Genomic DNA, 56,697 nt, shown 5'->3' on the forward strand with positions numbered 1-56,697 from the left:
GTTGACGGCCGGGCCAGGGAATCCTACTGTCATCCATAGGATTCCTTCGGCACCGGGAGCGGACGATGAACGGCATCGAGCAGGCGAGGAAGACGGCTGAGGGACTGGCCCATTCCTCGGGCTTCGGCAACGAACACAGCTCGGAGGCTGTTCCCGGCGCCCTGCCGCACGGCCGGAATTCGCCGCAGCGCGCACCGCTCGGCCTCTACGCGGAGCAGCTCAGCGGCAGCGCCTTCACCGAGCCGCGGGCCCACAACCGCCGCTCGTGGCTGTACCGGATCATGCCGTCGGCCGCGCACCCCCCGTTCGTCCGCACCGACAACGGCGGCCTGCGCAGCGCGCCCTTCACCGAGACGGTCCCCGATCCGAACCGGCTGCGCTGGAACCCGCTGCCCGAGCCCGAGCCCGGCACCGACTTCGTGGCCGGCCTGTGGACGGTGGGCGGCAATGGCGACGTGACCCAGCGCACCGGCATGTCGATTCACCTTTACCACGCCAACTCCCCCATGACCGGCCGTGTGTTCAGCGACTCCGACGGCGAGCTGCTGATCGTTCCGGAGCGCGGCGGACTGCTGCTGCGCACCGAGTTCGGGCTGCTGCGCTGCGAACCCGGCCACATCGCGCTGATTCCGCGCGGCGTGCGCTTCCGCGTCGAGCTGCTCGACGAGAGTGCCCGGGGTTACGTCTGCGAAAACTACGGGCAGCCCTTCCAGCTCCCCGACCTCGGCCCGATCGGCGCCAACGGCCTGGCCAACGCGCGTGACTTCCTCGCCCCGGTGGCGGCGTACGAGGACACCGAAGGCCCGGTCGAGGTGGTCAACAAGTTCTGCGGCAACCTCTGGTCGGCGACGTACGACCACTCACCTCTCGATGTCGTCGCCTGGCACGGCAATCACGTGCCGTACGTCTACGACCTGCACCGCTTCAATGTCATCGGCTCCATCAGCTACGACCACCCCGACCCGTCGATCTTCACCGTGCTGACGTCGCCGTCCGACACCCCGGGCCTGGCCGGTGTCGACTTCGTCGTCTTCGCGCCGCGCTGGCTGGTCGGTGAGGACACCTTCCGGCCGCCGTACTTCCACCGCAATGTGATGAGCGAGTACATGGGCCTCATCGAGGGCGCGTACGACGCGAAGACTGCCGGAAAGGGGGGCTTTGTCCCAGGCGGTGGTTCACTGCACAACATGATGTCGGCGCACGGACCCGACCGGGAGACCTTCGACCGGGCGAGCGCCGCCGAGCTGAAGCCGCAGAAGATCGACGACGGTCTTGCCTTCATGTTCGAGACGCGCTGGCCGGTGACGGCGACCGGGCAGGCGGCGACCGCCGACCATCTTCAGGCGTCGTACGACGACGTGTGGCAGGGTCTGGAACGCCACTTCAGGTCGTAGTACATGCGGCCCACCACCGGCGTACCGACGGAGAACTGAAACCGTGACCGCATTCGCCCCCGACTCGCTGGTCCTGAACCGGAAGCTGCCCCTCTGGTACCAGGTCTCGCAGTCCCTGCGCGCTTCCATACTGGGCCGCACGCCCGACGCTTCACTGCGGCTGCCCACCGAGGAACAGCTCGCGGCGCACTACGGCGTGAGCGTGCTCACCATGCGCCAGGCCCTCAAGGAACTGGAGGCCGAGGGCCTGATCAGCAGGCACCGGCGGCGCGGCACGTTCATCGAGCCGGGGGCGAGGCGGGGCGCCCCGCGCCGGCTGCTGGGCTCGATCGACGCGATCGTGGCCCAGCAGTCGGGCGAGCTGACGACGGTCCTGGACCACGGTCCGGCGCCCGTGCCCGGCGAGCTCTTCGCGTACTTCCCGGACGTGCGCGAGGTGGTGACGTACAAGCGGCTGCGCCGCGACGGCGAGAGCGGCGAGCCGACCAACTGGGCGGAGAACGCGGTGCGTCCGGAGCTCGCGGCCGGTCTCGACATCGCCGATCTCGAACGCTGGCCGATGACGAAGGTGCTGCGTGACGTGCTCGGCGTGCGCATCAGCAAGATCACGGACACGGTGGAGGCGACGCTCGCCGATCCGGCCACGGCCGACCTGCTGAAGGTGCCGCTGCTGAGCCCGATCCTGCACTACACGGGGGTGACGTACGACGAGGAGGGGCGGGTGGTCGATGTCGCCCGCATCCGCTACCGGGGCGACCGTTTCTCGTTCTCCGTGACGGTGGACGCGCACTGACGTCCGGTCCGCGGGCGCTTGGTTACGATGCCGGGGGCTGCGACTGATGGGGAGAGTTACGGGGAGGATGCCCGCATGAGTGGTACGGACGCCCCGCTGCTCGACGAACTGATGCCGTGGTCGGTGGCGGCCTTGCGGCTGGGACGTGGCTGGATTCTCGCGCCGGACAGGCGGACACTGCGGGCCCGTTGGGATGCGCTGGTACGGGCGCGGGGCGCCGAGCGCGAGGAGCTGTTCGTGGCGACGCGGGCGCGGACGACGCGCAGTTCGGTTGCCGCACTGCCCGGTCGGCCCACCGGAACCGGGCGCCTCACGCGCGAGAGCGGGCCCTGCCCGGAGCCGGTGCGTGTCGTGCACGGCCCGTTCGACGAGCAGTGGCTCATCCCCGACCACCGCCTGATCGACGCCGCCCGCCCCGAGCTGTGGCGGGTCGCCGACGCGGAGCAGCTCTTCGCCGTCGAGCAGGGTTACGTGCCCGGGTCGGCGGGGCCGGCGCTGCTGGTCAGCGCGGTGCTGCCGGACGGCCGCTCCGCCGCCGGCCGCCCCGGGCGCATCCGCCCTCTCTTTCGCCGTCCCGGCGGCCGCGAGCCCAACCTCGCGCCGGGGCTCTTGGCGCTGCTGAGCGGGCGTTACGGGCGCGAGGTCACGGCCGACGAGGTGCTGGCGTGGGCGGTCGCGGCGGCGGAGGGGTCACCGTCGGGCGCCGTGGTCCCGCTGCCGGCGGACCCCGGCGCCTGGTCGACGGGGGTGGAGCTGGGCCGCCGGATGACCGCGATCCAGCTGCGCGGGGCGCGGGGCGGGGAACGCCCGAGGCTGCCGGGAGGGTGCCGCCCGTACGTACGCTCCGCGGTGCCGGCCCGGCCCGGGGAGCTGACGTACGACGCGGAGGAGGAGACGCTGCACATCGGGGCCGGCCGCATCTCACCCGTACCGCGTGCGGCGTGGGACTTCGAGGTGAGCGGCGTACGGGTGCTGGACCTGTGGTTCGACCGCCGCACGGCGGAACCGGAACCCGGCACGCTGGAGGCGATCCGCGCGGCGGAGTGGGCGCAGGAGTGGACTTCGGAGCTGCTGGAGCTGATTACGGTGCTGGCGTTGTTGGGCGAACTGGAGCCCGGGCGGCGCGAGTTGGCGGGGACCGAACGGATCACACGTGCTGAGTTGACGGAGGCGGGGGTGCTGCCGGTGCGGGACGCTGCACGGCGGCCGGCGTCTGTGCTGGACCATGCGGAGGAAGGCCCTGAGGGCCAGTTCGCGCTGCTGTAGGGATGGGCGGCGGTGCGCGACCTCTTCGGGTACGCCCGGTCCCGGCGGACGCCGCCTGGCCGGTGGCCCGTCCCGTCGCCGGATCGCCGGCCTGGTCGCTGGTGGATCGCGGTCTTCGCAGCGCTCGCCGTCCGCCGGTACGCCGACCGGAGGGTGGTGAGCGGCGGCAAACTCTCCATCCCGGCAGGGTCGCTCCGTCAACCTGTGCGGATGACAGCGATGACAAAGGTGCTGCGTACACGGTAGTCAGTGCTGTTATGAGCCATCAGCCACTGCCCCTCGACGGCATCACCGTCGTCGCCGTCGAGCAAGCCGTCTCGGCGCCGTTCGCCACCCGCCAGCTCGCCGATCTCGGCGCCCGCGTGATCAAGATCGAGCGCCCGGACGGCGGCGACTTCGCCCGCGGCTACGACACCGCGGCGCGCGGCCTCGCCTCGCACTTCGTCTGGTGCAACCGGGGCAAGGAGTCCATCGCCGTCGACCTCAAGGACCCGCGTGGCCTCGACACCGTCCGCCGGCTCGTCGCGGGCGCCGATGTGTTCATACAGAACCTCGCTCACGGCGCGGCCGCCCGGCTCGGTCTGGACGCGGCGACGCTGTGCGCCGCGTACCCGCGCCTGATCGCCGTCGACATCTCCGGATACGGCGACGGCGGACCGTACGCCGACAAGCGGGCGTACGACATGCTCGTCCAGTGCGAGGCGGGCCTGGTGTCCGTGACCGGCACCCCCGCGCAGCCCGTCAAGGCCGGTATTCCGGCGGCCGACATCGCGGCGGCGATGTACGCGTTCTCGGGGGTCCTGGCGGCGCTGCTGCGGCGCGGGACGACGGGGCTCGGCGGGCCTGTGGAGGTCTCGATGCTGGAGGCGCTCGCCGAGTGGATGGGGCATCCGCTGCACCATGGGATGCATGGGGGTGAAGCCCCGGCGCGCACCGGGGTCGCGCACGCCGTCATCTCTCCGTACGACGCCTATCCGACGGCGGACGGCGGCCAGGTGCTGCTGTCCGTACAGAACGACAGGGAGTGGCGGCGGCTGGCCGAGCAGGTGCTCGGCCGACCGGAGCTGGCGGACGATCCGGCCTTCGCGACGAACACCGCCCGTACCGGGAACCGGGAGAAGACGGATGCGGTGGTCGCCGAGGCGCTGGTCGCGATGAGTGCGCCGGAGGCGGTCGCGGCGCTGGAAGCTGCCGGTATCGCCTGTGCGCGGCTGAATACGGTGGCCGATGTTGCCGCGCATCCGCAGTTGGCGGCGCGGAACCGCTGGCGTGACGTGGAGTCACCGGCGGGGCCCTTGCGGGCACTTCTGCCGCCGATCACGATGCCGGGTGGGACGGACCCTGTGATGGGTCCGGTTCCCGCACTCGGCGAACACACCGACGCGCTGCTGCACGGCCTGGGGATGACGGACGTACAGGTTTCAGCGCTGCGCCGGGACGGTGTGGTCGCCTGAGCGTGTCCGTGACTCTGGTTCCGCCCGAGTCAGTGGCGGCTGCCGAAGAGCGATCGACGCAGCCGTCGCAGCGGAGCGAAGAGCGAGACGCGTCCGCTCCTGCTCGCTCGCGAGTGCGCAACATCACGCGAGGTCAGCTCGCGCATCAGCAGTGTCGCCTCGGCCGACTCGCGCTGCGGGACGGCTGGGCCGCCGAGCACCGCGAGATGGCGGTCGAGACGCGAGCTGGTCGCGCCGCTTCCACACGTGATCGCAGGCACTCGCGGCCTGCTGCGCACCGTTATCTGTTCCATGTCACTCCCCACCCGTACGAGGGCACCCGGCCCGGGCAGGTTAACCCTATCCCGCCGGCTGGACACACGTGTATCCCGCCCACGGGATTCACCACTGCGATACGGGTGTTGACGGTCACTCTCCGAATACGGCTGATTCCAGGGCGAGTTGGACAGCCCGCAGCTCCGGTCGGCCCGTCCGGCCCTGATTGCCGCTCAAGGGGGCTGCATACGCCGTGAGTTGAGCTAACTTGAAGTGGTTTCTACCGTGATGCCGCTCTGCTGCGGATGGGGGGCTCGCCAGTGAGTGAAGAGCCGGGCAACGAGCAGCGGGTGATCGCGGGCCGCTATCGCCTGCTGGCCCCGCTGGGTGAGGGCGGCATGGGCGTCGTATGGCGTGCCCGCGACGACGTGCTGGGCCGTGAAGTCGCGGTCAAGGAGGTCAGAGCGCCGTCCGGACTCGGAGCCACCGACGGGCGGCGGCTGTACGCACGGCTGGAGCGCGAGGCCTGGGCGGCGGCCCGCATCTCGCACCGCAATGTGGTCACCGTGTACGACGTGGCGACCGAGGAGGGCCGGCCCTGGATCGTGATGGAGCTGGTGCGCGGGCTGACGCTCTCCGACGTACTGGACGGCGAAGGGCCGATGCCGCCGCAGCGGGCCGCGCACATCGGGGGCGACGTCCTGGCGGCCCTGCGCGCCGCGCACGAGGCGGGCGTACTCCACCGCGATGTGAAGCCGGGCAATGTCCTGATCGCCAATGACGGCCGGGTCGTACTGACGGACTTCGGCATCGCGATGGTCGAGGGCAGCTCGGCGCTCACCATGACGGGCGAGCTGATCGGGTCGCCCGAATTCCTCGCGCCGGAGCGGGCGATGGGGCGTACGCCGGGGCCCGAATCGGATCTGTGGTCGCTCGGAGTGCTGCTGTACGCCGCCGTCGAGGGCAATTCGCCGTTCCGTCAGGACACCCCGCTCTCCACGCTGCGCGCGGTGGTGGACGAAGAGCTGCCGCGGCCTGTACGGGCGGGGGCGCTGGCACCGGTGATCGAGGGGCTGCTGCGGAAGGACCCGGCCGAGCGGCTGTCCGCCGACGAGACAGCGCGGCAGCTGCGGATCGTGGCGGCAGGCGGAGCGCCGCGTACAGGAGAGACCCCAGTCGCCCCCGGGCCGTACAGCAGCCCGACCGTCACGGCTCCGACGCCGGTCCCCGGTCCCGCGCCGTCGCCGTACGGCAGCCCCACGCCGCCCCCCGGCCCCCTGCCGACGCCAGGCACCGTGACGACGACCACCACGCAGGGGCGGCCCCGGCGGGCGGGACTGGTGCTGGCGGCGGGGTTGGCCGTGCTGCTGCTCGTGATCGGCGGCATCACGTGGGCGTTGCTGAACGGCAACAAGGGGGATCCGGGGGAGAGTTCCGGTGCCTCGTCCGGCACGGCCGGCGTCGACAACGGCGGAGCCAACGGCAGCAGCGGCGGTACCGACGGCGGTGGCTCCGCCACGGGCGGGAGCGGCACGCCGGGCAGCACGGGCGGCGACAACGGCGGCGGCGACGGGGGCAATGACGGCGGCGGAAGCGGCAACGGCGGCGGTCACGGGAACGGGGGCAATGGCGGCACCACCACCCCGCCGCCCGCCCAGTCCGTGAAGGTCGCCGTCACGACCGTGCGCGGCAGTTACTCCGGCACCTGCCCGCCGCCCGAGGCGCAGGCACCGGCCTTCACCGCCACGTTCACCGTCGGCCGCACCCCGGTGGAGGTCGAATACCGCTGGGTGAGCGAGAGCGGCGAGTCGTCCGACCCTGGCTGGAAAACGCTGTCCTTCGGGGCCGGCGACGGGAAGTCGAAGCAGGTCAACCACACCGAGCTGACGTACAAGGAGGGCGAGACCTTCCACGACGAGATCAGTGTGGAGGTCAGGAGTCCGGTTTCGGCCCGGTCCAACTCCGTGTCGTTCTCGGTCACCTGCGAACAGGAAGAGGAGACCCCGACGGGCGGGGCCTCCTCGTACACGGCCTCCTACACAGCCGAAGCGCAGGTCAGGCGGCGGAGTTGAATACCGGCAGGTAGCCGCCCGACTGGCCGGCGGCCGTCGGGTGGTACGACTCGCCGATGTTCGTCCACTTCACACTGTGCAGCCACGGGGACGAGGAGCAGATCTCGTGTCCCGTGAAGGCCGGTGTGACCTCGGCGAAGGTGTAGCCGTGGTCGGCCGCCCGCTTGGCGGTGGCGGCGTTGAGGTAGTCGGCAGCGCCGTTGATGGCAGCGCGCTCCTTCTCGGTGAGGCCGGCGGTGCAGCTGCCGTTGAGCTTGTAGAAGCGGGGGTAGCCGAGTACGACGACACGCGCCGACGGGGCTTTGGCTCTGATCGCCGAGTACACCGAGTCGAGCTTGCCGGGCAGGGTCGAGTCCACGTAGCGCTTCGCCTCCTCGATCCGGGCGAGGCAGGCGGACTCGGACTGGAGGACGCAGGTCGTCATGACGTCGGCGAAGCCGGCGTCGTTGCCGCCGACGGTGAGGGAGACGAGGTCGGTCGAGGAGCTGAGCGGGCCGAGCTGACCGGCTGTCACATCACCCGTACGGGCGCCGGAGCAAGCCGTGAAGGCGAACGACGAGGGTGAATGGGACGCGGCCCACAGGGCCGGGTAGGCACGTGTACTTCGCTTGCAGGAGCCGCTGCCACTGTCGTAGCTGCCGGCCCCGACGCCCGAGGAGTAGGAGTCGCCGAGGGCTGCGTAGTTGATGGACGCAGCGTCGAGGGATTCGGCCTGTTGAGCTGCCTGCGCCGCGCCCGCCCCGGTGAGGGCGAGGGCGGCGGCGAGCAGGAGCGACGATGAGAATGCCGCGATTCGGGACAGTTTCATGGAACCTCCCTTAGCAGGATTTCCGCCTCAACTGTCGTAGCAGTCCCCATACATCACCGGAAGTGTCCATGCCAAGGAGTTTCGCCAGGGATCTTCCACACACTCTCTCCGCATCCTTGACGGGGCTGAGCCGACTGCGCGACATTGAAGCCCGGCATCCGGCGCTTCAGGGGGCAAAGTCGCCAATGCAGACCATCAGTAACAAGACATCAGCAGCCGTCGCGGATTCGCTGCCCGTTCTCGCGGGCGCCGCGCTCGCCGTATCGGCGGTCGGCGCGGTCCTGGCGCTCACCGATCTGACATCGCCGCTGCGGCCGCCGTTCACCCTCTTCTTCCTGATCGCGGCTCCGGCGTCCGCCGTGGCCGCGGGACTTCGGGGCATGGAACCGCTGGGCCGTCTGGTGGCGTCGACAGCAGGGGCAGTAGCACTGAACCTGCTGGTCGCCCAGGCCATGCTGGCCACGCACATGTGGTCGGTGCGGGGCGGCGTGGCGGCGATCGCCGGGCTCAGCGCTCTCCTCTTCCTGCTGGCACTGGTACGGCGCCCCGGCGGCCGTACGGCGAGAAGGCAGACCCTCTGACGTGGACATCCATGTGCACCGCCCCGGTGAACTCAGCGCCGCCGACCGGGCCTCCTGGACCGCGATGCAGTCCAAGGCGCATCTGCACGGTTCGCCGGAGCTGGCGAACCCTTTCCTCTCCCCCGAGTTCGCCCTCGCCATGGGCCGGTACCGGCGCGGGGTGCGGATCGCCGTCGTACGCGAGGACGGTGAGCCGGCCGCGTTCTTCCCGCACCAGAGATCCGCCACCGGCGTCGGCCGGGCCATCGGTCTCGGTGTGTCCGACAGTCAGGGCCTGGTGCACAGGCCGGGCTTCGAGTGGGACGCACGGGAACTGCTGCGGGCCTGCGGGCTCGCGGTGTGGGAATTCGACCACTTGGCGCAGGGACAGGGGCCTTTCGAGGCCGGCGCCACCGGTTCGTTCGCGTCGCCGGTGATCGACACGCAGGACGGGTACGAGGCCTACCTCGCGCACCTGCGGAAGAACTCACCGAAGTTCCTCAAGACGACCCTAGCCAAGGAGCGGAAGCTGATCCGCACCGTCGGCGAGCTGACGTACGTGCACGACGAGCGGGACCCGGAGGCGCTGCGCACGCTGATGCGCTGGAAGTCCGCGCAGTACCGGAGGACCGGGCGCAGCGACCGCTTCACACAGTCCTGGATCATCGGACTCGTCGACCATCTGTTCCACACCCGCACCGAATCCTTCAGCGGGCTCCTGTCGGTTCTTTACGCGGACGGCCGGCCGATTGCCGCGCATTTCGGTCCGCGTACGGAAAGGATCATCAGCTGCTGGTTCCCGGCCTATGATCCGGCGTTCGCGAAATTCTCGCCCGGTTTGCTGATGCATCTGCGGATCGCTGAGGCCGCCGCCGCCGACGGCACCGCTTACATCGATCTCGGCCGCGGCCAGAAACAGTACAAGGACTCCCTCAAGACGCGGGAAATCATGGTGTCCGAGGGGTGGGTGATGCGCCGTCACCCGGTCGCCCTGGGCCAATGGGCACGGCGTGCCCCGGTCCGGGCGCTGCGCAATACGGTGGTCGAACGGCCTGAACTGTTCGAACCCGCCGATAAGTTGCTCAAACGGATCGGGGAAATCCGATCGGGACGGTTCCGTATGTGACCGTCGATGTAAGGCCAAAGACACAAAAAAGCGAGTCTACGTTCCAGGTCTTGCCATACAGTCCCAATCATCAATACCGTCGTACATCCACCCGCATCGGTCCATCATGCAAAGCGGCTCTAGGGGAGGGCTCAAGCGTCGCGAGGGGTCCGGGGCGGGCGCGGTAGGGGGGTGCCGTACTCGGTGACCACAGCTGTGCCGAGTCGCGTGCCGCGTGGAGAGTTATGCCAGCTCACCCGACCAGTACGGAGTTCCATGCCGTCATGGGCCGGGTGAGAACCCCCCCTTTCGAACCGGAAACTCATCCGGACCGCCCGGGGGCGGGCGGTCCACCGGTGGAGAGGGAAAACACTCATGAGCTCAGTACTCCGCCCTGCGGTGCCAGGGCAAGATCCGTTAATCGCGCCGTCACGGAACGGCAATTCGCAAGGGACGGGAGCCGGCCGAATACCCGGTCAGTACCGGCCGATCTCTTCGCACCTCGCCATTGCGCCGCCGGTGAGCGTGGTGATCCCCGCCATGAATGAGGCGGAAAACCTCCCGTACGTCTTCAAGACACTTCCCGACTGGATCCACGAAGTGATCCTGGTCGACGGGAATTCGACCGACGACACCGTGCAGGTGGCCCGCGATCTCTGGCCGGGAATCAAGGTCGTCAAGCAGCGCGGAAAAGGCAAGGGCGACGCACTGATCAGTGGATTCGCCGCCGCCACCGGCGAAATCATCGTGATGGTCGACGCGGACGGCTCGGCCGACGGCAATGAGATCGTCAGCTATGTCTCGGCGCTCGTCTCGGGGGCCGATTTCGCGAAGGGATCACGCTTCGCCAACGGCGGCGGCACGGACGACATGACGCCGGTCCGCAAGCTCGGCAACCGGGTGCTGTGCGCCGTGGTCAACGCCAAGTTCGGCGCCCGCTACACGGACCTCTGCTACGGCTACAACGCCTTCTGGCGGCACTGCCTCGACAAGATCGACCTGGACTGCACCGGCTTCGAGGTCGAGACCCTGATGAACATCCGGGTCGTCAAGGCGGGCCTGCGGGTCCAGGAGATTCCCAGCCACGAGTACGTCCGCATCCACGGCATGAGCAACCTCAGCGCCGTACGGGACGGACTGCGCGTCCTGCGAGTGATCCTCAAGGAGCGGGGGAAGCGGCACGGCCGGGGAGCGGTGTCTTGAACCAGCCGGACCTGAACGAGCCGGACATCTCGGTGGTGATCTGCGTCTACACCGAGGATCGCTGGGAGGACATCCTCGCGGCGGTCGACTCGGTGCGTCACCAGTCACGGCCCGCCGCCGAGACGCTGCTGGTCGTCGACCACAATCCGGCGCTGCTCGAACGGCTCGGCAAGGAGTACAAAGACGCAGGCGAGGAGGTGCGGGTGCTCGCCAATGCGGGCCCCCGCGGCCTCTCCTCGGGTCGCAACACCGGCATCGCCGCAGCCCGCGGCGACATCGTCGCCTTCCTCGACGACGACGCCGTGGCCGAGCGCGACTGGCTGCGGCACTTCGCGGAGGGCTACGAGGATCCCCGGGTGATGGCCGTCGGGGGAAGAACCATGCCCGCCTGGGCATCCGGCCGCAGACCGGACTGGTTCCCCGAGGAGTTCGACTGGGTCGTCGGCTGTACGTACAAGGGCCTGCCACCCGGCCGGGTGCGGGTCCGCAATGTCCTCGGCGGCAATGCCTCCTTCCGTAAATCGGCCTTCGACGCGGCGGGGGGCTTCGCCACGGGCATCGGCAGGGACGGCGACAAGCGGCCGCTGGGCTGCGAGGAGACGGAGCTGTGCATCCGGCTCACCACGGCCCTGCCCGACGCGGTGCTGCTGATCGACGACCGTGCGGTCATCCACCACAAGGTCCCGGCCGCCCGGGAGCGCTTCGGGTACTTCCGTACGCGGGCCTACGCCGAGGGGTTGTCGAAGGCACTCGTGGCGCGAAGTGTCGGTGCGGGCAAGGGGCTTGCCTCCGAGCGCCGGTATACGACGCGGGTGCTGCCGGCGGGTGTGGCCCGCGGGCTGCGTGACGCCGTGCTCGGCCGACCGGGCGGGGCGGGCCGCGCGGGGGCCATTGTGGCCGGGGTGGCGGTCGCGGCGGGCGGGTACGTACTCGGCACCGTCCGCGCGCGTCGGGGCGGCGGCTTTTCGGTGCCCCGCCCGGCCCTCCAAGAACCGCATGCGCGAGGTGAGATGCGATGAGCACACCGGTGCCGATCCTGATGTACCACGCGGTGGGGCACCGCCCGGCGAAGGCCGCGTACCGCCTCTCGGTGTCTCCCGAGGCGTTCGCCGAGCAGCTGGAACTGCTGGACGAGCGCGGGTTCACGCCGCTCACCACCGCGCAGCTGGGCGCGGCCTGGCGCGGTGGCGGGGTGCTGCCACCGCGGCCGGTACTGATCACCTTCGACGACGGTTACGAGGGCGTGCACCGGCACGCCCTGCCGGCGCTCGCCAAGCACGGTTTCGCGTCCACCCTGTTCGTGTCGACGGGCTGGCTGCGCGGCCCGTACGACACCGGGGGCGCCCTCGACACCATGCTCGACTGGGACCAGGTGCGCGAACTCGCCGCCGCGGGAACCGAGATCGGCGGCCACAGCCACACTCATCCACAGATGGACCAACTCCCGGACGACGAGCTGCTGTTCGAGGCAAGGCGCTGCCGGGAGATCATCACGGAGGAGCTGGGCGACAGGCCCGTCTCCTTCGCCTACCCGTACGGCTACTCCAGCCGGCGCGTGCGCCGGACCGTGCGCGAGACCGGGTTCGCGCAGTCCCTCGCCGTGGGGAACGCGCTCGCCCGACGGCGGCAGGGACCGTACGCCCTGGAGCGGGTGACCGTACAGCGCAGCACCGGTATCGAGGAGTTCCAGCGGCTGGTGGAGGGCCGGTCGATCGCCCGCAACTTCGCCGGGGACCGGGCCCTCACCAAGGGGTACGCCATGGTCCGCAGAGCCCGAGCGGCCGGCCGGAAGGTAAGCAGAATCCGTGTCTGACACGACCACCGCCCAGGCCGAGAGCGCCGAAAGCCCGGCGACGGCGGGGCAGTCGTCCGGGCGCCGCTTACGGCTGCCCGGAAGGGGCGGTGGGAGTCCGCTCTTCCGCAATGCCTACGCCCTGATGCTCAATACGGGTATCAGTGCGCTGCTCGGCCTGAGCTTCTGGCTGGCCGCAGCCCGGTACTACTCGGAGGCCGCGGTCGGCCAGGGTTCCGCGGCCATCGCCGCGATGAAGCTCCTCGCCGGACTGACCGCGCTGACGCTCACCGGTGCGCTGGCGCGCTTCATCCCGGTGGCGGGGCGCAGCACGGGGCGGCTGGTGCTCAGGACGTACGCGGGCAGCTCCGTGGTGGTCGCCGTGGCCGCCGTGATCTTCCTGGCCACGCTGGACCTGTGGGGTCCTTCGTACCGCTTTCTGCACGGCCCGCTGAACGGCCTCGGCTTCGTGCTCGCCGTCATCGCCTGGGCATTGCTGACCCTCCAGGACGGGGTGCTGACCGGTCTGCGCAGCGCGCTGTGGGTGCCGGTGGGCAATACCGTCTTCTCCGCGGTCAAGCTGGTGCTGCTCGTTGCGATCGCCACGTCGATCCCGACCGCGGGCGTCTTCGTCTCGTGGGTCGCCGCGATCGCCATGTCCGTCATCCCGCTGGGCTGGCTGGTCTTCCGGCGGCTGGTGCCGCGCCATGTGAAAGCCACCGAGGAGCGCGCTCAGCCGCCGACACTGCGGCAGATGGGCCGCTTCCTGGCGGGCGACTACACCGGTTCGCTGTTCTCGCTGGCCGTGGTCTACGCCGTGCCTGTGATCGTCGCCGCGCAGGTCAGCTCCGAGGACAACGCGTACTTCTACATCACCACGACCATCGGCGGCACGGTCAATCTGCTCGCCATCAACATGGGTGCCTCCCTCACGGTCGAGGGCGCGCACGATCCGAGCACCCTGGCGCAGAACTGCCGGGCCGCCCTGCGCCGCATGGCGCGGATCATGCTGCCGGTGGCGGCCGTCCTGTTCTTCGGCGCCCCCTACATCCTGGGCGTGTTCGGCGAGGGATACGCGAACGCGGCGACGCCGCTGCTGCGCTGGTTCGCGGTCGGCGCGCTGCTGCGCGTCGTCATCGAGGTGTACTTCGCGGTGCTGCGCGCCCAGAGCCGTACGTCCGGACTCGCCTATCTCCAGGGTGGACTGTGCGTGCTGGTGCTGGGCCTGACGCTGTTGCTGCTGCCGCGCATGGGCCTTACGGGCGCGGGCGTCGCGGAGATCTCCAGCCTTGCCGTCGTCGCGGCGGTGGCGGGCGTCAAGCTGTACCGGGTGGTCAAGTCCGCGCCGCCGGCCGGTGCGAGGGGTGCTGCGAGGGATACGAGGGGCGTGGACGCGGCGGCTCCGGACGGTGACCTGGCCGACCTGGCGGTCGACGGCGACCTCGGCGACGCGGACCGTGGCGACCGTGGCCGTACGGAGAAGGGGCCGGCCGGGGGCGAGTACGGGACGCGCTGGGCGCTGCGCTCCGCGCTCGACCCGCCCACCATGCCGCTGGGGGCGCGGCTGGACTTCGACCACCCGGAGCGCAGGCCCGATGTGCGGCCGGGGCCCGGGACTCCGGCCGCGGGTACGCCCGTAACGGAGACCGGCGGAAGCGACGCGGCCGACCACCGGCCGACCTGGGCGCTCAGGTCGCCGCTGCCGCGGGCGATCTCTTCGCCCCGGTCCGGCTCCTCCGTACCCGAGGCCGCGGTGTCGGCCGACGCGAGCGAGACCGGCGAGGCGCATCCGAGTGACGAGGCGCATTCGGCAGGCGAGGCGCGTTCGGTGGGCGAGGAGCCCGAGACGCCTGTGGCCCCCGAGGCGGCGCCCACGCCCGCGCCGCGCCGCTCACCGTTCCGCGCCCTGCACCTCCGCGTCCCCGAACTGGGCGTCGGGCTGCTGCTTCTGGCCGCGCTGGTGCTCTACTGGCTGCCGGTGCGGGGCATCGGCGAGGCCGACCTGGACCGCATGGGCGGCCTCGGGCTGATCTCCGTACTTCCGGCGGCGACTCTGCTCGGCGCCGGCCTCCTCGCGCTGTCCTTCGCTTCGCTGCTGTGGCTGGACCGGCCACGGACCGTACTGCTGACGCTGGCGCTGCTGGCCACGGTGGTGTCGCTGCACGCGCTGCCCGCCGTACTGGAGACGGAGCCGCGGTTCCCGACGGCCTGGCAGCACCTCGGCTTCATGGACTACATCGACAGGACCGGCTCGGCGGTGCCGGACCTCGACGCGCGCTGGAGCTGGCCGGGCTTCTTCGCGGCGGCCACCTTTGTCGCCGAGGCGTGCGGTGTCTCCGACATGTCGTCGGTGATCCGCTGGTGGCCACTCGCCATGCAGCTCCTCTACCTCCCGCCGCTGTTCCTCCTGATGCGGTCCGTGCGGGCGAGCTGGCGGGCGAAGTGGGCGGGTGTCTGGATCTTCGTACTGAGCGGCTGGGTCGGCCAGGACTACTTCTCGCCGCAGGGCTTCACGTACGGGATGTATCTCGCCTTCGTCGCGGTGCTGCTGGTGTGGTTCCGTGAGCCACGGGTGCTGTGGACCAAGCGGCGTCCCGGCGAGGCCGAGGTCACGCCCGCCGGGCGGCGCGAGAAGGCGGTGCTGCTGCTCGTCCTGGTCGGGCTCTTCGCCGCGACCGTACCCGCGCACCAGCTCACGCCGTTCGTGATGCTCGGGGTCCTGGCCGTCCTGGTGATGGCGGGCCGCTCCACGCTGCGCGGGCTGCCGATGCTGTTCGCCGTACTGGTCGCGGTGTGGATCGGCTTCTTCGCCGAGCCGTACTGGTCGGGGCACTTCGACGAGCTCTTCGGCGGGGTCGGCGGGGTGGGCGGCAATGTGACGTCGTCCGTCTCCGGCCGTATCGAGGGCGGCAGCTCGACGCACAAGCTGGTGCTGTACGTCCGTGTCGCGATGGCCGGCGGTGTGATGGCCTTCGCGTGCTGGGGCTGGTGGCGGCGCCGCTTCGCCGGTTACAGCGAGCGGTCCCTGCTGGTGCTGGCCTTTGTGCCGTTCCTGGGCTTCGGCATGCAGTCGTACGGCGGGGAAATGGCGCTGCGCGTCTTCATGTTCGCGCTGCCGGGCGCCGCGCTGCTGGCCGGGCTCGCGCTCTTCCCGCGCACCGGGGCGACCGCCGCCGAGCGGGACGCGGACCGCAAGAGCCTGGCGCCGCTGGCCGCGCTGATGACGGGCCTGCTCCTCATCGGCGGCTTCCTCGTCGCACGCTGGGGCAACGAGCCCTTCGAGCGGGTCAGGGGCGGCGAGGTCGCGGCGATGGAGTTCGTGTACGCGCACGACGACCCGTCGGTGCGGCTGCTGTGGATGAGCAACGACACCCTGGACAATGTGACGCCCGCAATCCCCTGGGGCGCCAGGGACATGGAGAAGGTCAACTACGTACCGACGCTCGCTCCGGTCGACCCGGTGCTGGTGGCGGGCCTGGTGAAGTCGCTCAAGGACGCGGGCCCGAACTCGTACCTCATGATCAACCGGAGTCAGTCGGTCTATCTGCGGCTCGACGCGGGCTATTCGGCCACCTGGGAGAAGCGGCTGACCGCGAATCTCGACAAACGGCCGGAGCTCAAGAAGGTCCTGTCGAACGAGGACGTGTCGTTGTACGCGCTGCGCGAGCAGCCGGACGGCGCGGTCGAGAAGCCGGATCCGGGACCGGTCGGACCGAAGATCACCTGGACGCCGTGGTCGGTGGTGGGCGCGCTGGCCGCGCTGGCGCTGATCGTGCTGCTCGCGGCGCGCGAGGTCGTACGGGTGGCGGTGGCGCCGGGTGTGCGGCAGCTGCAGTGGCTGCAGAGCACGTTCTGGTTCTCGCTGCCGCTGCTGGCGGTGCTGCTGGCTTCACTGGTGCAGCGGTTCCTGACGATGTCGTGAGGTGGTGTCGTACGGCGCTCAGGAACGCGCCAGCCACCGCACCTCATAGCTCTTCATGTCGAAGGACTTGCCGTCGATCTTCGCCTTGATGGGGCGGTCGAGGATGTTCACGACGAGGACGGTCCTGTCGTCGGCGAGGACGCGCACATTCGGTACGTCGTCGGGGGCGACCCGGACGCGCGCGTCGTACCGGGTGCCCGGCGGGAACTCCTTCGCGAACCGCGCCAGCAGCTTCATCATCGGCAACTGACCGCCGCCGTCGTCGAGTTCGGTGGAGCGCCACAGGCAGCCCGCGCACGTGGCGCCCCTGTTCTGCGGGTTCCAGTAGAAGCCGGTGCTCGCCCCGCCGCGGACCATCGCGATCATTCCCGAGGCGTGTACGGCGGTGCGGTGCGGCTCGCTCCAGCCGTCGCGGTCGTCATCGTCGTCGCCCGGCTCGACGTAGTACTCGGCCCACCAGAGCGGCAGCCCGCCGGACCGGTCGCGGATCCACCTGCTCACCGCGGTGAGCTTGTCCGTCGCCTTGAACTCGTCGGGCAGCAGCTCGTCGTCGCGGGTGTAGCTCGCGCCGTCGACGACGACGAAGTCCGCGCCCTTCTTGTTCTCGTCCCAGTAGCTGTAGGCGTCGAGGACCCGCTGGTCGACGCTGCCCCAGGGGCCCTTGAGAGCGGAGGCATAGGTCGTGTCGCGCGGCTCGTAACTGTCCATGACGAGGTAGGGGCCGCCGACCAGGTTCGCCTTGTTGACCTTCTTCAGCTCGGCGTACACGAGGTTGTAGAGCTGGGTGTAGCCCTCGTAGTTCCAGCGCTTGCGGCCGTCGTCGAAGAAGCCCTTGAACTCGTTCCAGACGATGAAGTGGCGTACGTCCGGATAGCGCTTGGCGACGGTGGCGGCGAGCTTCGCGAAGTCCTTGTAGTGCTCGGGGCTCGGCGCGGTCTCCAGGGCCTTCTTGCTCCAGTCGGTGTTGTCCGAGCCGGCCTTGCCGCCCTTCATCCAGTCGGGCGCGCAGCACAGGGTGATGACGGGGGTGCCGCCCGTACGGCGGATCAGGTCGATGCGGCTGTCCAGTTCGTCGAACCGGTACCGGCCGGGCGAGGGCTCCGGGTTCTCCGCGCCCCACCCCATGATGTGCTGGATCTGCGGCACCGACTGCGCGGACAGTGTGCTCTGTGCTCTGCGCAGGGCCGCCGGTGTGCCCTCGTCCGCGCTGTACTGCGTATGCGTGAAGCCCCAGCCCAGTTCGGGCTCGGCTTTCGCGGGCACCGGTGCGGGTGTGCCGTGCACCTTGTCGCCTTCGGCTGTGGTGCCGCCGTCGCTGCCCCGGCCGGTGTCGTCGGTGGGAAGAGTGGCGCACATCGTCAGTACGAGGGCGATTACGGCCACACCCACGCCGATCAGCGCGGTGAGCCGCCACCGCTTTGCCCCCGAGGTCCATCCATGACGTCCCATCACCCGTCAGGGTATCGGCGGGGGTTGGCATTCCGGCAGGTATCGCAGGAACAGGTACGTAACGCCACCGGGGGCCGGCGTGCCGGTGAAAGTTGAAACCTGGGTGCATACGGCGTCCCCGTGCCGGATCATGGGCGGCATGTCTGCGAACCCTGAAGCCGCTCTGCCGATCCGGCTGAACGTCGACGACAGCGACTCGCCGTCGGATGTCGTCGACGCGCTGTTCCTCGGCCGTTTCGCGACGGGCGAGCAGCCGTACTCGCACTCCTCCTCGATCGACCGCGTCAAGTCGGGCGCGACGCTGTTGCCGCCGTCGGCGAAGGTGCTGCGCGCCGCGCGCGACGACGACCGCAGCGCGACGCTGGCCGAGGGCGAGGGCTGGACGCTGCTGGTGTCCCGCTGGAACCGCGGCGCGGACGTGACGGTCACCGCGGTCACCTCCGACCTGGCCGAAAAGGTCCTGAAGCAGGCAACGGACGGCGCCCAGGACGAGCCCGAACCGCAGCCGGAGAACGTCACCATGGGCTTCTGGTACGTCTCCCCGCGCCGCGGCCCGCACCGCACCACCCGGCAGATCGCGGCCGGCACGTGGGAGGAGGTGCGGTCCAACTACACGGCGCCGGTGGCCGACGCGATGGACCGCCTGATGAAGGTCACACCGGACGACATCGCGGGCCGGCTGCTGCTGTTGCACGGTCCGCCCGGCACGGGCAAGACGTCCGCGCTGCGCACGCTGGCCCGCTCGTGGCGGGACTGGTGCCAGGTCGACTGCGTGCTCGATCCGGAGCGGCTCTTCAACGACGTCGGCTACCTGATGGACATCGCGATCGGCGAGGACGATGGATCGGCGAAGGGCCGCTGGCGGCTGCTCCTGCTGGAGGACTGCGACGAGCTGATCAGGGGCGAGGCCAAGCACACGGCGGGCCAGGCCCTTTCGCGCCTCCTGAACCTCACGGACGGGCTGCTGGGTCAGGGCCGCAATGTCCTGGTGGGAGTCACCACCAACGAAGACCTGGAGCGCCTGCACCCCGCCGTGGTCCGGCCGGGGCGCTGCATGGCCCGTATCGAGGTCGGCTCGCTGACCCGCGAGGAGTCGGTGCGCTGGCTGGGCAGGGAGGCCCACGGCCGGGAGGAAGCCATCGGCCGAGAGGGCACGACGCTGGCGGAGCTCTATGCGCTGCGCCGCGGCACTGGCCCGGCATCGGTCCCGCCCCAGAACGACGGCTCGGACGCAGGCCTGTACCTGTAACCGGCACTGCACCGCCCCCCTAGGGGGTGTCCGGTCGATCTCCGCGGCGTCGCGGGGCTTGGCACGCACATCTGCGGCGTTGTCGTCAGTCGCTGACTCCCCCAAGTTCTCGACTGCGCTCGAACAGGGGGGACCCCCATCGCGTCGCCTCCCTCCTCCGCCTTGCAGCTGCACGCACCAAGCCCCGCTCCTTCTCCCACGGAGATCGACCGGACACCCCCTACCCCGCATACACCGCCCGCACCGCATCCTGCACCGCAGCCAGCGCCTCCGCCCGGCTCAGCCCCAGCCGCTGCGCCCGCTCCGCGTACACCCGCGCCGCGGCCGCCGCCTCCCGGTCCGCCGCGTCCCCCACCGCGGCGATGAACGTACCGTTGCGTCCCCGCGTCTCGATCACCCCGTCACCCTCCAGCGCGCGGTACGCCTTGGCAACGGTGTTCGCGGCAAGACCGAGGTCCTCCGCGAGGCCGCGTACGGTCGGGAGCTTGTAGCCCACCGGCAGCGCACCGGCGCGGGCCTGTTCCGAGATCTGGGCGCGCAGTTGCTCGTACGGAGCGACACCGGCGTCCACGTCAATGGCGATCTTCAAAGTCACGGCCCGATTGTCCCCCACCGCCGGAAAATGGGAGGCACCGCAACGTGTCGCGCGCGTAACGTGCCGCTCCATGACGATGATCGTGCGTGACCTCGCACCCTCGGACACGGATGCCTGGGTGCGTGTACGCCGCGCCGCACTGCCCTTCATGGTGACCACTCCGGAGCAAGTCGCCTTCGAGCTGCGAACCGCGCACCCGGACAAGAAGATGCGTCTGCTGACAGCGGAGGAGGACGGCGAAGTCATCGGCACGGCGTACGCCGGAATCGCGTACGACAGCACCGAACCCGGCCAGTCGTACGTCACCCCGCACGTCCACCCCGACCGCCGCGGCCGCGGCGCGGGATCGCTGATGCTGCGCGCCGCCGAGGAGCATCTGGCGGCCGAGGGCGCCACGGCGGTCTACTCCTGGGCGATGGACACCCCGGAGTCCCGGACCTTCGCCGAGAAGCGCGGCTACCGGCCGACCCGGTCCGCCCACTTCCAGCGCCTGGACCTGGCGAACGGACCGCTTCCCCAGCTCCAGGAGCTGCCCGCCGGTGTCGAACTCCGCACCGCCGCGGACTTCTTGGACGACCCGAGGCCGATGTTCGAGGCCGACGCGGAAACCACCTCCGACGAGCCCGGCGACATCAGCGTGGACTTCTCGGACTACGAGGACTGGATCAACCACACCTGGAACCATCCGCTCCTCGACCGCGGCCTCTCCACGGTCGTGATGGTGGACGGTCGGGTGGCGGCGTTCACCGCCGCCCACACGGACGGGCTCACCCGGTACGCGTCCGGCATGACCGGCACCCTGCGCGCCTTCCGGGGCCGGGGCTTCGCCAAGCTCGCCAAGACCGCCTCCCTGCACCGCGCCCGCGCCGCCGGCTACACGGAGGCGTTCACCAACAACGACGCGGACAACGGTCCGATGCTGGCGGTAAACAAGTGGTTCGGCTACAAAATCTGCGCTACGGAGGTACGTCATGTCCGCAAGCTCGGTTGAGGTCGCCCTCGTCAAGGCCGGCCGTACGAAGATCCGCTACCCGGCGGCCCTGGTCTCCGACGACGGCACGCACCTCGTGGTGCGCGCGCCGTGGGCGGCGCCGGGGGTGCGGGACTTCGGCTTCGTACGGTTCGAGCCCGGCGACGTATTCACGGAGCACTACTGGCGGGACCGGTGGTACGCCGTGAAGGAAGTCAGGTCGGGCAACGGCACCCTCAAGGGCTGGTACTGCGACGTGACCCGCCCCGCTGTCGTCCTCGAAGGCCGGGTCGAGGTCGAGGATCTGGACCTCGACCTGTGGATGTCGGCCGACGGCTCCACCGTTCTGCGGCTGGACGAGGACGAGTTCGAGGAGAGCGGCCTGGCGGACCGCGACCCGGAGGCCGCGGCCGAGGCCCGCCGGGCGCTCGACGCCCTCGAACTCCGGGCCCGCAGCCAAGGCTTCACCGAGCTGCTCAGCCGCTGAACTCAACTGCTGAGCCCATCTGCTGAGCTCAGCCGTCGGCCCCGACATCATTGTTGGGAGCCCCGTCCCCCACCGGGGGCAGGTCACCGCGCTCGGGCATCTCGTCCGCGCCGGCACCCTCACCGGTCGGGGGGAGCACCTTGCCCAGCTCCTCGTTGTCGGCCCGGTGCGCCTTCTCGGCTGCACGCCGCAGAGTGGCGCGGTCCACGAGCTTCGCATCGGCGCTGATCCGCACGACATGCCCCTCGTGTGCCCGCGCGTACTCGTGCGTGGCGGCCGCGGCGCGGTACCAGAGGTCGCCGTCGCGCTCGCACTCGACAGGCTCGCCGGACCCGGAGGACTCCACCGACCGCTTCGCGCAGGTCGCCTCGTCCAGCTTCCCGCGGTCGACCGACAGCTGTATCTGTCCGCCCGTGCCGGCGGAGAAGTACAAGGCCGAGAAGCCGTCGTTGCCGATGACGCCGACGGACTGCTTGGCCAGCGCGTACCCCGGCGCTTCGGTCACATAGATCAGCTCCATCGCCGACTCCCCTGCGCGCGCCTTGAGTTCGGCCGACGGTGGGCCTGCGGTGTCCGCGTTCTCAGGCCGGTGTGCCCGTCATGTGCCCGTCACCGGAAGATTGATTCCGCGCGGCTCCCCCTTTGCGTCGTAGGCGATGCGATCTCCGTCCTCGTGCCAGTGAATGACAAAGCGCTCACGGGCCCGATACGCGTCGAGGCCCGCACGGCAGTAGGCGACCATATCGGTGGGGAGGTCGCCCAAGGGGTGCCAGGCGAGCTCGGAGCACTTGTCCGGTTCCCGGTTGTACGGTTCGCCGCCCGCGCCGTACTCCGCCTCGAAGAACCAGCCCGTCCTGGGGTCACCGCCCGGACCACGGTGCTGCATGACCAGAGCCACGCGCAGGTCGTCGGCGGTCAGGGCGATGCCGATTTCCTCCGCCGCCTCGCGGATCATTGCCGCGACGACGTCCTCGCCGTCCTCGACGTGCCCCGAAGGCCCGTTCAGCAGGCCGTCCGCATAGCCCGTATCGGCCCGGCGGGCGAGCAGCACCTCGTCGCCCCGACGGAGGATCAGGTGCACGTCGACCACCTCGGCATGGCGTGCGGGCAGCGCCGGCCGGGCCACCACCGCGTAACGCTCGTCGTCGACGCTGCGGCCCCACAGGGTCGGGTCGGCGGAGAGCCGTTCGTACTGGACGTACGAGGTGAGCGGGGCGAGTGCCTCGGTCACCTCGCCCGCCGGGATGCCTGCGTCGCCCCAGACGCCCTCGATCAGCAACAGCCGCCCGCCGGGCTTCAGCAGCGAACACCAGTGGCGCAGAGCGGCGGCCGTGTCGGGCAGCAGCCACAGCACGTGACGGGCCATCACCACATCGAACTTCCGCTCCCCGACCGGTGGTTGAAAAGCGTCCCCGACCAGAACCTCCGCATCCGCATCAGCCAGCTTGATCCTGGCCAGGTCCACCATCCTGGGCGAGCGGTCGACACCGGTCACCCGGTGGCCCTGCTCGGCGGCGAGCAGGGAGAGGCTGCCCGTGCCGCATCCGAGGTCGAGCACCTCGGCCGGTCTGTCCTGCGGCAGCCACATCCGCATCCTCGCCGCCCATGCGTCGCGCACGGCGGGGTCGAGCAGTCCGTGGTCGGGCTCCTGGTCGAAGGAGTCCGCTGTGGCGTCCCAGTCGATCGTCGTCGGGTGTCCAGTCGTGTGCCCAGTCATGTGTCCGATCGTGGCATCCGCCACTGACAATCAGGCTCCGGAGAGCCGCTTGCGGTAGTGGAAGCGGTCGTACCGGCCCTCCACCCGCCGCTCCACGAGCTCGTAACCGAACCGGGGGTACATCTTCTGGTTCTCCCACATCTTGGCGTTCGTATAGAGGCGCACCTCCGTCAGCCCGAGCGAGAGTGCGTACTCCTCGACGTACTCCAGCAGTCGGCGGCGGTGGCGTGGGCCTCCCCCCACGCCCGCAGGGCGTAGGGGGAGGATGTCGTCGCTCATGCCGTCACATTACGACGGCGGCGCATCACCAGCCTCTTCAGCCAGGGCCAGGCCAGCAGTATCACGATCACCGCGTAAACCGTCACCGAGAAGGGGGTGTTGAACAGACCCGTCGCGCTTCCGTCGCTGATCTGGAGCGCGCGCCGCAGTTGCTGTTCGGCGGCCGGGCCGAGGATCACGCCGATCACCGCGGGCAGCACCGGCAGCCCGTACCGCCGCATGCCGAACCCGATCAGGCCGATGACCAGCAGGATCACCAGGTCCAGCGCCTCGCCGCCCACCGCGTACGCGCCGACCGCGGCGAAGAAGAGGATGCCGGCGTAGAGGTACGGGCGCGGGATCCGCAGCAGCTTTGCCCAGAGCGGGGCCAGCGGCAGGTTGAGCAGGAGCAGCAGCACCATGCCGACGAAGAGCGAGGCGATCAGGCCCCACACCAGATCGGGTTCGCGCTCGAAGAGGAGCGGGCCCGGCTGGATTCCGTACTGCTGGAAGGCGGCCAGCATGACGGCGGCGACGGCCGTCGTCGGCAGGCCCAGGGTCAGCATCGACACGAGGGTGCCTGCCGCGGAGGCCGAGGCCGCCGATTCCGGTCCCGCCACGCCTTCGATGGCGCCCTTGCCGAACTCCTCCTTGTGCTTGGAGAGCCGCTTCTCCGTGACGTACGAGAGGAACGTCGGGATCTCCGCGCCGCCGGCCGGGATCGCGCCGAACGGGAAGCCGATGACGGGACCGCGCAGCCAGGACTTCCAGGTGCGCTTGACGTCCGCCTTGCCGAGCCAGGGGCGGCCGACCGGAATGGGCTCGGCCACCGCACGCCGCAGGTGCGCGGCCACCCACAGCGCCTCGCCGATCGCGAAGAGCCCGACGGCGACGATCACCACATCGATGCCGTCGGCGAGTTGGAGCGAGCCGAAGGTGAGGCGCTGCTGGCCGGTCATCTGGTCCAGGCCGACCAGGCCGATGGTGAGGCCGATCAGGAGGGAGGCCGCGCCGCGGATGCGTGACGAGCCGAGTACGGACGTCACGGCGATGAAGGCCAGCACCATGATGGCGAAGTAGTCGGGCGCGCCGATGTCCACGGCCAGGGATGCGACGGTCGGGGCGAGGGCCACCAGCAGGATCGTGCCGATCATGCCGCCCGCGAAGTGGCCGATGGCGGCGGCTGCCAGGGCTTGCGCGCCGCGGCCCGCCTTCGCCATCGGGTTGCCTTCGATGGCCGCCACGACGGCCGCGCTCTCACCCGGTGTGTTGAGCAGGATCGAGGTGGTGGAGCCGCCGAACATCGCGCCGTAGTAGATGCCCGCGAACATGATGAACGCGCCGGTCGGCTCAAGGCCGTACGTGACCGGGAGGAGCAGGGCGACGGCCATCGCCGGGCCGATGCCGGGGAGTACACCGATCGCTGTGCCGAGCAGTACGCCTATCGCGGCCCAGAGCAGATTGATCGGGGTGAGGGCCGTACCGAAGCCGTCGACAAGGGAGTTGAGGGAGTCCATGACTCAGAGCACCTCCATCAGGGGGCCACCGGGGAGCGGGACTCCGAGCAGGTTGTTGAAGACGAAGTACGTGACGAGGGAGAGCACGGCCGCGATGAGCGGGTCGCGGTCGTAGTGGCGGCTGCCGAGGGCGTATGCCGAGCCCCAGAAGAGCAGTGCGCCGGAGACGGGGAAGCCGAGCGGGCCGATGAGGACGGCGTTGCCGAGGAAGACGCCGGCGAGGAGCAGCACCGTACGCCAGTCGCTCGGCTCGCTCAGGTCGATGTCCTCACCGCCTTCGGCTTCGCCACGGCCGCCGCGCAGGACGTCGACGGCGAGGAGTACGGCGACGAGCAGCAGGGCGAGGCCGACGACGACCGGGACGGTCTTGGGGCCGACGGGGCCGCGCTGGGTGATGTCGACGTCCATGGTGAGGGCGTCGGTGAGGACGAGGGCGCCGAGCAGCAACAGGAGGGCGCTGACGCCGATTTCGGAGTGCTCGCGCAGCCATGAACGGGGTGCGCGCACGGGGGTCTCGATTTCGGTGGTCACAGCCCCAGCTCCTTCAGCACCGAGTCGACGCGCTTGTCCTGTTCGCCCAGGAAGTCGCCGAATTTGTCGCCCGTCAGGAACGCGTCGTCCCAGCCGTTCTTCTTCATCGACGCCTGCCACTGGGGCGATTCGTGCAGCTTGTCGATCAGCGCGACGAGCTTGTCGCGTTCGGCGTCGGTGAGGCCGGGCGGGGCGACGATGCCGCGCCAGTTGGTGAAGTCCGTGTCGAGTCCCGACTCGCGCAGGGTGGGGGCGTCGAGGCCCTCGACGCGCTCGGGCCCGGTGACGGCGAGCAGCCTCAGCTCGCCCGACTTGATCTGGTCGAGGTATTCGCCGACGCCCGAGACGCCGAAGGCGACCTTGTTGCCGAGGATGGAGGCGAGTAGCTCGCCGCCGCCGTCGAAGGGGATGTAGTTGACGGATTTTGGCTCGATACCGGCGGCCTTGGCCATCAGCATCGGAGCGAGGTGGTCGGGCCCGCCGGGCGAGGAGCCGCCGCCGACGGGGAGCTTGGCGGGGTTCTTCTTCCAGGCCGCGACCAGATCGTCGAGCGTCTTGTACGGGGAGTCCTTGGCGACGACGACGATGTCCTGCTCTTCGGTGAGCCGGGCGATCGGCGTCGTGTCGCCAAGTGTCTTGGGCGACTTGTTGGTGTGTACGGCGCCGACGACGCCGAGGCCCATCGACATGGCGAGTTTTCCGTTGCCGTGTTCGCCGACGAGCCTGGTGAGGCCGACGGTGCCGCCGGCGCCCGGCAGGTTGAAGACCTCGACGTTGTGGGTGAGTCCGGCGTCCTCGGCGTCCTTGGCCGCCGTACGGGCCGTGATGTCGTAACCGCCGCCGGGGGTATTGGGAACCATGAAGCGCAGGCCGGGGATCTGCGTGCCGGTGTCGGCGCCGCTGCCTGTCGTGAGCAGCGGCGGCCCCACCAGTACGAGCAGTGCCGCCCCGAGCAGGGCGAGGGGAGTGCGCATGCGCACCTGGGCCACCACCTGTCCGTTTGAACTGGGAATTCACGGAAATTTGTGAAGTGGCCCACATGTTGCCTGCGCGTTAACAAGCTGTCTCTCTTCCGCAATCAACGGACGTTGTGGTCGTTGTGGTCGAGACCTAGCCTGGCGCGGTGACCAAGGTGCTGGTGGTGGACGACGACTTCATGGTCGCGAAGCTGCACAGTCGCTGCGTGTCCGCGATGGACGGTTTTACGGTCGTCGGAGTGGCGCACAGCGGCGCCGAGGCGCTGCGCGCGGCGGAGCGGCTTCGTCCCGATCTGGTCCTGCTCGACGTATATCTCCCCGACATGGACGGGATCAGCGTGCTGCGCGAGCTGCGCGCGGCGGAGGAGCGGGAGGCGACCACCGAGACCGCCCGGCACACGGTGGACGTCCTGTTCATCACGGCCGCCCGGGATGCGGAGATCATCCGGGCCGCGATGCGGGCCGGCGCTCTGCACTACCTGATCAAGCCCTTCAATCAGGCCGCCCTCCAGGATCAGTTGCGGCACGTCGCGTCGATGCGTACCCGCTTCGACCAACTGGCCGAGCTGGGCGAGGCCCGCCAGGAGGACGTCGACCACTTCTTCGGCACCCGCCCGCCGGGCTCGCGCGAGCTACCGAAGGGCCTCGCGGCACACACCGCGGAGTTGGTGGAGCGCACTTTGCGCGAGCACCCGGCGGGCCTGTCCGCCACCGAGTGCGCGGAGGGCGGATCGCTGTCGCGCGTCAGCGCCCGCCGCTATCTCGAATTCTTCGCGGATACGGGCCGTGCCGAGGTGACGCTGCGGTACGGCGGGGCGGGGCGGCCGGAGCGCCGCTACCGGTGGATCGGCTAGCGCACGGCGCATCACACGCCCGTCGAGCAACACTTTCCAGCCGAAGCGGCCATTCCGCAAAAAAGGCCACGCGAACATATGCGCAGGTCAGAAGGTAGTTTTCGATTGGACCACCGAGGTGTGTCCATATGCTGGACACCCCTTCACGGTACCTCCACACCCGCCCCGAACTGCCCGAACGACCATTCGGTCCCCCTCGATCGGCCACGCGAGGCCGGAAAGAGGTGATCGACGTGCACTCACTGTCCGCTTACGCAAGACTCCCGACCGCAATCGCACCCGCGAACGAAAGGGATTCACTCATGCGTTCCACCCGCAGCCGAGTCGGCGCAGCCGCGACGGCAACCGCCCTCGCTCTGACCGGAATGGCGACCATGGGCGTCGCACACGCCCAGCCCGCCCAGCCGACGAGCCTGTACGCCCCGTCGGCCCTCGTACTCACCATGGGCAAGGGCATGGACGCCGCCACGGCCACCGTCGACCGGGCCGTCACCCTGAACTGCGCTCCCCGCCCCTCCGGCACCCACCCCTCCCCCGCGTCCGCGTGCAAGGAACTGCGCTCCGTCGAAGGTGAGTTCACCCGGCTGACGGCAGAGCCCTCACAGCAGAGCTGCACGCGCCAGTACGACCCCGTCGTGGTTACGGCCGACGGGGTGTGGCAGGGCAAGCGGGTCACCTGGTCGACCACCTTCGGCAACGCGTGCGAAATGCAGGGCGTCCTGTCCGAAGGAACGGTCTTCGCCTTCTGAGACCAGCGGGAGCACGCCGGGTGATGGCGATCCTGAGGTGCCTCTTAGCGCCCCCTTAAGAGGACCATAAAGATCGCCATCACCCGGCCTCAGCAGGGGTTTTCGCCGATTCCTGGGGCTAGCGTGCTGATCGCCGGGGCGGGGTTTCAGTCCGACGGTGCCGCTGGATTTCGGGGGGCTGCGCCGCCGGACTTGATCCCCGCCCCGGTGACCCCCCCGCATGTCCCCACTGAAGGAGAACGTCCCGATGACTGCCCTGCGCACGACAGCCGGAATCGCCGCCCTCAGCATCGCTCCGCTGGCGCTGACGGCCCTGGCCGCCGGCCCGGCTTCTGCCCACGGATCGATGACGGACCCGGTCTCCCGCGTGTCTGCGTGTTACGCGGAGGGTCCGGAGAGCCCCGATTCGGCGGCGTGCAAGGCGGCGGTCGCGGCGAGCGGTGCGCAGGCGTTCTACGACTGGAACGAAGTCAACATCGCCAACGCCGCCGGGAAGCACAAGGAGTTGATCCCCGACGGCAAGCTGTGCAGCGCGGGCAACGACAAGTACAAGGGCTTGGATCTGCCGCGCGTGGACTGGCCGTCCAGCAAGTCGGCCGCGGGCAAGCACACCTTCCGTTACAAGGGCACCGCCCCGCACAAGGGCTCCTTCGAGCTGTACGTCACCAAGGACGGCTACGACCCGGCCAAGCCGCTGAAGTGGTCCGACCTGGAGGAGAAGCCCTTCGCCAAGGTCACGGACCCGAGGATGGAGAACGGCGACTACGTCTTCGACGGGACGATCCCGGCGAAGTCGGGCCGTCACCTCGTCTACAGCATCTGGCAGCGCTCGGACAGCCCCGAGGCCTTCTACACCTGCTCCGACGTGGTCTTCGGCAAGGACAACGCAGGCCCGGGCACCGCCCCGGCGCCGACCGCCTCCGCCCCCACCGAGCAGGACGTTGCGGACGGCGCCGGCAAGTCCACCGTCGAGCACAACGGCCACGGCGACGACGACCACAAGACCGGAGCCGACGCCACACCGACCGCCGAGGAGTCCGCAGGCAACGCGCCGGCGGCGAACAGCGCCGCACAGCCGTCCGCCGCCGCCGCTGCCACTCCCGCCGACGGCGAGAACCTGGCCGAGACCGGCGGCGACAGCACCACCCCGTACATCGCGATCGGTGGTGCTGCCGCTCTCGCCGTCGGCGCCGCGGCGATGTTCGGCTCGGTCCGCCGCAAGGCCACCGCCCGCCGCTGACCCAGCCGGGGCTCAGTCCCGACGACTCAGCCGGTGCTCAGCCAGTGGCTCAGCCGGTGCTCAGCCGGTGACCGACGCGCACGTGGTCGGGGTGGCCCGCGCCGGATCCAGGGCGTTGGCCACCTCGTGGAAGGCGATCCGGTCGATCAGGCCGATCGCCACATGCTCGGAGAAGTCGACCGGGCAGAGGTCCTGGAGCAGTACGTTCCGTACGCCGGGACCGTCCAGGTACTGCGTGCGGTACGGGGTGACCACCTGGTCGTACTTGGTGGCGATGACGGTGTAGCGCACCCCTGGGACCGTGTCGCCGCCCTCGTTGAGCCGGGTGAGGAAGGCCGATCCCGCGATCTGGTCGGCGAGGCCGGGGGTGTTTGCGGTCAACAGGTCCTCGGCGCCCGGGAAGTAGGGCAGCAGCTTGGTCAGGCCGAGAAGCGTGGTGCCGTGGTTGTCGGGGGCGATGCCGATCAGGGCGTTCACCTCGGTGGCCCCGCCCAGGAACTTGAGGTAGTGGCGCGGCATCATGCCGCCCTGGGAGTGGCCGACGAGGTCGGCCTCGGGGGCGCCGGTCGCGGCCAGCACCTTGTCCACGAAAGCGTCGAGCTGTACTGCTGACTTGTCGATCGGGCCGAGGCCGTGGAAGAACGGCACGTTGGGAAGTTGCCCGTAGTCGAGGGAGAAGACGCAGTAACCCCGCCTCACCAGGTACGGAGCCAGGCCGAGCCAGTTGTCGACGGAGTTTCCGAGGGTGCCGTGGACGAGGACGACGGGGCGGGGATGGGCGGCGGACGGCTTGCAGGAGTAGTCATTCCATCCGCTGGTGGTTGCGGGGGTGACGGCGCTCGCGGTGGCGGCGGGAGTGAGGGTCGCCGCCACCGCCAGGAGCAGGGCGGCGGCCGGTCTGAGGACGCGTTTCCAGGGCAGCACCGTGTGATCTCCTTGCGGCTCAAGGGGAATTGGGGATGTGGGCGCTGGGGAAAGCGCCCTGTGATCCGGATCACATAGATGCTGTGCAATCGCTAAATTACGCGCGAGTAGCTGAAGAGTGAAGTGACGCGTCGGTAAAAATTGACGAAGAGTCAATAGGGGTGGCTCACCGGCCGGTTGGGACGGCAGGTCCGGTCTCAGGCGGCCCCGGTCTCAGGCGGCCCCGGTCTCAGGCCGCTCCGGTCTCAGGCCGCTCCGGTCTCAGGCCGCCAGCGATCCCGGGATGACCGCCCCTGGCCCGAACCTCGCCCTGGCCCGGTCCGCCACGGCCTCGATCCTGCGGGCCCTGTCGTCCGCCGGGTCGAACGTCAGCTGGTGCGCGGCCTGTTCCGCCGGAGTCAGCCCCTCCGCGCGCAGCGCGATGCCGCGCACCCTGGCCCGCTGCAGACCCAGCGAAGCGTGCAGTCCGTACGCCGCCGCAGTGAGCGCAGCCGAGTGCGCCGTCGGCTCCACCAGGGCTTTGGTGCGGGTGGTCGTGGAGCGGTCGGCGTAGCGCACGGTGAGGGTCAGAGAGCGGCACACCTGTTCCTCGCCGCGCAGCCTGACTCCCACTTCCTCCGCGAGCGAGAGCAGCGCGCGCCGGTGGCGTACGGGGTCCAGCTCGTCGCGGTCGAAGCGCCGTTCGGCGGCGAGCGACCGGGATACGGCGTTCGGTGCAACCGGCGTACGGTCGATGCCCCGCGCCCTCTCCTGAAGCTCGCGCCCTGCCCGGGCGCCGACGATGCGCTGGAGGGTGGCGAGTGGCGCGGCGGCGACCTTGCCGATGCTGTCGAGCCCGTACGAGGACAGGGTGCGGGCCGTCGCAGGCCCGACGCCGTACAGCGCCGCGGCCGGCTTCTCGCAGAGAAACGCCGCGACGGCGTCCGGCTCGTCCGGCACGGCGAGGGTCGTGCCCGGCGGTGCGTCCTGCGCGGCGATCCTCGCCAGCAGGGGGTTGGCGCCCACCCCGATCGTGCAGTCGGCGCCGTAGTGCGCGAGGGCGCGGACCCGCAGCAGGGCGGCGAGCCCGGCCGCGTCCTGCCCGAAGTACCGTTCGGCGCCCCGGACATCGACGAGCGCACCGTCGGGCGGGAGAGCCTGGACGGTGGGGGCGATGTCCTCGATCAGCCCGATGAGGGCGGGCAGCGCGACCTCGCCGGTGTGGAAGCGTACGTAAAGGATCATCCTGCGCTCCCCGGGCTCGAGTGCCACAGCTTGCGGCCGGTCGGGGTGCCTTCACCCGCGGGCTGGAGGTCCGCCCAGGGGTTCATTTCGTAGCCGGTGGGCAGATGGATGCGGCGGCCTCCGTCGCCTTCGGGCGCCTCGTGCGCGGGCTCGGCGGGAGCCGCCAGCCGCGCCGCGACCGCGTCGAGTCCGCCCGTACGCCGCAACTCCACGAGCTCCGCCAGATTCCAGGCCGCCGACCCGACCACGCTGAGGCTCTGCGGCCCGCGCCGCTGCACCACTCCGCGTACGAGCAGCAGCCAGGAGTGGAAGACGGTGTACGCGCACGTCGCGTGGCTGTCGTCGAAGAAGGCGAGGTCGACCAGGCCCGTACCGTCGTCCAGGGTCGTGAAGATGACCCGGCGGCCGGAGCGTACCGGCGGGGTCTGGGTCGCGGCCTTGGCGCCCGCGACCAGGACGGCCTGCCCGTGCTCGGCCATTCTCAGCCGCTTGGCGGAGGTGGCGCCCAGCTCCTTGAGGAAGGCGTAGTGGTCCCCCATCAGGTGGCGGGACGCGTCCATGCCGAGGACGCCCAGTTCGGCACTGAGGCGCTCGGCGTCGCTGAGGTCCGGGAGCCCGGCGGGGATGGTCCGCTGCCCTTCGTCCAGGGCGATTTGACGGCCGGATGTCCCGGGGCCCCGCTGTCCCGAACGGAGTTCGGACAGGTGCAGCAGCAGGTCGCGGCGGTTGGCGCCGAACGCGTCGAGCGCGCCCACCTGCGCGAGCCGTTCGGCTACGGGCCGGCTCGGGCGGGCACGCTGCCAGAGGTCGAGCAGCGAGGAGTAGGGCCGGCCTGCCACGATCCGCGCGGTCTCGGCCTCGCTGATGCCATGGACGTCCGCGAGCCCGAGACGTAGTCCCCACATCTCCTTGACCCCGTTCATCCCCTTTCCGCCAGACACCAGTTCGATCTGATGAGCGGCCGCCGACCGGTTCACATCCAGCGGCAGCACCGGCACCCCGCGCCGCCGCGCGTCCGCGAGCAGCAGCCGCTTCGGGTACATGCCGGGGTCGTGGGTGAGCAGCCCTGCGTAGAAGGCCGCCGGGTGGTGCGCCTTGAGCCACGCCGACTGGTACGTGGGCACGGCGAAGGCGACGGCGTGCGCCTTGCAGAAGCCGTAACTGCCGAACGCCTCGACGATCTCCCAGGTGTGCGCGATCACTTCGGGCGAGTAGCCCCGCGCCCTCGTCCGCTCCATGAACCGGTCACGGATCTCCCCCTGCCGCTCGGGATCGGACAGTCCGCGCCGCATCTGGTCCGCCTCGCCCCGGTCGCAGCCGGTCATGATCCGCAGAATCTCGATGATCTGCTCGTGGAAGACGACAACGCCGTAGGTCTCCCGCAGCGCGTCCTCCAGATCCGGATGCGGGTAACGGGCGGGCGCGCGGCCGTGCCTGGCCTCGATGAAGGGCCGCACCATGTCGGCGGCGACGGGCCCCGGCCTGAAGAGCGAGATGTCGACGACCAGGTCGCCGAAAGTCGACGGCTGGAGCCTGCCGACCAGGTCGCGCTGGCCCGGCGACTCGATCTGGAAGCAGCCGAGGGTCTCGGCAGAGCGGATCAGTTCGTACGTCGCCGGGTCGCCCTGCGGGACCTGCGCCGGGTCGTCGATGTCGAGCGTCACGTCCGCCGCCCGCCGCAGCTCGGCGACCGCGTGCGCCATCGCCGACTGCATCCGTACGCCCAGCACGTCGAGCTTGAGCAGCCCGAGCTCCTCCACGTCGTCCTTGTCGAACTGGGACATGGGCAGGCCCTCGCCACTGGTGGGCACGACGGGCGTGCGGTGCAGCAGCGTGGCGTCGGAGAGCAGCACCCCGCACGGGTGCATGGCGACCCCGCGCGGCAGCGCGTCCAGCGCCTCGACGAGCTCCCACATCCGCCCGTGCCGGTCCTTCCCGGCGGCCACCTCGCGCAGTTCGGGCAGCTCCTCCATCGCGGCGAGGGCGTCGCGGGCCCTGATGTGCGGGAATGCCTTGGCGATACGGTCCACCTCGGCCGGGTCCATGGACAGTGCGGCGCCCACGTCCCGTATCGCATGGCGCACCCGGTACGTCTCGGGCATGGCGACGGTCGCGACCCGCTCGGCGCCGAAGCGGCCGATGATCGCGCGGTAGACCTCCAGGCGGCGGGCGGACTCGACGTCGATGTCGATGTCGGGCAGCACGGACCGCTGCTTGGACAGGAAGCGCTCCATCAGCAGGTGGTGCTCGACGGGATCGGCGTGCGCGATGCCGATGAGGTGGTTGACGAGGGAGCCGGCGCCGGAGCCGCGCGCGGCGACCCTGATGCCCATGTTCTTCACGTCGTCGACGACTCCGGCCACGGTCAGGAAGTAGGTGGCGAAGCCGTGGTGGGCGATGATGTCCAGCTCGTGGTGCATCCGCTGCCAGTACTCGCGGGCGCGCGGGCCCCGGTCGTAGCCGCGCAGCACCATGCCCGCGGCGGCCCGGGAGGCCAGCACGCGCTGCGCGGTGCGCCGGCCGGCGCCGACGAGGTGGGGCTCGGGGAAGTGGACGGTGCCGAGCCCGAGGTCGTCCTCGGGGTCGACACGGCAGGCGGCGGCGGTCTCCTCGGTCACGGCCAGCAGCCGGTGGGCGACGTCGCGGCGGAAGCCTGCGGCCTCTGCGATCCGCTCGGCGCTGCGCGCCATCTCGTCGGCGCTCTTGAGGAAGCGCTCGCCGCTGTCGAGAGGCTTGCGCGGGTCGATGGGTACGAGCCTGCGGGCCGCGTCGAGCACGTCGGCGACCGGGCCCAGGCCCCGGTCGGCGTAACGGACGGCGTTGGTGAGTACGGGAGGTACGCCCTGTTCGGCGGCGAGGCCGAGGGTGCGGGCGGCCAGACGCAGCGATCCGGGGCCCGTGCCCGTACGGCCGTGGTGGGTGGCTTCGAGGCGCAGGGCGTCGCCGTAGATCTCCCGCCAGGCGGCGAGCAGCCGGGCGGCCCGGTCGGGGCGGCCTGCGGCCAGCGCCCTGCCGACGTCGGAGCCGGGGCCCAGCAGCACGGTGAGTCCTTCGCCGTGGTTCTGGTCCCAGTTCAGTACGGGGTGCCGGTCGCCCTTCGCGTGGGCGGCGGTGATCAGCCGGCAGAGGTCCGCCCAGCCGGCGGCGCCGTCCCGGGCGAGGAAGGTGGCGCGGGGCGCGGACTCGTCGACGAAGGCTCCGCCGCGCACCGGCGTGCGCTGCCGTTGCGTACGCCCCTCTTCTCTGGCGCGCTCCGCGATCGCCAGCTCCACCCCGAAGAGGGGACGTATGCCCGCCTTCATGCAGGCGTTGGCGAAGCGGACGGTGCCCGCGAGGGTGTCCCGGTCAGTGAGGGCGAGGGCGTCCATGTCGTGTTCGGCGGCGCGCTGGACCAGCCGCTCCGGGTGCGAGGCGCCGTAGCGCACGGAGAACCCGGAAACGGTGTGCAGATGTGTGAACACGGACATCCGCACCTCCTGATCCCCAGCTGTCTCCAGTGTCCCGCCTCCCCCGTCACCACCATAGACCAAGTTTCGAATATTAGTTCGATACCCGTGTTCTCGGCCATTCGGCCCCGCCCCACCTGCGCAAACACCGGGTGCCACGGAGCGTGGGGGCATGACTTTCGTCGACGAGATGAAGACCGCCGTCACACCGCGGGCCGCCCTGCTCGTCATCGGCGTGCTCGTGCTGCAGCTGCTTTTCATCGCGTCCTACGTGGGGGCGCTGCACGATCCGAAACCGAGGGACGTCCCCTTCGGCGTCGTCGCGCCCGAGCAGTCGGCGGCGCAGCTCGTCGACAAACTCCGGAGCCTCCCCGGCGAACCGCTGGACCCCCGCACGGTCACGGACGAGGCCACGGCCCGGCGGGAGATCATGAACCGGGACATCGACGGTGCCCTGATCGTCGACCCCGCTTCGAAGACCGACACCCTGCTGGTCGCCTCCGGCGGAGGCACCGTACTGTCCTCCGCCCTGACCACGCTCGCCACCAGGGTCGAGGCATCCCAGCAGCGAGAAGTGAAGACCGTGGACGTGGCCCCGGCCTCCGCCAAGGACTTCGACGGCCTCTCCGCGTTCTATCTGGTCGTCGGGTGGTGCGTCGGCGGCTACCTCTGCGCCTCGATCCTGGCGATCAGCGCGGGCTCCCGGCCCGCCAACCGGCAGCGTGCGGTGATCAGGCTCGGCACCATGGCGCTCTACTCGATCGCGGGCGGGATCGGCGGCGCGGTCATCGTCGGCCCGATCCTCGACGCCCTGCCCGGCAGCGTCATGGCCCTGTGGGGCCTCGGCGCCCTCGTCGTCTTCGCCGTCGGCGCGATCACGCTCGGCCTCCAGGCGCTCACCGGCATCGTGGGTATCGGCCTGGCCGTCCTGATCGTCGTGATCGCGGGCAATCCGAGCGCGGGCGGCGCGTTCCCGCTGCCGATGCTGCCGCCGTTCTGGGAGGCGATCGGTCCCGCCCTGCCGCCGGGCGCGGGAACGTGGGCGGCGCGCTCGATCGCGTACTTCGAGGGCAACGCGGTCTCCGAACCGCTTCAGGTGCTCTCCGTGTGGGCGCTCGCGGGGGCAGTGATCACATTTGTCATGGCGTCACTGCGCAGGCCGGGGGACACGCCCGCAGCGCCCGCAGCCCTGTCCACGCCCTCAACTCCCTCCCCGCCACCGGCTCCCTCCGCGCCACCGGCCCCCTGACGCGAAGAGGCCGCCCGGTGCGGCGACGCACCGGGCGGCCTCCCTCGTGAAGAGCGGGTCAGCCGATTTCCGCCCCCAGCGCCGCCAGCGCCGCCGGCACCGGCTGGAAGAACGTCTCGCCGCCCGAGGAGCAGTCGCCGCTGCCGCCCGAGGTGAGCCCGATCGCCGTGTCGCCCGCGAAGAGCGAGCCGCCACTGTCGCCCGGCTCGGCGCAGACCGTGGTCTGGATGAGCCCGTTCACGATGTCGCCGTTGCCGTAGTTCACGGTGGCGTCGAGCGCGGTGACCTCACCGTCGTGCACCTGCGTGGTGGAGCCGCTGCGCTGCACCGCCATGCCGACGGTCGCCTCGCCCGCCTTGGCGATCGGCTGTGTGCTGCCGTTGTAGAGGTCGACCTCGCTCGGGTGCTCGACCCCGTCGTTGTACTTGACGAGTGCGAAGTCGTTGCCCGGGAACTTCGAGTCGGCCATCGTGCCCAGCGCGCCGCCCGTCGAGTCCGTCCACTCGCTGCCCGCCTCGCCGCAGTGGCCCGCGGTGATGAAGTGCGGGGCGCCGTCCTTGACGACGTTGAAGCCGAGCGAACAGCGTCCGCCGCCGCTGAGGATGGCGTCGCCGCCCGCGATGAGCGGCTTGAACTCCCCGGCGGACTTCTTGAGTTCGGCCTTGCCGCCCAGGCCCTCGACGACCTTCTCCAGCTTCGCCCACGCGGCGCCCTTGACCGTACGGTCGGCCGTCACGACGACCTTGTTGGTCACCGGGTCGGTTGCCCACGAAGTGCCCGGAATGGTCACCTTGTCGGTGAGGGTGCTCCGGGCGCTCGTCAGCTCGGCGAGAGTGTTCTCGACGATTCTGGCCTTGCCGCCCGCCTTCCGTACGCCCTGGGCCGCCGCCTCGTCCACGACATTGACCACGAGCGACTTGGACTTGGTGTCGTAGTACGCCCCGGCCGCGTCGCCGCCCAGGCCCGAGGTCAGGTCGGAGGCGAGGCTCGCGGCGCCCGTCGCCGACAGCGTCTTGACGGTGTACTGCGGGGCGTCCTCGCTCGCGTTCGCAGTCTGGAAGGTGACTCCCGCTGCCACCAGGGCCGCGATGCCGGCCCCTGCTGCTGCCGCGCGCCGCTTGGGTATGCGTCGGTGCTTCACGTAATGACCTCCTGTGGGGGGTTCGGACCCTGCAAGGTGGGGGGGCAGGCCCGAGTGCGCCCACTATTCCGAGGTCAACGGGTCGCACACAAGGTCGACTTCAGGACGCGCACACGACAACCCCCGTGCGCCCCCTGTCCCTTTACAAAAGGGATCCTGCCCAGTCATCCTTCCCAATCCGTCGCGTTCGCGAACACCGCGTGCGATCGTGCGATCGGCGGTGCGTGAGGACTAGTCCTGTCCGGTACTTGTCCCTCGGGCAGGTCCTCACTCCCCAAGAGGCTCCAAGTCGCGCTGGAAACGCCGTCCTTCGCGGGCCGAACGCGTCACAGGGCATGGTCGCCTCCGAGCAGCCGCTCCAGCTCCTCGCAGGCCTCCGCAGCGATCCGCTGCGCCTCCCCGTCGCGGCCCATCGCCCGCGCCGAGCATGGAGGGATCGAGGAAGGGGTGGAAGAAGCGGTGCAGGCCGGGAGCTTCCTCCACATCTCTCTCCCGCTCCTCAGGGGCTGCGGCCACCAGCCTCCCCCCGTTCAGGGCGAGTTGAGCGGCGAACCCGGGATATGGGACGGACCGCTCGTCAGAGCGCGTCCAGCTCCACACCGGCACCCTTGAGGAGGTTCATGGTGCGCTCATGGCTGTCCCCCACAGCGTCCGTGACCCGCATCCTCGCCGCGAATTCCCCGGTCTCCCAGCGCGATCGCCGGCCCAGTATCGGCCGTGCGGTGCGGGCGTACTGGGCGCGGGCGAAGACCACACCCGCGCCGACGGCTATCAGGCTGCCCAGGGTCTGGCCGTCGAGGAGTTCCAGCTTCCAGGGCCAGTCCTCGCGCGCCCCGGGCGAGAGGTTGCTGCGTACGACCTCCCACACCAGCATCGCGACGAAGACAGCGGCGAGTCCCCACCCGGTCGACCGGGCGGGGACTCGCGTGCTGCTGGCTGCAGTTGTCCGGTGGTGCCCGGTTCTTAGTAGACGCTGACGCCGTACGCGCTGAGCGCCTCGGTGACCGGCTGGAAGAAGGTCGTACCACCGGAGGAGCAGTTGCCGCTGCCGCCCGAGGTCAGACCGACGGCGCGGGTGCCGGAGTAGAGCGGGCCGCCACTGTCGCCGGGCTCGGCGCACACGTTGGTGCGGATCATGCCGTAGACGATGTCGCCGCCGCCGTAGTTCACCGTGGCGTTCAGGCCGGTGACGGAGCCGCGGTGGGTGCCGGTGGTGGAGCCGCGGCGGGTGACGGACATGCCGACGGTGGCGTTGACCGCGCTGGTGATGTCCTGGCTGCCGACGGTGCCCGGGTGCGAGAGCGAGGTGTTGGAGTACCTCACGAGCCCGTAGTCGTTGCCCGGGAAGCTGGATCCGGCCGTGGGGCCGATGCTCGTGGTACGCGAGGAGTTGGTGTACCAGGGCGGGTTGCCGTCGGTGCAATGACCTGCCGTCAGGAAGTAATAGGTGCTCCCGCTACGGACGTTGAAGCCGAGGGAGCAGCGCCAGCTGGTGGCGTAGATGGCGTCGCCGCCGGATATCAGCTTGGAGAACTTGCCAGGGGTGCGCTCGACGCGTATAGCGCCTGCGTTCGTCCCGGCCTCGCGCTTGATCTTGGCGATTTCGGCGCGGGAGACGGTGCTGTCGGCCGTGACGACAAGGGTGTTCGTCGCCTTGTCCACGTGCCATGCGGTACCGGCGACGTCGGCCTCCAGGACGGCGTCGCTCGCGGAGGAGAGCTGGTTGGCGCTGTACGTGCGCGGCGTGTCGGCGTTCGCGTTCGGCACGGCGAGTGCGGCGGCGGCGACGAGCCCTGTCGTGACGGCCAGCAGACGGGTTCGTCTCGCGATACCACTGCGGGGGGTGGTGCGCTTGATCCTCACTTCTCGTTCCTCCCAGGGGGAAGTAGGGGACCCGCTGTGGGTGGAGCGGGTCCGTGAGGCGCAGCCAGTGACCATGTCCGCATTACGGACACGTTGTGCCCCTGACAAGCGCTGTTCGGGAGTATTCGTGGCGTCAACTTCCCGCGCAAGAGCGCCTTTCGGCCGCCCGCCTTCCCCGGACGACCTCCCACGACCGGCTCAGCGGCCGGCGCTCGCGCCCCCCGGTGTTCCACCCGGCGACAGGCGTCGCTCCCCTGCCGGGACCGGGACGCTCAGGGTGTTGCCCGGCGGCGGGAACGGGCAGATGAAGTGGTCGGCGAAGGCGCACGGCGGCAGCAGCGCCCGGTTGAAGTCGACGGTCACCGTGCCGTCCGCCGCCGGTTCGGCCGGCCGCAGGAAGCGGAAGCGGTAGGTACTGACGCCACTGGTCGCATCGGCGAAGACGGCCCAGAGCGAGCCGTCGTCCTCGATCGCGACCTGAAGCGTGTGCTCCTCGCCGTCGATGTCGAAGGCGATCTCGCCGGCGAGGCCGAGCCCGCGCACGCGCCCGTCCGCGTTCTCGATCTGGATCGTCGTGCGCCCTTCGTCGTACGGCCGGAACCGGCCGGGCAGCACCCAGTTGGGGTCGTACGGCGTCACTTCGAGGCCCGTGAAGACCCGCCGTGCGGGCGACTCGGGGTCGAAGACTCGGACGGCCCACAGTCCTTCTCGGCTCATCACGAAGAGCCGCCGCCCGTCGGTCTCGACGCGGGACGCGGGGATGGGTCCGGTGTCCGCGGTGAGCCGGACCTCGCCGGTCAGGGGCTGTCCGTCGACGCTGATCCTGTCCTCGGCCGCGGCGGTCAGCACCACCGCGTCGCCGTCGTCCATCCACTGCCCGGGCACATCCGGGATGCGACCGTCCGGATAGTCGTGGAGCCAGTGGGTGCCGGTGAGCGAGAGCGGCCCGTACGGCGAAGAGACGGTCTCGATGCGCTGCTCGTGCCAGTGCTTCCAGTCATGCTGAGAGTCTGTGCTCATGCGCCCAACCCTTCCATACGGGCGCTGCGGGCACGGGTAGTCGGGCAGGCAGGCGTCGCGGCTGAGCCTCCGTCAGCAGAGTGCCGGTCACTGGCCCGTTCACCCGTACGTCCCCTTCTTCACCCGTGTGGCCCGACGGTCCTATTTTTCACTCCGTCAGCAGCCTTATGCAGTGGGAACCTTGACGAACCGCCACAAGTTCTGCACCAGTACCGTCACGAATCCCCTGCGCGGCGACTATCCACTTGGCGCGCAATCCGCATGATGGACGACCATAGGGGAGCGGGACACAGACCGACCGCGGTGAAAGGAGGCGTCCCATGGGATCGGTGCGCAAGGCCAGTGCCTGGCTCGGACTCGTCGAGGACAGCGACGACGACCGCTACTACGACGACGAATACGCCGAAGGAAACGAGACAGCCAACCCCTGGGTCACAGACCCGCGGGTGCGCGTGGCTTCCGAGGCGGCCGAGGACCACGGCCGCAGGATCGCCACGGTCACCCCGGACGGGTTCCGGGACGCGCGGGGCATCGGGGAGCTCTTCCGGGACGGCGTCCCGGTCATCATGAACCTCACGTCCATGGAGCCCTCCGACGCCAAGCGCATCGTGGACTTCGCGGCCGGCCTGACCTTCGGTCTGCGCGGCTCGATCGAGCGCGTGGCGACTCGGGTCTTCCTGCTGTCCCCCGCGAACACGGTCATCGTCAGCGGCGAGGCCGCGGGCCGCGACAACAACGGCTTCTTCAACCAGAGCTAGTGGGCAAGGCCGCTCACCGGAAGGCATCCAGCCCGGTGAGCGCCTTGCCCAGTACCAGCTGATGCATTTCGACGGTGCCTTCGTACGTGAGCACCGATTCGAGGTTCGTCGCGTGCCGCATCACCGGATATTCCAGTGAGATCCCGTTGGCGCCCAGGATCGTCCTGCTCGTACGGCAGATCTCGATCGCTTCCCGCACATTGTTGAGCTTGCCGAAGCTGACCTGTTCGGGCCTGAGCTTCCCGGCGTCCATGCGCTGCCCCAGGTGGTGGGCGAGCAGGATGCCCTTGTGCAGTTCGACCGCCATGTCGGCGAGCTTGGCCTGGGTGAGCTGGAAACCGCCGATCGGCTTTCCGAACTGCTCGCGCGTCTTCGCGTAGTCCACCGCCGCTTCGAAGCTGGCGCGGGCGGCGCCCATCGCGCCCCACACGATTCCGTACCGCGCGTGACTCAGGCAGCTCAGCGGCCCCTTGAGCCCGGTGACGTCCGGGAGTACGGCGTCGGCGGGCAGCCGCACCTCGTCGAGAACGAGCTCACTGGTGACCGAGGCGCGCAGTGACCACTTGTGCTTGATCTCGGGCGCCGAGAAGCCGGGGGCGTCGGTGGGGACGACGAAGCCGCGAATGCCGTCGTCGGTGCGCGCCCAGACGACCGCGACGCCTGCCACAGACCCGTTGGTGATCCACATTTTGCGGCCGGTCAGCAACCAGTCCGTGCCGTCGCGCTTGGCGTACGTCCGCATCCCGGCCGGGTCCGAGCCGTGGTCGGGCTCGGTGAGGCCGAAGCAGCCGATGATCTCGCCCGCCGCCATGCCGGGCAGCCATCGCTGCTTCTGTTCCTCGGAGCCGAAGCGGTGGATCGCGTACATGGCGAGCGAGCCCTGTACGGATACGAGTGAGCGGATGCCGGAGTCGGCGGCCTCCAGCTCCAGGCAGGCGAGGCCGTACTGGACGGCGGTGGCGCCCGCGCAGCCGTAGCCCTCCAGGGACATGCCGAGTGCGCCGATCGAGCCGAGCTCGCGGGCCAGGTCACGGATGCCGGGGAGCTCGCCGCGCTCGTACCAGTCGGCGATGTGCGGCAGCACGCGGTCGGCGGCCCAGGAGCGTACGGTCCCGCGGATCGCGAGGTCCTCCGGGGCAAGCAGATCGTCGATGCCGATCGGGTCGCTGGGGTCGAACGGCGGAAGCTTCGAGGGGGAAGTTGCGGACATGGCTGGCCCTCCGGCGGCTCGCTGCGTAAAACTAGCAGTGTTAGTTACAGCTCGCCGCCGACGTTACGGGGTCAGCGCGCGGCGCGTCCAGACCCGGCCCGCTCGGCGGGCTCGCGGCACGCCGGGATCTGCACACCCTGCACCTCAGGAACACCCTGCACCTCCGGACGGCGGTCCGGGAGCGGGGCCTTCGCAGCGCAGTCCATCAGGCGCGGCAGCCTCAGCGCGGCCAGCGCGCCGAGCAGCAGCAGGCCGGCGCTGACGAAGAGCGTCACATGCAGGCCGTGGACGAAGGCACTGCGCGCGGTGGAGCGCAGCGCGTCCCCGGCGGGGCCGCCGATCTGGTCCGCGACCGTGTACGCCTCGCCGAGCGAGTTCGCCGCGCCCGAGCTTTCCGCCGACGAGACGCCGGGGATCTCGGTGACGCCCGGCCCGTAGGCGGCGTTCATGACGCTGCCGAGCAGGGCGATGCCCATGCCGGCGCCGAGCTGGTAGGAGGTCTCGCCGATGGCGGCCGCGCCGCCCGCCTGCTCGGCGGGGGCCTCGCTCAGCATCGACTCGTACGCGCCGAAGAGGGTGGTCTGGAGTCCGAAGCCGAGCAGCACGAAACCGATGGTCAGCAGCGCGGGCCGGTCGTGCAGCCCCATCAGCGTCAGGACGAGAACGGCGCCGGCGGTGAGCGTGAAGCCGAGCGACACCATGGCGCGCGGGCCGAGGCGTTGCAGGGTGTACGAGCCGGTGGCGCCGGCCGCCATCGCGGCGAAGGTGAGCGGCAGCAGCCGCAGCCCGGTCTCCAGCGGGCTCAGGTCCAGTACGAGCTGGAGGTACTGGACGGCGATGAGCTCCAGGCCGACCAGCGCCAGCATCGCGAGGACGATGCAGCCGACGGAGGTGGAGAAGGCGGGCCTGGCGAACATCCGCACGTCGATGAGCGGATGGTGCCGCATCTTCTGGCGTCGTACGAAGAGGACAAGGAGCGCGGCGCCGAGCAGCAGCGGCAGGAGCGTCCTGGCGTCGGCGATGCTCTCGCCGCTGCCGGCCCGCTTCACGCCGAGGACCAGGCCGAGCACACCGGCCGCCGCCATCAGCGCGCCGAGCACGTCCCACGGGCCCTGGCCGCTGCCCCTGGACTCGGGCAGGAGCCAGCGGCCGAGCGGCAGGATCAGTGCCATCAGCGGGATGTTGATCAGGAAGACGGAGCCCCACCAGAAGTGCTGGATGAGGAAGCCGCCGAGCACGGGGCCGGTGGCGGCGCCGACGGCCGCGACGGCGGTCCAGACTCCGATGGCGACGGCGCGCTCGCGCCGGTCGGGGAAGACCTGACGGAGGATCGACAGCGTCGCGGGCATGATCATCGCGCCGCCGACGCCGAGCAGGGCGCGGGCCGCGATGAGGACGTTCGGGCTGTCGGCGAAGGCTGCGAGCGCGGATGCGGCGCCGAAGAGCCCGTAACCGAGCAGCAGGACGCGGCGGCGTCCGACGCGGTCGCCGAGCGTGCCGAAGAGGATCAGCAGCGAGGCGCACACCAGCGGATAGGCGTCGACGATCCAGAGCAGCGCCACCGACCCGGGACGCAGGTCCTCGGTGACGGCCGGGACCGCGATGTGCAGGATGGTCGCGTCGAGGGCGACCAGCAGGAGGCTGACGCACAGGACGAACAGGACGACCCAGCGATTGCCGGCTACGGCAGTCAGGTCCGGCCGATGCCGGGGGGCGCCCGCAGACCGCTGTGTTCCGGCCGTGGTCGTCCCTGACATGTACGTACCTCCCAGTGGAATCCCTCGCGCTCGGTGGACCCGGCGAGGACGGCGTTGTCCAACGTCCCGCGGGGCCCGGCATCGACGGGCGAGTGAGCCGTCAGAGTACGCGAGTCCACGCCCGTCTCGCGTGTCGCACCCCTCATCGGGCGGACGACACGGTGTGGCGTGCGCCACGCCGCCGGGACCCCGTCGGCGATCTTGGGCCCTCATGAGTGAGCGGGAAATTCCAAGTTGAGTTCAGGTGAACCGAATTCTTCGACGGGCAATCAGCCTTCATTGACGGCCTCCGAATAAATAGGGAACAAGACCACAGCGCTTTCCGGATTGGCCGGTAATAAACATCGGGATGAGACACAGCCCACATCACATCGTCATCACAAAGCAGCCGGATGGGCCGGGCTTGACGCTCACTCGCTGTAACGTCGATTGAGTGCGTACCGACCAAATCTTTGCCCGGCTGGACCGGGAACCGGAGCCGCCGAAGATAGAGATCCCCGGGATGAGCCGTACCCGTACGGTCCTCTTCGGTTCGACGATGGCGTTCTACATCGCCATCGTCTGGGCTGTGCTGATCACGTCCTGGCTGGTGACCCTCGACTGGAAGGTCATGCTGTTCCGGCCGTACGAGCAGTGGCCCGAACTCCATGCCTTCCTCGACTACTTCGTGGTGCTCGGCCAGCGCGGCCCCACCGCCGTGATGGTCGCGGCCTGGCTCGGCTGGCGCTCCTGGCGTCAGCACACCCTGCGCCCGCTGCTGGCACTGGGCGCGGCCCTGCTCCTGCTGAACGTGACGGTGGGCGCCGTCAAGCTCGGTCTCGGCCGCCTCGGTCCGCACTACGCGACCGAGATCGGCTCCGCCGAGATGTTCGCCGGCGGCGATATATTTCCTTCCGGCCACACCGCGAACGCCGTAGTGACCTGGGGCATCCTGTCCTACCTGGCGACCACTCCGCGGGCCCGGCGCTGGCTGTCGGTGCTCTCCGCCGTCGTCGCGCTCGGCGTCGGCGCGACCACTGTCTACCTGGGCACCCACTGGCTGAGCGATGTGCTGCTCGGCTGGGCGGCGGGGCTGCTGATCCTGCTGAGCCTGCCCTGGTTCGAGCCGCTGATCGGCCGCACCGAGGCCCGGGTCTTCGCGGTACGCGAGTCCTGGCGCGCGCGTCGCAGGCTCGGTGCCGCACGTCCCGCACCGGCCGGCGGCCGTCTGACGCCCGGAGTGTTCCCGCAGCGCCGGCCGTCCACCGGCGAGCCGGTCCGCGAGCCGGTGACCGCGGGCAGCGGCGGACGCCCCGCGGTCAACAGGACCAACGGACACCTCACCCCCCGGCCGCACACCGTCCGTTCGGAGCGGACACCCGTGACACCGGCGGGCAGCCGCCGTCCGCCGCATGCGGACCGTACGAGCGCAACCGCCCGCCCGGCCGCGTCGCCCCGGCCGGTGGCCGGCGGCTGACGCCGCCCCAGCCCGTCCAGAGACCGCGGGGACGGTACGCACAGCCCTCTCCCCGCACACGAGGCCCCGGCAGGCTCTTGATGGAGCCGCCGGGGCCTTCGTCGTCGTTCTCCCGGGCCTCCCGGGGCTCTGGTCAGCCCTTCCAGCAGCGGGTGACGATGTCGTTGTCGACCTCGAAGTTGAGCCGGCCCGCCAGGAACTCCATGGTGATGATCGAGCCCGGCGGCAGTGCCCTGACGGTGGTCCAGCCGCGCTCACGGGCCAGCAGTTCCGCGCTGGTGGCGTCGAGGCCGACGTACGCCTCGGGAGCGTCGTCGGGCTGTGCGGAGGGTGTCGGTATGGGTGCCATGTGATTCACCGTAGGCGGCACGGAGCGGGGAAGAAAGTCGGGGGCCGGGTCTCTCGGTCAACGCCCCAGGTACCTCACCGGTCACACTTGTGTCACAGGATCACGACGATTGTTTGCCGTGAACCCCTTCACCCGAAAGGGCAGTTCCGCGCGGTGAGGGTGTGAATTCCGAGCCCCTGAAATGATCACTGAATAGTCTCTCCGTAATTCTTTCGACGCCCCCGTCGGCCGGCTCTCGCGAATTCCCCTCGCCAGGCGCGGCGCAGAAAACTGACGGGCCGTAGCGAATTCACGGACTCCGCACACAATCCGCACCGTCCGGCGAGCGGTCGCGTACGCACCCTGTCGGATCCGAGGCCCGCGCGAGCATCATGTTCTCCAGCCCGAGTACGAGCCCGGAGTACGAGCCCGACGTACAGCTAGGGGGTACATCGATGGGGACGGAGACCGCCGAGGCGCTCGCGGGGCCCGCACGGGTCCCGCAGCGGGGCCGGGTGATCGTGGACTGGCTGACGACCACCGACCACAAGAAGATCGGGCATCTCTACCTGATCACGTCGTTCGTCTTCTTCCTGATCGCCGGCCTGATGGCGCTGATGATGCGCGCCGAGCTGGCCAGGCCGGGCCTCCAGCTGATGAGCAACAACGAGTTCAACCAGGCCTTCACGATGCACGGCACGATCATGCTGCTGCTCTTCGCGACCCCGACCTTCGCCGGCTTCGCCAACGAGATCATGCCGCTCCAGATCGGCTCGCCCGACGTCGCGTTCCCCCGGCTGAACATGCTCTCGTACTGGCTGTTCCTCTTCGGCGGCCTCACCGTCCTCGGCTCGCTGCTCGTGCCCAGCGGCCCGGCGAACTTCGGCTGGTTCGCGTACGCCCCGCTCAACGGCCTGGAGCGGTCCCCCGGCATCGGCGCCGATTTATGGATCATGGGCCTGGCACTCTCCGGCTTCGGCACGATCCTCGGCGCGGTCAACTTCCTGACCACCATCATCGGGATGCGAGCCCCCGGCATGACCATGTTCCGTATGCCGGTCTTCACCTGGAACGTCCTCTTCACCTCGATCCTGGTGCTGATGGCCTTCCCCGTACTGGCGGCGGCGCTGCTGGTCCTGGAGGCGGACCGGCGGTTCGGATCGATGGTCTTCGAGGCCGAGTCCGGTGGTGCCCTACTGTGGCAGCACCTCTTCTGGTTCTTCGGGCATCCCGAGGTCTACATCATCGCGCTGCCGTTCTTCGGCATCATCACCGAGATCATCCCGGTCTTCTCCCGGAAGCCGATCTTCGGTTACGTGATGCTGGTCGGCGCGACCATGGCCATCACCGGGCTCTCGGTGGTCGTCTGGGCGCACCACATGTTCGCGACCGGCGCGGTACTGCTGCCGTTCTTCTCGTTCATGTCGTTCCTCATCGCGATCCCGACCGGCGTGAAGTTCTTCAACTGGACGGGGACGATGCTCAAGGGCTCGCTCTCCTTCGAGACGCCGATGCTGTGGGCCGTCGGCTTCCTGGTCAGCTTCCTGTTCGGCGGCCTGACCGGCGTCATCCTCGCCTCACCGCCGCTCGACTTCCATGTCACCGACTCGTACTTCGTGGTGGCGCACTTCCACTACGTCGTGTTCGGCACGGTCGTCTTCGCGACGTTCGCGGGCTTCTTCTTCTGGTGGCCGAAGTTCACCGGCAAGATGCTCGACGAGCGGCTCGGCAAGGTGCAGTTCTGGACGCTCTTCGTGGGCTTCCACACCACATTTCTGGTCCAGCACTGGCTGGGCGCCGAGGGCATGCCGCGACGGTACGCCGACTATCTGGCGGCCGACGGCTTCACGATCCTCAACACCGTCTCCTCCATCGGCGCGTTCCTGCTCGGCCTCTCCACGCTGCCGTTCCTCTACAACCTCTGGAAGACGGCGAAGTACGGGAAGAAGGTCGAGGTCGACGACCCGTGGGGCTACGGCCGTTCGCTGGAGTGGGCGACCTCCTGCCCGCCGCCCCGCCACAACTTCGTCACGCTGCCCCGCATCCGCTCCGAGTCGCCCGCCTTCGATCTGCACCACCCCGAGTACGCGGCGATCCAGCAGGCCGCCCAGGTCAGTCCCGGGGCCCTCGATCCAGAGCGCGTGCGAGGAGATCACGGGCCGACCTGATCCGGTCGTTGAGCTCCGGCGGCTCGACCACCTCGAAGTCGAAGCCGAGCAGCAGGATGTGAATGACCATCACGTCGAGGCTGGCGGCCCCGGTGCGCAGCAGGCAGCTGTGCTCGTCGACGGCCTCCAGTACGCCGTCGCTGGGGCTGACCACTTGTGCCGCCTCGGCCAGCGGCACGCGCAGCCGGATCACGCCGTTCGCCGCGTACGCCGCCGTGGACACGCCCTTGGAGACGTACGCCGCGAGGTCATCGGCCGGCGGATCGCGCGGGACGAAGCGCGGGCCGTGCGGCGGCCTCGGGGTGATCCGGTCGGCCCGGAACGTACGCCAGTCGGACCGGTCCAGGTCCCAGGCGACGAGGTACCAGCGGCGCTCGGTGCAGACCAGGCGGTGCGGCTCGACCGTCCTGCGGGACGAGCTGCCGCTGTGGTCGCTGTACTCGAAGCGCAGCCGCTCGCTGTCCCGGCAGGCGTTGGCCAGTTCGGTCAGCACCGAGGCGTCGACGGTGGACGACTGGGGGCCGCGCAGCATGGGGACCGTGAAGGCGTTGAGTGCGCCGATGCGGCGGCGCAGCCGGCTGGGCAGTACCTGTTCGAGCTTGGCCAGGGCGCGTACGGAGGTCTCGCCGATGCCCTCGATGCCGTGGCCGGCGGCGGTGCGCAGGCCGACCGCGACGGCCACGGCCTCCTCGTCGTCGAGCAGCAGCGGCGGCAGCTCGGCGCCCGCGCCGAGCCGGTAGCCGCCGCCCGTGCCGGGGCTGGCGTCGACGGGGTAGCCGAGCTCGCGCAGCCGGTCGACGTCGCGGCGCACGGTGCGCGGCGTGACGCCGAGCCGGTCGGCGAGGGCCGGTCCGGTCCACTCGCGGTGGGCCTGGAGCAGTGAGAGCAGGCGCAGCAGACGTGCGGAGGTCTCCAACATGGAGGCGAGTCTGCCAGTGTTCGAGGACAGCTTCTGTCCTCGAACACCGGCCTCAACCACTGGTCCCAACCGCCGGCCTCAAGCGCCGGCCTCAAGCGCCGGCCTCAAGCGCGGCTATTGCGCGGAGTCCAGTCGCACACTCAGGTCGTTGTCGACGGTGTAGTACGGGTAGGCCGTGGTCGGACGCGCCGCTCCCTCCACGGGCAGCACCGGGTAGCGGAAGACGCCCTTCTTCTCCCATACGTCGTCCAGGATCCGCCCGATCCGTATCCCGGCGGAGTCCTCCGCGGCGCACAGCCACAGGTCCCACAGCCGCTGCTCGTCCCCGCGCCCCTCGGCCAGCGGCGCGTACGCCAGCGTGAAGCCGAACGTGCCTTCCTCGCCGCCCGTCACCGGCACCCGGTGCACCTCGTCCTTCGCACCGCGCAGCCTGGCCTCCACCGCTGCCCCGGCGCCGAGCACGGCCCCGTACAGCCGTCCCTCCACCGTCATCGCGCTCTGCCCGAAGGTGATGTCGCCCGCCTCGGCGTGCGGCGCCCGCAGCCAGGCTCGCACCGCGAGCTTGCCGTCGGCCGTCGGATACGGGATGCGTACGGCGACCTGTGCGCGGCCCGGGTCGGGGTGGCGGTCGACGAGGGAGCGCAGGTCGCGGACGCCGGGTTCGATGCGCTCCTCCCCCGCTTCGCCCCCGTGATCGGTGAAGGCGTCCCAGCGGCCCTCGCGCAGTTCCAGCGTGCTGGGCAGCACGGCACGCAGCCGGCCCTCCCCCGCGGGGGTGAGCGGCAGCCGCATCTCGTCGGCGGCCGATGTGCCGCCGCGCCGCCGCAGGACGAGCACCGCGCGGGGCGAATCCTCACCCACGATGTCGAAGGTGATGCCGCCCGCGGAGTCCGCGATGCAGTCGGCGCGCGGCGGCCCGGTGCGGGTCGGGGTGGTGGTCATGCGGTCTGCCCTTTCCGGAGCACGGAGGCGGCCTTGTAGCGGAGGGAGTACGCCCGGTCGAGCACCGCTCCCCGGGAGAGGTACAGGGCGTCCTGGAGGCGGCTGCGCGAGCGGCCGTTGGCGCCGCGCGCGACCAGCTCGGTGAACAGGGCCTCGTGGCGTTCGGCGATCCGCGCCGGATCGAAACGGGCCGAGCTCTTCAGTGCTGCTGCTCCCATGGTGCGCCGCAGCTCATCGTCGTTGATCAGGCCGAGGAGCGCATCGGCGACCGCGTCGGCGTCGCCGCTGGGCACCAGCCGCCCGTCGACGTTGTCGGTGATGATCTCGCCGGGGCCGTGCGGGCAGTCCGTGGAGACGACGGGCAGGCCGCAGCGCATCGCCTCGACGATGGTCATGCCGAAGGCCTCCAGGCTGGAGGTGACCGCGGCGATCGAGCCCTTGGTCCATTCGGGTTCTATGGGGTTGGTGGTGCCCATCAGGAAGACGTGGTTGAAGAGGCCGCGTTCGTTGATGAGGGCGCGCAGGGCGTTCTTCTCGTTGCCGGTCGCGTCGCCGTTGCCGTAGATCCGCAGCCGCCAGTCGGGGCGGGCGGCGACCACCTTGGCGAACGCCTCGACCAGCAGGTCGTACCGCTTGACCTTGGTGAGGCGGCCGGCCGCGACAACCCATTTGGAGCTGGAGTCGGCGGGGGCGACGGCGGGAGCGGGCACGCTGTTGGGCACGGCGTCGATGCGTACGCCCGGCAGCTTGAGGCGGGAGCGGTACGCGGCGGCGTCGGCCTCGGTCACGGTGGTGACGGCGTCGAGGAGGGCGTAACGGTGGCTCAGTTCGCGGCGCAGCCGGTAGCTGTGGCTGTCGAGCGTGAGGTGCTCCTGTCCGACCCGGACGGGGCCGCGCCTGGTCTGCCGGCTGATGTGCACATTGAGTCCGGGGCGGGTTCCGACAACGATGTCTGCCTCCATGGACTTCAGGTGGGCGGCGATGCGCGTGTCGGTGAGGCGGCTGTACTGCCGGTGCCGGCTGTCACCGGCGGGGAAGACCTTGGCAGGGAGCGCGTACTGCGCGTCGTCGCCGTCGTAGCCCGGGCTCTTCTTCCGGAGGTCGACCAGATGACTCAGGCGTACGCCGGACGGGGCGCCCAGCGTCGGCTCGTCGCGATGGCGGAAGACCGAGACGATCTCCACGTCGTGCTGCTCGGCCAGCGCCTGGGCAAGGTTGAACGTCGTACGGATCGTCCCGCCGATGCCGTATGCGTTGTGCAGAAGAAATGAAATGTGCATATGCCGACGCGACCCCCATGATGTTCCGCGGACGGCGCGGTGGTCCGCCTGCCGTCACAAATGTGACTGTACTTGGCAGTCTCGAATTGGTCTGGTCCGCGTCAAATCGTTCTTTAACGGTTGTGGCATCGATAGCACAACCAGGCAACCAATCTCTGCTTTTGTGCATCAGGGCCGGTAAGGAAGTTGCGGAACGGTGAAGCAGTTGCGGGTCATGTCCCCGCCCTGCGTCACCCAGCCGTCCCCGTCCCTCCACCGGGCCACGGACAGACAGGTGCGACTGGTCTTCGGCGGCTCGGCCCTCTTCTCGTACGTCACGGGAAGCAACAACCCCCTAGCCGTATACGGCTGTTCACGGTTGATGTACGCCTCGACGCAGGCCCGCGTGAGATTCGCGGCGCAGGACCTCGCGGCGTCCGTGAACCACATCGCGGCCGCCCATCCCTCCAACTGCCACTGGGACAGCGGCCGACCCTTCATTGCCTCGCGGAACTCCCGTACGGCCGGGTGGCTCTCGTCCTCGTAGTTGCGGCTGGACCCGGTGACCCACAGGGCGTTGCGGCAGCGCGGCGCGTCCTTGAAGTCCTCGGGGACGGTGGCGGACCAGTTCTGCACATTGGTGACCTTCGCGGTGACCTCCGCGCCCACCGCGTCCATCGCCTCGCACAGCTGGGCGTTGCCGTGCGTATCCATCGCGTCGAACACCAGGTCGACCCCGCGGTCCTTCAAGTCCGCCGCCACGGCGCGGAAGTTCGGCAGGGCGAAGTCCACCTGCTCGGTGACCACCCGGTAGCCCTCGGCCTTGAGGCCCTGGGTGACGAGCCGGGCGTACGCCGCCGACGCCGACTGGTTGTACGCGACCACGGCGGCGGTGCGCGCGCCCTGCTCGCGCTTGAAGTAGCGGTAGACCTCGGTGCCGCCGTACAGGGTGCCGTTCCAGCCCGGCTCGGAGCCGGTGCGCGGGGCCTGGCTGCCGTAGATGCTGTACAGGTGGGGGTAGGTGTCGTACGCGGTGCCGATCGGCTGGCCGCCGATGTCGGGGACGCCGGCCTTGGCGACCAGCGGGGCGCCCGCGTAGTCCAGGGCGGTGGTCGCGACCAGCGCGAAGACCTTCCGCTCGTCGACCAGCTTGTGCACGCAGTCGTTGTTGCCCACGCCGCTGCCGCCGTCGTCGCAGGTGAACACCTCGACCTTGCGGCCGTCGATGCCGCCGTCGGCGTTGAGGGCGTCGAAATAGGCCTCGGCGCCGTCCCTGGGACCGGTGAACGCCTCCCCGCCGACGGGGCTCGTCGCGCTGGTGATGATGCCGATACGTACCGTCGGCTCGGCAGTCCCGGTGGGCGGCGGCGCGCTCCCGCGGTCCTCGAAGTCGCTCTCGGGCAGCCGGCTGCCGCAGGCGGCGCTCAGCAGGAACAGCGCCGCGAGCAGCAGGGATTCAGCAGCCCGGCGCGGTCGCATTGCCGCTGAGCTTGACCAGCGCGCACAGCGTCTTGGCGGAGACCTTCCACACCTTGTCCTGGAGGACCGAGGTGCCCTTGCTGTCGGGCAGCGCGGGCTGTCCGCCGACCAGCAGGTCGTACGTCACGTCCGCCTCGGTGGCGGAGGTGAACTTGACGTCGGTGACCTTCGCCGAGGACTTCTTGGCGTTCGGGTCACTGCCGAAGGCGATCAGCACGGGCCGCAGCGCCTCACCGTTCTGCAGCACCTTCACCTTCTCCTCCGTCGTCGCCGTGGCGTCGAAGAAGGTCTTCCAGTTCTTCTCGATCTCCGCCTTCGCCGCTACGGGCTCGGCCGGCGCGTCCGTCTGCGGGATCACCGGGGCGCTGGTGGCCGGCGGCGGTGACGGCGGCGTCTCCGGATCCTCGTCGTCCCCGCATCCTGCCGCCGCGGGTACGAGGATCAGCACTGCGGCGACCGCCCAAGCCGCGGTACGCGGGTGTCTGCCGAGGACCATCTGGCTCACCACCGGGTGTCCGACGAGCACATCGGGCCGTTCGGCCCGATGCTTCCAGGGTCTGTCGCTTCACGGCATAGTGCAACGTATCCGCCGCGATGGACAGGCTCGTGCAGACCCACAAGTGCCTCCAGGGGGTACCGGTGCAGAGGACGCGACCGCGCGACAGGCCGCTGCGGCCCGTGCTGTGGGCCGGACTGGGAGCTCTGGCCGTCGGTGTCGTTCTGTGTGTGACCGGCTGGTACGGAGTTTCCGGTGAGCGTTACGCCGAACGGCAGCTCCCGTACATCGCGTCCTGCACAGTGCCCGGCGCGGCGCTGATCGTCGCCGGTGCGGTGCTGCTGGCCTCGCTCCGCGGTCAGGGGCCTGACGCGGCGGCGACGGAGCAGAACGCGGATGCGGAGCCGGTCGAAGCGCCCTCGCCGCCGCCGTCCGCCGAAGGGCCGCTGCTCCAAGTCCCCGGCGGGACTCTCCTGCACCGGCCCGACTGCCCGCTGGTCACCGGCAAACCCGGCGCCGCACCGCCGGACGACGCCTCCGCGCTACAGCCCTGCCCCGTCTGCCAACCCGAGGCATGACCCGGTGAGCTCGCTTACGTACGACCTCACGCTGGCGGGGCTCGCCGTCGGCAGCGCGGCGGCCCTCACCGGTATCGGACTGATCGTCACGTACCGCGCCACCGGCGTGCTCAACCTGGCGCACGGCGCGATCGCCATGGTCTGCGCGTACATATTGCGCCAGCTGAACGTCGAATGGGGCTGGCCCCTGCCCCTCGCGGCCGCCGTCACCCTGCTGCTCGTCGCGCCCGGCATCGGCCTGCTGCTCGACCGGGGCGTCTTCCGCCCTCTGGCGGTCCTGGAGAGCGGCCCGGCCCAGACGCTCGTCGCCTCCATCGGCGTCTTCGTCCTCCTCGTCGGGGGCGCGGCGCTGGTGTGGGGCACCGGTGCCCGCCCGGACGCTCCCGTGCTGCTCTCCGACGACCCCTGGGGCCAGCTGTCGGCCGTACTGCTGCTCGCCGCCCTCGTGGGCGCGGTGACCCGGTGGACCCGGTTCGGCCGCGAGGTGAGGGCCGTCGTCGACAACCGGCCGCTGGCCGTGCTGGGCGGGATCGACGCGGACCGGGTGGCCGCGACGGGCTGGGCGTTCGGCGCGTTCACGGCGGGTCTGACGGGCGTCCTGCTGGCGCCGTACGTACGCCTTGATCCGTACGGGATGCCGCTGCTGGTCGTCGAGGTGATCGCGGTGGCGGTGCTGGCCGGAATGCGCAGCCTGCCGGTGGCGGTGGGCTGCGCGCTGGCGATCGGCGTGGCTCAGGCCCAGATGACGCGCCTCCACCCGTCGGGCTGGTCCGAGCCCCTGGTCCAGGCGGTCGGGGCGAACCTCTTCGTGGTGGCCCTGCTGATCGCGGCCCTGGCCGTGCCCGGCCCGGGCGTCCGGGACTCCCTCCCCCGTACATCGACCACCGCCTTCCCCGCCGCGCCGCCCGCCGCCTGGCTGGTGGCGGCAGTGCTCTTCCTCCTGCCCCTGGGCTTCGCGGGCTCCGACCTCCACACCTCGGTCCAGGTCCCGGCGCTGGCGGTCATCCTGCTCTCGCTGGTGGTGGTGACGGGCAGGGGCGGCCAGATCTCGCTGGGCCAGGCGGCGTACGCGGGCCTCGGCGCCCTGTTCACGGCACTGCTGGCGGCGGGCCGCTTCCCCGGCCTGCCCGAGATGCCCGAACTCCCCGCCTTGGCCGTGGCGGTGGCGCTGGTCGCACCGCTGGGCGTCCTCACGGGCTGGCCCGCGATCGGCCGCAGTGGCCTGGCTCTGGCGCTGGCCACGCTGGCGTTCGGCGTCGCGGTGAGCCGGTTCGTCTTCGCGCAGCCGTACGCGACGTCCGGCCTGGGCCTGGGCCGCCCGGCGGGGTTCACGGACGACCGCGTGTACTACCTCCTGGAACTCGTCCTGCTGGCCGCGTCGCTGCTGGCCGTCGCGGCGCTGCGCCGGGGCAGAACGGGCCGGGCCCTGGCGGCGATGCGCGACCACGAGACGGGCGCGGCGGCCGCAGGAATCCCCGTACCCGCCCTGAAACTCCTGGCCTTCGTCACCGGCGCGGCCCTGGCGGCCCTGGGCGGCGGCATGCTGGGCATGGGCCTGCGCGCGTTCGACCCGGCGGCGTACGACCCGGTGCGCGCCCTGCTGTGGTTCGCGGCGGTCGTGGTCCTGGGCGCCGACAACCTCCTGGGCGCGTGCGCGGCAGCGGCGCTGCTGGTGGGCCTGGACGCAGGGGCCAGGGGAGGAGCGGCGGCGGCGGTGATCGGCATCCTGGCGGTACTGCTGGGCCGCTACCCGGCGGCGGCGACGAAGGCGGTGAACGCGCTGGGGTGGGTCGGGCAGCCCTCTCCAGCCCGTGGGGGTCCCCCCTGGACGCAGTCCTCGGGGGAGGTTGAGCACACTCCCGAAGGGCGTCCGGGGGTCTGGCGGCTCGCCCCCAGTGCCGGGAAGAATGGGGTCTCCCCTGCTCGAACGAAGTTGAGAGCTTGGGGAAGGGCACGGGAAACATTCGCGCGCCCACCCCTCCGCGCCCGCGCAGTCCGCCTCACCTACGGCGCCTTCACCGCCCTGGACGGCGTAGACCTCACCGTCACCCCCGGCCGTGTCACCGCGCTCGTCGGTGCCAACGGAGCCGGCAAAACCACCCTCTTCCACTGCCTGTGCGGCACGCTGCGCCCCGATGCGGGCAGCATCGAGCTGGACGGCGTGGACATCACCCGCAAGCCCGCGCACGCCCGTACCCGTCTCGGCATCGCCCGGACCTTCCAGGAGCTCGCCGTCTTCCCGTCCCTCACCGTCGAGGAGAATGTCCGGCTCGGCGCCGAACAGGGCCACCTGCGCGACCCGGACCCCGGCGCCGTGGAGGCCGTACTGCGCCTGCTGGACCTCGCAGGTCCGGTACGGCACCACCCCGCCGCCGGCCTGCCCACCGGCACCCTCCGCCGCGTCGAGCTCGGCAGGGCGCTCGCGGGCCGCCCGCACACCCTCCTGCTCGACGAACCCGCCGCCGGACTCGACACGGCGGAGGCCGGGCAACTGGCCCGCGTCATGGCCGCACTGGCGGCGGACGGCATGGCCGTCCTCGTCGTCGAACACGACCTCGACCTGGTCGCCGGCATCGCGCACACCGTCCACACCATGGAGGCGGGGAGCATCCGACCATGACCGTCGAGCCCAAGGCCGTCGAGATCGAGCTGCGCGGCGCACGCGTGCGCTACGGACCGCTGGAGGCCCTGCACGGAGTGGACATGCCCGTCCCGGCCGGCGGCCCGCTGACCGTACTGCTCGGCCGCAACGGTTCCGGGCGTACGACCGTACTGCGCGCCCTCGCCGGCACGGTCCCCCTCACCGCGGGCCGCGTCCTCTGGAGCGGCAAGGACATCAGCCGCCTCCACGCCCACGAACGGGCCCGCCGCGGCCTGTGCTTCGTACCCGACCGGCACGCCGTATACGCCACCCTCACGGTCGCCGAGAACCTGGAACTCGCCGCCCCGGACAAGGACTTCACACCGGCCCTGGACGGCTACCCGGCGCTGCGCGCCCTGCTCCCCCGCCGCGCAGGCACCCTCTCCGGCGGCGAGCAGCGGATGCTGGCCGTCTCCCGCGCCGTCCTGTCCCGCGCACGCGTGGTGCTCGTCGACGAGCCCACGCAGGGCATGTCCCCGTCCATGGCCGCCCGTACGTACGAACTCCTCACCGGCCTCGCACCGGAGGCGGCCGTCGTGATCGCCGAACAGCGAGTGCCGCCCGCCCTGCCCCTCCGGACGGCGTCACACCCGGTGATCGTGCACGAACTGCGGCGCGGCTC

At 70.4% G+C, this 56,697-nt stretch carries 49 protein-coding genes and 1 pseudogene (1 of these 50 only partly in view); 24 read left to right on the forward strand and 26 right to left on the reverse strand.

Annotated features, from left to right (window positions below):
• Positions 1-65: 65 nt before the first annotated feature.
• The 4 genes from hmgA (at position 66) to PXH83_RS03510 (ending at position 4,907) form a co-directional block, all read left to right on the forward strand.
• Positions 66-1,394, forward strand: a complete 1,329-nt coding sequence (gene hmgA / locus PXH83_RS03495; protein WP_274556512.1) for a homogentisate 1,2-dioxygenase — start codon at positions 66-68, stop codon at positions 1,392-1,394.
• Between the two features lie 43 nt (positions 1,395-1,437).
• The gene (locus PXH83_RS03500) at positions 1,438-2,187 is read left to right on the forward strand and encodes a GntR family transcriptional regulator (protein WP_274556514.1); all 750 of its coding nucleotides are present in this window, start codon (positions 1,438-1,440) and stop codon (positions 2,185-2,187) included.
• 75 nt (positions 2,188-2,262) lie between these two features.
• Positions 2,263-3,453: a type ISP restriction/modification enzyme gene (locus PXH83_RS03505; RefSeq protein ID WP_274556516.1), complete on the forward strand. Its 1,191-nt coding sequence runs from the start codon at positions 2,263-2,265 to the stop codon at positions 3,451-3,453.
• A gap of 257 nt (positions 3,454-3,710) precedes the next feature.
• Entirely contained in the window at positions 3,711-4,907 is a 1,197-nt protein-coding gene (locus tag PXH83_RS03510) for a CaiB/BaiF CoA transferase family protein (protein ID WP_274556518.1), read from the forward strand.
• A gap of 29 nt (positions 4,908-4,936) precedes the next feature.
• Here PXH83_RS03510 and PXH83_RS03515 read toward each other — a convergent pair whose 3' ends face one another.
• Positions 4,937-5,200, reverse strand: coding sequence for a hypothetical protein (locus PXH83_RS03515; protein ID WP_214922370.1), 264 nt, complete (start codon positions 5,198-5,200; stop codon positions 4,937-4,939).
• 267 nt (positions 5,201-5,467) lie between these two features.
• Between PXH83_RS03515 and PXH83_RS03520 the strand changes: the two genes are divergently transcribed.
• Positions 5,468-7,234, forward strand: a complete 1,767-nt coding sequence (locus tag PXH83_RS03520) for a serine/threonine-protein kinase (RefSeq protein ID WP_274556526.1) — start codon at positions 5,468-5,470, stop codon at positions 7,232-7,234.
• Here the strand turns inward: PXH83_RS03520 and PXH83_RS03525 are convergent.
• Positions 7,218-8,042 (reverse strand): SGNH/GDSL hydrolase family protein, encoded by an 825-nt coding sequence (locus PXH83_RS03525; protein ID WP_274556528.1) that lies wholly within the window; start codon positions 8,040-8,042, stop codon positions 7,218-7,220. The genes PXH83_RS03520 and PXH83_RS03525 overlap by 17 nt on opposite strands.
• A gap of 185 nt (positions 8,043-8,227) precedes the next feature.
• Between PXH83_RS03525 and PXH83_RS03530 the strand changes: the two genes are divergently transcribed.
• The 6 genes from PXH83_RS03530 (at position 8,228) to PXH83_RS03555 (ending at position 16,624) form a co-directional block, all read left to right on the forward strand.
• A complete protein-coding gene (locus PXH83_RS03530) occupies positions 8,228-8,623 on the forward strand; it encodes a hypothetical protein (RefSeq protein ID WP_274556530.1) in 396 nt (131 codons plus the stop codon).
• A gap of 1 nt (position 8,624) precedes the next feature.
• Positions 8,625-9,728, forward strand: coding sequence for a GNAT family N-acetyltransferase (locus PXH83_RS03535; RefSeq protein ID WP_274556532.1), 1,104 nt, complete (start codon positions 8,625-8,627; stop codon positions 9,726-9,728).
• A 354-nt stretch (positions 9,729-10,082) separates the two neighbouring features.
• Positions 10,083-10,910: a glycosyltransferase family 2 protein gene (locus PXH83_RS03540; protein WP_274556533.1), complete on the forward strand. Its 828-nt coding sequence runs from the start codon at positions 10,083-10,085 to the stop codon at positions 10,908-10,910.
• 11 nt (positions 10,911-10,921) lie between these two features.
• A complete protein-coding gene (locus tag PXH83_RS03545) occupies positions 10,922-11,929 on the forward strand; it encodes a glycosyltransferase family 2 protein (protein WP_274562651.1) in 1,008 nt (335 codons plus the stop codon).
• Complete coding sequence (locus PXH83_RS03550) at positions 11,926-12,723, forward strand: polysaccharide deacetylase family protein (RefSeq protein WP_274556534.1); 798 nt, start codon at positions 11,926-11,928, stop codon at positions 12,721-12,723. The genes PXH83_RS03545 and PXH83_RS03550 overlap by 4 nt, the downstream gene beginning before the upstream one ends.
• Positions 12,716-16,624 (forward strand): lipopolysaccharide biosynthesis protein, encoded by a 3,909-nt coding sequence (locus PXH83_RS03555; protein WP_274556535.1) that lies wholly within the window; start codon positions 12,716-12,718, stop codon positions 16,622-16,624. The genes PXH83_RS03550 and PXH83_RS03555 overlap by 8 nt, the downstream gene beginning before the upstream one ends.
• An 18-nt stretch (positions 16,625-16,642) precedes the next feature.
• Here the strand turns inward: PXH83_RS03555 and PXH83_RS03560 are convergent, their stop codons facing one another.
• Complete coding sequence (locus tag PXH83_RS03560) at positions 16,643-18,073, reverse strand: glycoside hydrolase family protein (RefSeq protein WP_274556536.1); 1,431 nt, start codon at positions 18,071-18,073, stop codon at positions 16,643-16,645.
• A gap of 139 nt (positions 18,074-18,212) precedes the next feature.
• On the opposite strand from PXH83_RS03560, the gene PXH83_RS03565 reads away from it, so the two are divergent.
• Complete coding sequence (locus PXH83_RS03565; RefSeq protein WP_274556537.1) at positions 18,213-19,322, forward strand: DUF5925 domain-containing protein; 1,110 nt, start codon at positions 18,213-18,215, stop codon at positions 19,320-19,322.
• Positions 19,323-19,542: 220 nt separating this feature from the next.
• On the opposite strand, the gene PXH83_RS03570 is transcribed toward PXH83_RS03565, so the two are convergent.
• Positions 19,543-19,917, reverse strand: a complete 375-nt coding sequence (locus tag PXH83_RS03570) for a GntR family transcriptional regulator (protein ID WP_214922391.1) — start codon at positions 19,915-19,917, stop codon at positions 19,543-19,545.
• Between the two features lie 70 nt (positions 19,918-19,987).
• Here PXH83_RS03570 and PXH83_RS03575 point away from each other — a divergent pair, with 70 nt between their 5' ends.
• Entirely contained in the window at positions 19,988-20,908 is a 921-nt protein-coding gene (locus PXH83_RS03575; RefSeq protein WP_274556538.1) for a GNAT family N-acetyltransferase, read from the forward strand.
• Complete coding sequence (locus tag PXH83_RS03580) at positions 20,889-21,374, forward strand: ribonuclease FAU-1 family protein (protein ID WP_274556539.1); 486 nt, start codon at positions 20,889-20,891, stop codon at positions 21,372-21,374. The genes PXH83_RS03575 and PXH83_RS03580 overlap by 20 nt, the downstream gene beginning before the upstream one ends.
• Before the next feature lie 28 nt (positions 21,375-21,402).
• Here the strand turns inward: PXH83_RS03580 and PXH83_RS03585 are convergent, their stop codons facing one another.
• From PXH83_RS03585 to PXH83_RS03610, 6 genes and pseudogenes are all read right to left on the reverse strand, one after another.
• A complete protein-coding gene (locus PXH83_RS03585; RefSeq protein WP_274556540.1) occupies positions 21,403-21,894 on the reverse strand; it encodes a hypothetical protein in 492 nt (163 codons plus the stop codon).
• Between the two features lie 78 nt (positions 21,895-21,972).
• Positions 21,973-23,091: a methyltransferase domain-containing protein gene (locus tag PXH83_RS03590; protein ID WP_274556541.1), complete on the reverse strand. Its 1,119-nt coding sequence runs from the start codon at positions 23,089-23,091 to the stop codon at positions 21,973-21,975.
• A gap of 30 nt (positions 23,092-23,121) precedes the next feature.
• A pseudogene (locus PXH83_RS03595) lies at positions 23,122-23,313 on the reverse strand (N-acetyltransferase); the annotation flags it as partial.
• Positions 23,314-23,366: 53 nt separating this feature from the next.
• Complete coding sequence (locus PXH83_RS03600) at positions 23,367-24,866, reverse strand: tripartite tricarboxylate transporter permease (RefSeq protein ID WP_274556543.1); 1,500 nt, start codon at positions 24,864-24,866, stop codon at positions 23,367-23,369.
• Between the two features lie 3 nt (positions 24,867-24,869).
• Entirely contained in the window at positions 24,870-25,397 is a 528-nt protein-coding gene (locus PXH83_RS03605; protein ID WP_274556545.1) for a tripartite tricarboxylate transporter TctB family protein, read from the reverse strand.
• Positions 25,394-26,377, reverse strand: a complete 984-nt coding sequence (locus PXH83_RS03610; protein WP_274556547.1) for a Bug family tripartite tricarboxylate transporter substrate binding protein — start codon at positions 26,375-26,377, stop codon at positions 25,394-25,396. Before PXH83_RS03610 ends, PXH83_RS03605 begins: the two co-directional genes overlap by 4 nt.
• 143 nt (positions 26,378-26,520) lie before the next feature.
• On the opposite strand from PXH83_RS03610, the gene PXH83_RS03615 reads away from it, so the two are divergent.
• From PXH83_RS03615 to PXH83_RS03625, 3 genes are all read left to right on the forward strand, one after another.
• Complete coding sequence (locus PXH83_RS03615; RefSeq protein ID WP_274556549.1) at positions 26,521-27,228, forward strand: response regulator; 708 nt, start codon at positions 26,521-26,523, stop codon at positions 27,226-27,228.
• 302 nt (positions 27,229-27,530) lie between these two features.
• Complete coding sequence (locus PXH83_RS03620) at positions 27,531-27,977, forward strand: subtilase-type protease inhibitor (RefSeq protein ID WP_420803110.1); 447 nt, start codon at positions 27,531-27,533, stop codon at positions 27,975-27,977.
• Between the two features lie 247 nt (positions 27,978-28,224).
• A complete protein-coding gene (locus PXH83_RS03625; protein ID WP_274556552.1) occupies positions 28,225-29,217 on the forward strand; it encodes a lytic polysaccharide monooxygenase auxiliary activity family 9 protein in 993 nt (330 codons plus the stop codon).
• Positions 29,218-29,277: 60 nt separating this feature from the next.
• Here PXH83_RS03625 and PXH83_RS03630 read toward each other — a convergent pair whose 3' ends face one another.
• From PXH83_RS03630 to PXH83_RS03640, 3 genes are all read right to left on the reverse strand, one after another.
• Complete coding sequence (locus tag PXH83_RS03630; protein ID WP_274556554.1) at positions 29,278-30,141, reverse strand: esterase/lipase family protein; 864 nt, start codon at positions 30,139-30,141, stop codon at positions 29,278-29,280.
• Between the two features lie 261 nt (positions 30,142-30,402).
• Positions 30,403-31,365: a DNA polymerase Y family protein gene (locus PXH83_RS03635; protein ID WP_274556557.1), complete on the reverse strand. Its 963-nt coding sequence runs from the start codon at positions 31,363-31,365 to the stop codon at positions 30,403-30,405.
• Complete coding sequence (locus PXH83_RS03640; RefSeq protein ID WP_274556559.1) at positions 31,362-34,832, reverse strand: DNA polymerase III subunit alpha; 3,471 nt, start codon at positions 34,830-34,832, stop codon at positions 31,362-31,364. The genes PXH83_RS03635 and PXH83_RS03640 overlap by 4 nt, the downstream gene beginning before the upstream one ends.
• A gap of 151 nt (positions 34,833-34,983) precedes the next feature.
• Between PXH83_RS03640 and PXH83_RS03645 the strand changes: the two genes are divergently transcribed.
• On the forward strand, positions 34,984-36,060 hold the full coding sequence (locus tag PXH83_RS03645; RefSeq protein WP_274556561.1) for a DUF3533 domain-containing protein: 1,077 nt from the start codon (positions 34,984-34,986) through the stop codon (positions 36,058-36,060).
• Between the two features lie 58 nt (positions 36,061-36,118).
• On the opposite strand, the gene PXH83_RS03650 is transcribed toward PXH83_RS03645, so the two are convergent.
• From PXH83_RS03650 to PXH83_RS03670, 5 genes are all read right to left on the reverse strand, one after another.
• Positions 36,119-37,201, reverse strand: a complete 1,083-nt coding sequence (locus PXH83_RS03650) for a S1 family peptidase (RefSeq protein ID WP_274556564.1) — start codon at positions 37,199-37,201, stop codon at positions 36,119-36,121.
• A gap of 326 nt (positions 37,202-37,527) precedes the next feature.
• Entirely contained in the window at positions 37,528-37,686 is a 159-nt protein-coding gene (locus PXH83_RS03655; RefSeq protein WP_274556566.1) for a hypothetical protein, read from the reverse strand.
• Positions 37,687-37,778: 92 nt separating this feature from the next.
• Positions 37,779-38,075 carry a hypothetical protein gene (locus PXH83_RS03660; RefSeq protein WP_274556568.1) on the reverse strand — a complete coding sequence of 99 codons (297 nt, stop codon included), beginning with the start codon at positions 38,073-38,075 and terminating at the stop codon, positions 37,779-37,781.
• A gap of 89 nt (positions 38,076-38,164) precedes the next feature.
• On the reverse strand, positions 38,165-39,064 hold the full coding sequence (locus PXH83_RS03665) for a S1 family peptidase (protein WP_274556571.1): 900 nt from the start codon (positions 39,062-39,064) through the stop codon (positions 38,165-38,167).
• Positions 39,065-39,262: 198 nt separating this feature from the next.
• Positions 39,263-40,084, reverse strand: a complete 822-nt coding sequence (locus PXH83_RS03670) for a DUF1684 domain-containing protein (protein ID WP_274556573.1) — start codon at positions 40,082-40,084, stop codon at positions 39,263-39,265.
• 320 nt (positions 40,085-40,404) lie between these two features.
• On the opposite strand from PXH83_RS03670, the gene PXH83_RS03675 reads away from it, so the two are divergent.
• Complete coding sequence (locus tag PXH83_RS03675; RefSeq protein WP_274556576.1) at positions 40,405-40,842, forward strand: cell division protein SepF; 438 nt, start codon at positions 40,405-40,407, stop codon at positions 40,840-40,842.
• A gap of 13 nt (positions 40,843-40,855) precedes the next feature.
• Here the strand turns inward: PXH83_RS03675 and PXH83_RS03680 are convergent, their stop codons facing one another.
• Complete coding sequence (locus tag PXH83_RS03680; RefSeq protein ID WP_274556578.1) at positions 40,856-42,052, reverse strand: acyl-CoA dehydrogenase family protein; 1,197 nt, start codon at positions 42,050-42,052, stop codon at positions 40,856-40,858.
• 71 nt (positions 42,053-42,123) lie between these two features.
• On the reverse strand, positions 42,124-43,809 hold the full coding sequence (locus tag PXH83_RS03685) for an MFS transporter (protein WP_274556581.1): 1,686 nt from the start codon (positions 43,807-43,809) through the stop codon (positions 42,124-42,126).
• A 433-nt stretch (positions 43,810-44,242) separates the two neighbouring features.
• Here PXH83_RS03685 and PXH83_RS03690 point away from each other — a divergent pair, with 433 nt between their 5' ends.
• Positions 44,243-45,265 carry a phosphatase PAP2 family protein gene (locus PXH83_RS03690; RefSeq protein ID WP_274556583.1) on the forward strand — a complete coding sequence of 341 codons (1,023 nt, stop codon included), beginning with the start codon at positions 44,243-44,245 and terminating at the stop codon, positions 45,263-45,265.
• A 133-nt stretch (positions 45,266-45,398) separates the two neighbouring features.
• Here the strand turns inward: PXH83_RS03690 and PXH83_RS03695 are convergent, their stop codons facing one another.
• Positions 45,399-45,614 carry an I78 family peptidase inhibitor gene (locus PXH83_RS03695; RefSeq protein ID WP_274556585.1) on the reverse strand — a complete coding sequence of 72 codons (216 nt, stop codon included), beginning with the start codon at positions 45,612-45,614 and terminating at the stop codon, positions 45,399-45,401.
• 434 nt (positions 45,615-46,048) lie between these two features.
• Between PXH83_RS03695 and ctaD the strand changes: the two genes are divergently transcribed.
• Positions 46,049-47,761, forward strand: coding sequence for an aa3-type cytochrome oxidase subunit I (gene ctaD, locus PXH83_RS03700; RefSeq protein WP_274556587.1), 1,713 nt, complete (start codon positions 46,049-46,051; stop codon positions 47,759-47,761).
• Here the strand turns inward: ctaD and PXH83_RS03705 are convergent.
• The 5 genes from PXH83_RS03705 to PXH83_RS03725 all read right to left on the reverse strand — a co-directional run bounded on the left by PXH83_RS03705 (position 47,706) and on the right by PXH83_RS03725 (position 52,856).
• Positions 47,706-48,680 carry a helix-turn-helix transcriptional regulator gene (locus tag PXH83_RS03705; RefSeq protein WP_274556589.1) on the reverse strand — a complete coding sequence of 325 codons (975 nt, stop codon included), beginning with the start codon at positions 48,678-48,680 and terminating at the stop codon, positions 47,706-47,708. The genes ctaD and PXH83_RS03705 overlap by 56 nt on opposite strands.
• A 114-nt stretch (positions 48,681-48,794) precedes the next feature.
• Positions 48,795-49,622, reverse strand: coding sequence for a hypothetical protein (locus PXH83_RS03710; protein WP_274556591.1), 828 nt, complete (start codon positions 49,620-49,622; stop codon positions 48,795-48,797).
• Positions 49,619-50,902: a glycosyltransferase family 4 protein gene (locus PXH83_RS03715; RefSeq protein ID WP_274556593.1), complete on the reverse strand. Its 1,284-nt coding sequence runs from the start codon at positions 50,900-50,902 to the stop codon at positions 49,619-49,621. Before PXH83_RS03715 ends, PXH83_RS03710 begins: the two co-directional genes overlap by 4 nt.
• Before the next feature lie 168 nt (positions 50,903-51,070).
• A complete protein-coding gene (locus tag PXH83_RS03720) occupies positions 51,071-52,360 on the reverse strand; it encodes an ABC transporter substrate-binding protein (RefSeq protein WP_274556596.1) in 1,290 nt (429 codons plus the stop codon).
• Entirely contained in the window at positions 52,338-52,856 is a 519-nt protein-coding gene (locus PXH83_RS03725; RefSeq protein ID WP_274562653.1) for an MTB12 C-terminal domain-containing protein, read from the reverse strand. Before PXH83_RS03725 ends, PXH83_RS03720 begins: the two co-directional genes overlap by 23 nt.
• Before the next feature lie 143 nt (positions 52,857-52,999).
• On the opposite strand from PXH83_RS03725, the gene PXH83_RS03730 reads away from it, so the two are divergent.
• The 3 genes in view from PXH83_RS03730 to PXH83_RS03740 are tightly spaced (at most 4 nt apart) and all read left to right on the forward strand, a layout consistent with a single transcriptional unit that may run on beyond the window.
• A complete protein-coding gene (locus PXH83_RS03730; protein WP_274556598.1) occupies positions 53,000-53,434 on the forward strand; it encodes a hypothetical protein in 435 nt (144 codons plus the stop codon).
• Between the two features lie 4 nt (positions 53,435-53,438).
• Complete coding sequence (locus PXH83_RS03735) at positions 53,439-56,054, forward strand: ABC transporter permease subunit (RefSeq protein ID WP_274556600.1); 2,616 nt, start codon at positions 53,439-53,441, stop codon at positions 56,052-56,054.
• Positions 56,051-56,697, forward strand: the 5' portion of a protein-coding gene (locus tag PXH83_RS03740) for an ATP-binding cassette domain-containing protein (protein ID WP_274556602.1). It continues 64 nt past the right edge of the window; the window shows 647 of its 711 coding nt (coding positions 1-647); it begins with the start codon at positions 56,051-56,053; its stop codon lies beyond the right edge, outside the window. Before PXH83_RS03735 ends, PXH83_RS03740 begins: the two co-directional genes overlap by 4 nt.

It is taken from the genome of Streptomyces spiramyceticus, from assembly GCF_028807635.1.
GTDB classification, from domain to species: domain Bacteria; phylum Actinomycetota; class Actinomycetes; order Streptomycetales; family Streptomycetaceae; genus Streptomyces; species Streptomyces spiramyceticus.

What these genes read in the sequence shown, in the direction of transcription:
- hmgA (WP_274556512.1), top strand. Translation starts at nt 66, where the DNA reads ATGAACGGCATCGAGCAGGCGAGGAAGACGGCTGAGGGACTGGCCCAT.
- PXH83_RS03505 (WP_274556516.1), top strand. Translation starts at nt 2,263, where the DNA reads ATGAGTGGTACGGACGCCCCGCTGCTCGACGAACTGATGCCGTGGTCG.
- PXH83_RS03510 (WP_274556518.1), top strand. Translation starts at nt 3,711, where the DNA reads ATGAGCCATCAGCCACTGCCCCTCGACGGCATCACCGTCGTCGCCGTC.
- PXH83_RS03515 (WP_214922370.1), bottom strand. Translation starts at nt 5,200, where the DNA reads ATGGAACAGATAACGGTGCGCAGCAGGCCGCGAGTGCCTGCGATCACG.
- PXH83_RS03520 (WP_274556526.1), top strand. Translation starts at nt 5,468, where the DNA reads ATGGGGGGCTCGCCAGTGAGTGAAGAGCCGGGCAACGAGCAGCGGGTG.
- PXH83_RS03525 (WP_274556528.1), bottom strand. Translation starts at nt 8,042, where the DNA reads ATGAAACTGTCCCGAATCGCGGCATTCTCATCGTCGCTCCTGCTCGCC.
- PXH83_RS03530 (WP_274556530.1), top strand. Translation starts at nt 8,228, where the DNA reads ATGCAGACCATCAGTAACAAGACATCAGCAGCCGTCGCGGATTCGCTG.
- PXH83_RS03540 (WP_274556533.1), top strand. Translation starts at nt 10,083, where the DNA reads ATGAGCTCAGTACTCCGCCCTGCGGTGCCAGGGCAAGATCCGTTAATC.
- PXH83_RS03550 (WP_274556534.1), top strand. Translation starts at nt 11,926, where the DNA reads ATGAGCACACCGGTGCCGATCCTGATGTACCACGCGGTGGGGCACCGC.
- PXH83_RS03560 (WP_274556536.1), bottom strand. Translation starts at nt 18,073, where the DNA reads ATGGGACGTCATGGATGGACCTCGGGGGCAAAGCGGTGGCGGCTCACC.
- PXH83_RS03565 (WP_274556537.1), top strand. Translation starts at nt 18,213, where the DNA reads ATGTCTGCGAACCCTGAAGCCGCTCTGCCGATCCGGCTGAACGTCGAC.
- PXH83_RS03575 (WP_274556538.1), top strand. Translation starts at nt 19,988, where the DNA reads ATGACGATGATCGTGCGTGACCTCGCACCCTCGGACACGGATGCCTGG.
- PXH83_RS03580 (WP_274556539.1), top strand. Translation starts at nt 20,889, where the DNA reads ATGTCCGCAAGCTCGGTTGAGGTCGCCCTCGTCAAGGCCGGCCGTACG.
- PXH83_RS03585 (WP_274556540.1), bottom strand. Translation starts at nt 21,894, where the DNA reads ATGGAGCTGATCTATGTGACCGAAGCGCCGGGGTACGCGCTGGCCAAG.
- PXH83_RS03590 (WP_274556541.1), bottom strand. Translation starts at nt 23,091, where the DNA reads ATGACTGGGCACACGACTGGACACCCGACGACGATCGACTGGGACGCC.
- PXH83_RS03600 (WP_274556543.1), bottom strand. Translation starts at nt 24,866, where the DNA reads ATGGACTCCCTCAACTCCCTTGTCGACGGCTTCGGTACGGCCCTCACC.
- PXH83_RS03620 (WP_420803110.1), top strand. Translation starts at nt 27,531, where the DNA reads ATGCGTTCCACCCGCAGCCGAGTCGGCGCAGCCGCGACGGCAACCGCC.
- PXH83_RS03625 (WP_274556552.1), top strand. Translation starts at nt 28,225, where the DNA reads ATGACTGCCCTGCGCACGACAGCCGGAATCGCCGCCCTCAGCATCGCT.
- PXH83_RS03635 (WP_274556557.1), bottom strand. Translation starts at nt 31,365, where the DNA reads ATGATCCTTTACGTACGCTTCCACACCGGCGAGGTCGCGCTGCCCGCC.
- PXH83_RS03640 (WP_274556559.1), bottom strand. Translation starts at nt 34,832, where the DNA reads ATGTCCGTGTTCACACATCTGCACACCGTTTCCGGGTTCTCCGTGCGC.
- PXH83_RS03645 (WP_274556561.1), top strand. Translation starts at nt 34,984, where the DNA reads ATGACTTTCGTCGACGAGATGAAGACCGCCGTCACACCGCGGGCCGCC.
- PXH83_RS03655 (WP_274556566.1), bottom strand. Translation starts at nt 37,686, where the DNA reads ATGTGGAGGAAGCTCCCGGCCTGCACCGCTTCTTCCACCCCTTCCTCG.
- PXH83_RS03660 (WP_274556568.1), bottom strand. Translation starts at nt 38,075, where the DNA reads ATGCTGGTGTGGGAGGTCGTACGCAGCAACCTCTCGCCCGGGGCGCGC.
- PXH83_RS03670 (WP_274556573.1), bottom strand. Translation starts at nt 40,084, where the DNA reads ATGAGCACAGACTCTCAGCATGACTGGAAGCACTGGCACGAGCAGCGC.
- PXH83_RS03675 (WP_274556576.1), top strand. Translation starts at nt 40,405, where the DNA reads ATGGGATCGGTGCGCAAGGCCAGTGCCTGGCTCGGACTCGTCGAGGAC.
- PXH83_RS03680 (WP_274556578.1), bottom strand. Translation starts at nt 42,052, where the DNA reads ATGTCCGCAACTTCCCCCTCGAAGCTTCCGCCGTTCGACCCCAGCGAC.
- PXH83_RS03685 (WP_274556581.1), bottom strand. Translation starts at nt 43,809, where the DNA reads ATGTCAGGGACGACCACGGCCGGAACACAGCGGTCTGCGGGCGCCCCC.
- PXH83_RS03695 (WP_274556585.1), bottom strand. Translation starts at nt 45,614, where the DNA reads ATGGCACCCATACCGACACCCTCCGCACAGCCCGACGACGCTCCCGAG.
- ctaD (WP_274556587.1), top strand. Translation starts at nt 46,049, where the DNA reads ATGGGGACGGAGACCGCCGAGGCGCTCGCGGGGCCCGCACGGGTCCCG.
- PXH83_RS03705 (WP_274556589.1), bottom strand. Translation starts at nt 48,680, where the DNA reads ATGTTGGAGACCTCCGCACGTCTGCTGCGCCTGCTCTCACTGCTCCAG.
- PXH83_RS03710 (WP_274556591.1), bottom strand. Translation starts at nt 49,622, where the DNA reads ATGACCACCACCCCGACCCGCACCGGGCCGCCGCGCGCCGACTGCATC.
- PXH83_RS03715 (WP_274556593.1), bottom strand. Translation starts at nt 50,902, where the DNA reads ATGCACATTTCATTTCTTCTGCACAACGCATACGGCATCGGCGGGACG.
- PXH83_RS03720 (WP_274556596.1), bottom strand. Translation starts at nt 52,360, where the DNA reads ATGCGACCGCGCCGGGCTGCTGAATCCCTGCTGCTCGCGGCGCTGTTC.
- PXH83_RS03725 (WP_274562653.1), bottom strand. Translation starts at nt 52,856, where the DNA reads ATGGTCCTCGGCAGACACCCGCGTACCGCGGCTTGGGCGGTCGCCGCA.